We start from the raw sequence: 57,671 nt of genomic DNA, 5'->3' as shown, positions 1-57,671 counted from the left end.
CTTCGAGACGCACCCGGTGCTGCAGGGGCGGCCGGATCTGCGGCTGGTGTTCGTCGTCGCGGCGTTCGCCCGCGGTGGCGGCATGCCGCTGGCGGTCCTGCGGATGTGCGCGCGGCGGCTGCGGCCCGGGAGCCCGCCCGGACCGGACGACGAGCCGCCGGTGGCCGACGTCCAGGACGCGCTCAAGGCGCTGCGGTACTTCCTCGGGGTCGAGCAGCGCGCCGACGCCGAGCTCTACTCCCCCGCACATCCGACGCTGACGCGGCACCTGCGATCCCGCCCGTACGAGCCGGCCGGGGTCGCCCACCAGCGCGCGGTCCAGGAGATCGAACGCGCGATCGCCGACACGCTGCTGGCCGCCGCCCGGGCCACCGAGATCCAGCCGGAGGTCGGCGCGTACCTGGCCGAGAACCTCGCCAGCCATGCGTTCGCCGCCGGGCTCTTCGACGAGTTCCTCATGGACCTGCCACTGGTCGCCGCCGCCGATCCCGACCGCCTGCGCCCGCTGCTGAGCCTGGCCCGGGACCCGGTCGCGTGGCGGGTCGCCAGGGTCTACTCCGCCGCGGGCATCGCCGCCCACGCCGCCGACGAACGGCTCGACCAGCTGCTGTACGCGATCGTGCGGGCCGGCATGACCGCGCCGGCCCTGCCCGCGCCGGCGCCGGACAGCTGGCGGGCCCAGTGGGCGGCGCCGGCGATGCTGCCGCTGCGGCTGGTCGAGCCCAGGATCGAGACCGAGCGGATCCGGTCCATGGCGGGGCGGCTGCACGGCGACACCCTCCGCGTCGTGTGCGCCGGGCCGAGCGGCTCCGTGCGGGTCTACGACGCGGACACCGGTCAGGCACTGCGCACCCTCGCGACCGGCGGACCGGGCCGCAGCGTCACGTGGACGACGACGGCCGAGGGCCCGTTGCTGGTGCAGATCGAGCGCGCGGTCGTCCACGTCGCCGGCCGTGAGCTGCGCGCCGGGCCGGACAACCTGCGCTGCGTCGCCGGTGGCACGAACGGGCTCGTCGCGACGGGCGACAAGTCCGGCCGGGTCGCGCTCTGGGACGCACCGGCCGGACAGCTGCTGTGGCGGGTCGAGCACTCGCCCGGCAGCTGGGTGACGGCCGTCGCACTGGTCGACGTGCCGGGTGGTGACCCGTGGGTGGTCGCGGCGAGCGAGGACGGCCAGATCCGGGTCTTCGACGCCACCGGCACTGTGACCGCCGGGCCTGCCCAGCTGGACGGTGGCGTCGTCGCGATCGCCGCCGCGGCCGGTGACGACGCCGTCCTCGTCGCCGCGGCCTCCGCCAGGGGCGGGGCCGCACACCTGTGGCGGCACGGCCTCGACGAGCCGTCGGACCGGCTGGCCGGCGGCGACGTGACGTCGGTGGCGTTCATCGCGGACGGATCCCATGTGGTGACCGGCGCCGCCGACGGTCTCGTGTGCCTGTGGTTCGCCCGGACGGCCGCCCTCGTCCGCGAGGAGCACCAGCACGCCGCCGCGGTGCGGGCCCTCTCGACCGGCTCCGGCCTCGGACGCCACTGGCTGCTCACGGGCGACGACGACGGCATCGTGCAACAGTGGCGGCTGCGGCCGTGGGACGCCGGCGCCCCCGTCGCGCTCGCCGCCGTGCCCGGCCCGGAGCCGTGGCTCCTGGTGGCCGGGATCGACGAGGACCCCGAGCACATCGAGCTGGGCGACGGTCGCGCAACGAGCGTGGTCCCCGGCCACGCGCCCGTCGTCGCGGCCGCGTCCGGACCGGGCGTGCTGGTGACGGCCTCCGCCGCCGGGTCGGTGACGGTGTGGGATCCCGCGACCGTGACGCCCCGGCGGACGGTGCCGGTCCCGGGCCGGCCGATCTCGCTCGCGTGCGCCGGCACGACGACCAGGACCACGATCGCGGCGGGCCACGACGACGGGACGGTGCGGGTGCTCACGCCCGACAGCCGGCAGCGGACCGTTGTCGTCGGCAGGGCACGCGTCGACGCCGTCGTGGTCACCGCCGCCGGCGCGGTGGTCGCGTGCTCGGGGCGCACGTGCGCGGTCATCGAGGCGGACCCGGGCCTGCCGGTGCGCCGGGCCGAGCTGCCGCTGCTGCGCTCGGTGCCGGCTGCCGTCATGTCACCGGCGGATCCGGCGGGCGAGGTCTTCCTCTGCGCGGACGACGGGACCGTGTACCGGCTCGGCCTCGAGACGCTCACGCTCACCGGCGAGCTGACCGGGTCGGCCGGCATCCGGCACCTGGCGGCGCTGGACACGGTCGTGGCCGGCATCGAGACCGGCACGGCCGAGGCGGGCGAGGGTGCGCTGCTGCACGCCTGGCACCCGGGGTCCCTGCAGCCGCTGGCGCGGTTCCGCCTGCCGGGCGACATCCGTGCGATCGCCGCGGCCGGCGACGACCTGGTGGTCTGGCACGGCCGCGAACTGACCCGGCTGCGCTGGGTCGCCGCGAACCCCTGAAACTGGAGAAGGAGCCGACCTTTCATGCAACGGCGCGGAATCGTCACCGGAGCTGCCTGCGCGGGAACCGCGCTGCTCGCCGTGGTGCTGTACGCGATCAACCAGCAGCACCCGTTGAGCGTGCTCGGCACCGCCCTGCTGATCGCGCTGGCGGCGACGGCGGCCGGAGGCCTGCTCGGGTTCCTGTTCGGCATTCCCCGGGCCCGTGCGGGCGCACCGGACGAGCAGCCGCCGGACATCCGCCCGCGGTACGACGCCAACACCAACCTGGAGCAGGTCTCCGACTGGCTGACGAAGATCCTCATCGGGGTCGGCCTGGTCGAGCTCACCACGCTGCTGCGGGCCGGTGGCCGCCTGGTCGCCACGATCGGTCCCGCGGTCGGCGACGGCGCGCAGGGCCGCGTCGTCGCCGGCGCGATGCTCGTGTTCTTCACCGCGACCGGGTTCGTCCTCGGCTGGCTGCTCACCCGGGTGCTCCTCGCGCCGGCGCTGTCCCGGGCCGACGGAGCCGCCCTCGCCGCGTTCGTCGCCGCGGAGCAGGCCGAGGAGGCCGGTGACCGGGCGTCCGCCGAAACCCTGCGGGCCGAGGGGGTCCGGCTGATCCGGCAGGCCACCGCGGCCGCCGGGCGGTACGAGCAGGTGCGCCGCGGACCGGCCGATCCCGACCGCACCGCCGCGATGGAGGCGCTCGTCGCCGAGGCGAAGGCCAGCACGGCCGCCGGTGCCTGGCTGCCGGAACAGGTCCGGGACCTGTTCCGGGAGGGACGCGACGGCGGCCGCGTCTTCGCGCTCGCGCTCATGGAGGGCGAGCCGGCCCTGATCGACGTCGCCTGCGTCCTCGACGCCGTCGGTGCCTCGCGGTCGGCGTTCGAGCAGTACCACGCACTGCTGGTCACCGAGATCGCGGTGCCGGCGATGACACCCGGGGAACGGGAGGCCACGTTGCGCGTGATCGAGGCACAGACCGGGCCGCGGGGCCGGATCCGTGAGGGCACCGGACGACGCCGGGTCGCCGAGCGGATCCGCACGGCCGTAACGGAGGTCGCGCGGTGAGCCTCGACCTGAGCCTGCTGGTCGGCAACACCAACGTCAGGCATCTCGAGACCACCCTCAAGATCGACCACCGCAGACTTGACCTGCAGGCGCTCCTCACCGAGGGCCGCACGGCGGCGAAGGTCGGGCACGCGATGCTGTCCGCCACGCCCAGGGCGGCCACGCAGGACGCGGTCGCCTGTGTCGTGAAGTACCTTCCGCCGGGGCGCGACTCCGTCGACGAGGCCGACCGGCACAGCGACGCGTTCAAGGCCGGCGAGGAATTCCAGCCGCAGCTGAGCCAGATGCTCGCCGGCCGGGCGCCGATCGTCCTCGCCGATGGCGGAATCCTCATGTTCTACGCCGACGCGGGCAGCCGGACCGCCCTGAGCCTGCACTACAGCGACGACCTCGTCGACCTGTGCCGGTCCGTCGCGGCCGGCGTCCTGGGCACCTGGAACCCCGGCTTCGGCTACCGCCCGGAATCCGCGTCGGCCCTGCTCCTGGACATGCTCGGCGGTCGCCTGAACCCCGGCCGACCACTGCACACCTGGCTGGCGCGGCGTCCCGAGCTCGGCCCCGCAACGCTGTGGACCACGGTCGCCGGCGGTGCCCGGATGATCAATCCGCACGCGCTGGCAGCCGGCGCCTTCGACCCGGTCACGGTGTCCACGCTGACCGGGCGGACCCACGGCGACCTGCACCTGAGCAACATCGTCCTGCACGACGAGTGGAGCACGAGCGCTCCCGACCGGTACAAGCTCATCGACCTCGGCGGCTACGAGCCCGACGGGCCGGTCGCCCGCGACCCGGCCCACCTGGTGCTGTCCGTCGTCGCCCGCCACCTCCCGGACCTGCGGGACGACGCCCGGATCGCGCTGGCCGAGGCGCTCGTGCACCCGCGCGGCCGCACCCGGCTGCCGGCCGAGATCCGTGACGTGGCGCGCGTGATGTTCGCCGCCGGGGAGGTCCGGGCGGACAGCAAAGGACGGGCGAAGGACTGGCGGCAGCAGTGGCTGCTGGGGTATGTCGCCGGCGGGCTTTCGTTCGCCGCCCGTGACCTGCCGGGGGACGGCGCGCAGCAGTGGTTCTTCGACCTTGCCGCCCGCGCCGCGACCGCCTTCCTCGACGCCGTCGGCGCGCTGCCCGCCGAGCCGAAGGTGATCCCGGCGCAGCGGGACGGTGCGGTCGCGGACGCGGCAGCGGCAGCGGTCGTCTCGACGTCGCTGTCCGAGGTGATCGGCACAACCGAGCGGGGCCCGTGGAACCGGCTGTTCAACGGGCTCATGCCGCCGGCGCTGCCGGGCGACGGCCGCGACATCCAAGCGCGGGTCACGGCCGCGGAGGTCGAGGCGTTCGTCGCCTGGTGCGCGCGGGAGGACCGGTGGGACCGGCTCATCGAGGTGCTCGAGAAGATGCGGTACGGAGAGGAGCCACTCGACCGGCTGCGGGCCGCGATCGGCGCGACATTCAGCCGATAACCACCGGCCGCGCGGCGCAAGCATTGCATCTGATCGAGGTCAATCAGCGCATTCACCCGATCGGTGGAATCAGTGCCATTTTGGCGCGCCGCAAGGACACCCAGGAAGGTCAATCGGACGATTTCTGCGACTGTCGCCGACGGCTACGCTGGGTCCGACGCACCAACGCATTTTCCGCCTCCCACGTCTGGGATCAAGGAGTCCGGCAGTGAGCATGCGTGATCGAAATGTCGGGGCGACCGGCCGGATTCCCCAGCAACGGGCCGTGCCGCGCCGTGGGCTGCTCGTGTGGCTCTCGGGGGCCGACGTCGACACCCTCAGCCACACGCCGCGGGAGACCCGGAAGTTCGTCGGTCTCGGCGGCATCGTGCTGACCACGGCGACCCTCGCCGCGGTGTCGGCCACCTTCGCGCTGACGCTCGGCGCACGCGCGCCGATCTGGGCCGCCGTCCCGGCCGGCATCCTGTGGGGCCTCGCGATCATGAACCTGGACCGCTGGCTGGTCACCGCGACGCAGCGGCGGCCGAAGTGGTATCAGAACCTGGTCACCGCCCTTCCGCGGGTGCTCATGGCCCTCATCATCGGCGCGGTCATCTCGACGCCGCTGGTGCTGTGGCTCTTCCAGCGCGAGATCGACGCCCAGCTCAACGTCATCCACCAGCGCCGCCTCGACCAGCATCAGCAGGCGCTGCTCAACGACGCGAGGTTCAAGGGCATCCCGCAGCTGCAGGAGGCGATCGCGCGCAACCAGGCCATCGCCAACGGCACCGCGACCGGCGCCGCGGAGGACCCACGGGTCAAAGAGCTCCAGGCGCAGTATGACGATCTCAACACCAAGTTCCAGGCCGCGCAGGCGTCGGCGACCTGCGAGTTCGACGGCACGTGCGGCACGAAGACGCGCGGCGGCGGCGAGGCCTACCGGCAGAAGCAGGCCGTCGCCGACGACCTGCGCCGCCAGCGCGACGCGGTCGGCAAGCAGCTGGAAACGGCCCGCAACGAGGCGAAGACCAAGCAGGACCAGAGCGCCACCGCCGAGCAGAAGACCGCGGCCGAGCAGGTCAAGCGCGACCAGGAGGAGCTCGACCGCCTCGAGGTGCTGAAGAAGGCGGAAGAGGATCAGTTCAAGGCCGACACCGCCAATGACAAAGGACTCCTCGCCCAGTTGGGCGCGTTGAGCGAGCTGACCGACAAGAACTCCACCCTGCGCACCGCATACCTCATGCTGCTGCTATTCATCACCACCATCGAGGTGCTGCCGGTCCTGGTGAAGTTCCTGATGAATCTTGCCCCGGCGACGGCATACGACAAGATTCTCGAAAAGGCGGAGGACACCGATTTCGCCACCGCCTCGGCGCGCCTTTCCCGGCAGCAGGAGCGGCAGGAATTCGAGCAGCAGGCGCGGGCGGACCGGGAAAAGGAGATCATCCGCGACCAGCTGAGCCGCACCCGCAGTCTCGACGAGACCTACGGCATGACCGGTCACATCTCCACCCGGCCCGCCGAGGCGCCCACCACCCGCCTCGTGACCTGGCTGCTGCGCCGCAACGCGCCGACCCAGCCGGCGGGCTACACCCCCTGGCCGGACGAGGAGCCGCGCACCACGCCCGCCGGCACGACCCGGATCAACCGGCCCCCGGTCACGATGTCGAAGGTCGACGACGATGACGAGGACCGGATGACCGAGCGCTGGAGCTTCGAGCGCTGACCGCTCACGCGTACACCAGGACGATGCGGACCTTCCCGGTCCCGGGGATCGGCGTGCCCCTCGTGATGGGCACGCCGTTCAGCCGCTGGACCTCATCCCGCAACAGTCTGATGACCTTGTCCGCATTCCGGTTCGCCAGGTCGGTGTTCGGGGCGATGCCGTGCACGGTCACCCTCACGATCTCGTGCCCCTGCAGGTCGTCGAGCTGATTGCGGACCGCCGTGAGGACGTCCGGGTTCTGCTGGCTGCTCTCCCACGACGCGTCGATGACGGCCGAGGTCGGCGCCGCCGGCTGCTCCGTGGCCGGGGCCGACGAGCGGGCGGCGGTGGACGGCGTTCCGTCGGTCGAGCGGGTGACCACCACGCTCGGCGGCGCCGACGCCGCGGTCCGGCCCGGCTCGGCCGTGCTTCCGGACAGGTCGAAGGAGCTGCACCGCGCGAGGCCGAGCGCGGCCAGCACGACGACGAAGGACAGCACGGCCCAGCCCACGGCCCGCCGCCTGAGCCGCTTGAGCAGTCTGCGGAGACGGCCGGGCGGCCGGGCGGCGGCGGCCGGGCTGACGACGGCGGCGCTGCCGACGACAGGCTTGTCGCGGACCGCCGGCCGGGCGGCGATCCGATCGTCGGGCCGGTCACCGGCAGTTGCGGGGCGCAGCCGCTGGCGGACCGCGCTGACACCGGCGGCCGGATGCCGGACCCACCCGGCCACCCGGGCCCGGCCGCGGACGGCCTGCGCCTCGCGGAACAACGGCTTGCCCGTCCTGGTCTGTTCGTCGACGGCCAGCAGCTGGCTCAGCGCGAACAGCTGGTCGTCGCTGACGGGCTCCCCCTTGGCGGCGTCGGACACGATCCTGCCGCCCGTCACGAGCAGCGCCCGGAGGAACCCGCGGCCGGCCTGCTCCACGGGGTAGCACAGGGCCGCCTCGACGAGCCACCGGTGGCGCTCGGCATGCTTCGTGACGCGCCGGAGCAGCTGCCGGATGAAGCTGTGCAGCTGCTCCAGGTCCGGGTCGCGCTCGCGGATCAGCTCATACGTGGCGTGCAGCAGCACCGCCGAGTGCCGGCCGCCCAGCTTCCCGGTGGCGGCACGGCCGGCCCGGGCACCGACGTAGCCGTCCTGGATCACCCGCCGCAGCACGCCGATCGGGTCGACGATCCGGAACAGCGCGACCAGCGCCGACTCCGGCACCGGAAACCGGCCGAGCGCATCGACCAGTGCGTCGGGGAACAGGTGCATGCACGTGCCCGGCGTGAGTCCGAGCCTGCGCAGCCAGGGGTCCGCGGCGGCCAGGTCGGCGTGGCTGTGCAGCAGCGCGCCCCGGACCGTCATCGCCTCGATCAGCGCCACCCACACCGCGACGTCCGGGCCGTACCGTTGCAGGGTGTCGCTCAACCGGTGGTGGCCGTCGGGCTTCGGGGTCACCGCCGTCGGCACGCCGATCACGTTGTCCGCAGGCCTGGCCCGCTGCGCCAGGATCAGGCCGTCGATCACCAGCCGCGCAGCGTCCGCGTCGGGCCGTCCGTGCAGATACGCGCGCGCGTGGTCCGGATACTTCGTCGACCACCGCGTCACGAGGCTCGCGTTGTGCCGCACCAGCGACCGCACGCCGGAGCCCAGCAGCATGGCCGGGACCTCGTCGATCCCGATCCGCCGCAGCCCGGGCAGGTTGAGCGCGAGCTCGTCGAGGAACCCGGCCAGCGTCGGCGCCTGGCTGGCGGACAGGATCGTGCGGAGCTCCGGCTGTGCAGGGTCACCCGGCTCGCCGGCGACCTCCGCGGCGGTCGACACGAGCAGGTCCAGGGCGGCCCGCTGCACGTCGTCGAGCCTGGGGCGCACGCCGGCCGGCACGTCCTTCCCGGCACGGGCGACCTTCGCCTCGACCTGAGCCCACTTCGCCTCCCGCAGATCCTCCGGCACCGGCGCGGCGACGAATCGCTCGCGGTCGTCATCTGACCGGAAGAGGCAGGTGGACCACGTCCATCGCCCGGCGACCCGGGCCGGAAGCACCGCGAGGACCTGCTCGATGAGCACCGCGTTGGCCGACGGGCCGGCACCGGGCAGCAGGATCTTCGGCTGGTCCATGACCAGCTTGGCCAGCACGTCGGCCAGGTCCGCGGAGCTTCCCGCGGCAGCGCCCGCCGGCCGGGTCCAGGCCTGCTCCGCGCCCGCGCGCCAGACGTCGAACGGGTGCCACCTGCCGTCGGCGAACCCGAAGCGGCAGCCGCCGGCGGGTCCGAACTGCTGGTTGCGATCCTCCGCGCCGGCGCGGACGCCCCGGCCCACCTCGATGAAGCACCACAGCTCGACGTTGTCGACCCGGACCCGGCGAAGGCTCCAGAGCGGATGCCGCAGCGTCTGCCGGTAGCCCTCGGGGACCTCCACCTCCACCCGGAGGGACTCGGTCGCCTGCCGGTACGTCCGCGACACCGACGCCTCGCCGACCAGCTCGACGCCGTTGCCGCTGTCGCGCCAGGTGACCCAGGTCAGCGGCGCGAGACCCGCGCTCTGCGCCCGCGGCCGCGCCACGACCGCGGGCGCACCGGCTCCGGGCTGCGGGCGCACCGGCTCGACGGCGCGGGCACCGCCCAGCACCTCGGTCTCGCGTTCCTCGAGCCGGAGGCCGCCACCCGGCAGCGCCGGAACGGGCGCCGCGACCCTGGCGGCGGCCATGGCAGCGGCGAGCTCCGGATCGAGCAGGAAGTCCGACAACCGGTCGGTGGACGAGCCGCGCGCGGCGGCGGTCACCCCGGCGTCGTCCATGCGGTCGACGAGCTGCGTCAGCGCCTGCCAGGTGGTGTCGTCGAGCGCCGACGTGTCCTGTTCGGCCAGTTCGGCCGACGCCCACACCGCGCCCTCGCCGGGCTCCTCCGGCGACCGCCAGGCCTCCGGCGGCCGGCCCGCGACGAACCATCGCTCGGTCGTGAACCAGCAGGTGGACCAGAGCCAGTCCGTGGCGGCCTTCCGCGGCAGCACCGCGAGCAGCCGGCCGATGAGATGCGCGTTCCCCGCCGGGGATCCCGGCAGGCGCACATACCGCTGGCCGCTCGCGACTGCGGCGAGCACCCCGGCGGTGACCGCCGGATCCGGCGTCCCGAGCTCGGCCCGGCCGTGCAGCGCATGCCCGACCGCCTCCGCCCAGACATCGGCCGGATGCCGGGTGATGGGGGTCAGGAAGAACCGGCACACGCCCGCCCCGAACCGACCGCCCCGGCCCTGTTCGATGAAGCACCAGTAGTTCCTGCGCTCGTGCTTCACGTGCACGAGACTCCACATCGGGACGTCGGCGGTGTCCGCGACCTGCGGCGGAAGCACCTTGACCAGGCGGGTGAGGATGAGCCGGTCATGCACGATCTTCCAGTGCCCGCGCACGGCGTCGTCCTGCGCGGGGGCCAGGACGAACTCGCCGTCCTCCTCGACGTAGACGACGACCGCGAGGAATCCCGTGGCGCTCATGCGCGGGCCTTCCGCAGCGACGCGAGCAGCAGCTGGGTCAGGGCCGCGGACGGCTCCTCCATCTGCGGGAACCGGCCGGCGGGTTCCAGCGGCTCGAGCTTGTGGATCTCCTCCGGTCCGGAGACGGTCGTCCGGGCGACGGGCACGGTGGTCAGCGGCGAGCACAGGAACAGCCGGACCCGCTGCCAGTCGTTGAGCAGGACGGAGGCGATCGCCGCGTCGTGGCCGAGCCCGTATGCGATGCCGCAGCCGAGCGCGGACATCACGACGTCCCGGATGAGCATCACCTCGCCGGAGCCTTTGACCGTGGACTGGTCGAGATGCTCGCCGATGGACACCACCTCGATCCGCCGGCTGGACACCGACATCGAGCCGCTGGCCTGGATGTCGACGACGTCCTCGTCGCCCTCGTGCACGAGGCTCCAGAACGCCTGGTGCCGCGAGTAGTGCTCGAGCAGGCCGCGGGAGACCTGCCGGATCCGCTCCTCGGCCACCCGCTGCTGGGCGGACCTCGCGCCGTAGAGGTAGTCCATCAGCCGCTCCGCCTGCGGGTCGAGCCGCTGGCTGCCGGCCACCCACCGGCGGCTGAGCCAGGCCAGGTAGGTCGCGACGCCCCGCGCCACGCTGCCCTTGCGGCCGATGTCCTCCAGCTGCTTGCCCTTGCGCAGCGCGGCGTGGATGACGTCGCACTTCGAGACCGCGATCAGCAGCTCCAGCGCGCGGCCCTCCTCGACGGCGTAGTCGTTGTCGACCAGGGTGAGGGCGTTGCCGATCTCCCGCTGCGTGTGCTCGCGCCGGGCGCGGACCGCGGACGCCCCCTGCTCGACGGTGGTGCCCGGCCTGAGGCTGCCGTCGAGCACGCTGTCGTACTCGTCGCCCTGCGCCAGGCTGTCCCTCGTCAACGGGTCCAGCGCGGCCGCGACCACCGGGTCGATCACCCAGATGAGGGCGTCGTAGGCGCGCAGCTTGTTGCGCTCGCTCTCGTTGCTCTGGCCGGGCTGGAACAGCTCGCCCGGCAGGTCGGCGATGCCGGTCCAGGTCAGGATCCGGTCGCTGCTGGTCCGCACCACCAGCGGCTGCCGCAGACCCATGCCCCACTGCCTGGCCCGGTTCTGCCCGTCGGTCACCGTCATCCGCACCATCTCGCGGATGGCGCCCAGCGCGTCGTCGAGCAGGCGCCCCAGGATCCGGGCCGGGCGGGTGTCCTGGCCGATGGTGGGACTCATGGCGGTGTTGTCGGTGACGGTCTTGCTGTACTCGGCGGCGCGCTCGGACAGGGGCACCTGCTCCAGGGGGTTGAGCCTGTGACGCTGCACCCGCCCTCCCTCGACACGGGGGAACATGTTGTCCGGGTTGATCAGGTTCTGGCTCACCATCCGGACCAGCAGGTAGGTCTTGCCGCTCGCCGGCGCCCCGACGGCGGCGACCATGTTCCACCGGTCGACGCGCTGACGGTCGTTGGTCAGCCGCCGCATCCTCGCGTGGGAGGGCTCGGCCTGCGGGAAGATGTGGCCGTCACCGCACAGCAGGTAGACGAACTCCACCTCACTCTCGACGAAGGCCGGCACCCTGGACACCGCCGCCGGGAAGTTGACCGCGCCGGCGCCGATCACGACGATCCGCCAGGCACTGTCGCCGGCGGCGTCCATCGGGCCGACCTCCAGCCGGAAGCACGGCGGCCGGTCGAACCGGCGGGTCACCGGGTCCCATCTCGTGTCCGTGCCGAGCGTCGAACCGCAGATCGGGCAGATGCCGCCGAACTGCTCGTTCAGTTCGCCCTGCGCGCGGCCCGGCCGGCTCACCGTGCCGCCAGCACGATCAGGAACAGCACGAGGCCGAGCACGACGCCGCCGCCGACCCCGGCGAACGTCCCCCAGCGCCGCCCGACGGCCGCCGCCTGCTGCAGGTACCCGGCCAGATACGGCTCGACGATGTCCCGGGTGGCCGGGGAGGCGTACCCGCCCGAACTGATCCATTCGGCGAGCTGCCACTCGATCCGGCTGAACTGCGTCGCCGGGCCGCACGCCGACGCCACCTGCCGGTGCAGCCGCCAGCGCTGCGTGTCGACCAACCGCTGTTGTGTCGCCATGTCCACCCCTACCCGAACACCGAGTACAACAAGATGAAGATCACGATCGCGACGGCTGCGGCCGAGCCGGCCGCCCGGACGAAGGCGGCGCGGAGCGCGACGTCGTTGGCGGTCTGCTCGATGGCGCCGTATCCACGCCCGCGCATCAGCTCCGGCCGGATGGACGGCACGGCGAGCGCCGTCGTCCGGATGCCCTCCAGGTCGGCGGCGTAGGCGACCGGGTCGGCCGTGGGGAAGAGCTTGGGCTTCGCCTCCTCGATCACGCAGGCGCTCTCCGCGCGCAGCACCCGCTGGATCCACGCCGCCGAGGACCAGCTGTCGAGCTCGATCTCCGGGCCGAAGGGCTCCGCGAGCGTCTGGATCAACGGCTGCCACTGCCGGTCCGGGCGATCGGGCCAGTGCGCGCGGAGCGCGGCGATGACCAGCCTGCGGTCGTCGGCGGTGCGCCAGTCGGCGCCGGAGTGATACCCGGTGAGCTGCTCCGGGGCGCGGAGCAGCACCCGGTCCACCCAGCCCTTGCCGGCGAGCGCCGTCAGGACGACCACCGCGAAGCCGAACCGGTCGTGCGCCCGCAGGATCGCGGCGTCCACCCCGAGGTGACGCAGCTGCGGGTTCTCGAACCAGTCGGTGATGGCCTTGTAGTGGTACGGCTTCGTCGGCCGCAGCGACCGCGGCGGTGGGTACACCGGCGTCACCGAGTCGGTGTCGATCAGGACGTAGCCGGAGACGTGGTGGGTGTTGTACCGGCAGACGTTCGCCGGCTTGATGTCGCAGTGCACCGTGTCCTGCTGGTGCAGCGCGTCGAGACCGGCCGCCATGGCGGTGAAGTCCTGCAGGTGCTCGGTGGCCGGCCAGCCCTGGTGCTCCTCCCAGTGCAGGTCGTCCATGAACGGCGACACGGCCAGCAGGTAGCGCTCCGGGGCCGGCGGCGAGTCGGTGAGCCACGAGGGCAGCGCCGTCATGATCCGGGAGGCCATGGCGGAGGGCGAGGCGGCCAGCTCGGTCTGCACGGGGCCGACGATCTCCTGGCCGCCGTCGCACCGCACGATGTGCACCGGCACCACCGACCACGGCGGGTCCACGGGGCTGACCCGGTCGGTGCTGAGGGCGGAGTTCGCGCCGCGGATGTAGCTCGCCTGCTGCCCGAGGTAGCGTCGCAGTGCCTCCGCCTCACCGAACGAGCGGCAGCGGTAGACCTTGACGAACCACTTCTCCCAGCCGTCGCCGAGCCGGTTCTCCGCCGTGGTGTAGCGGACCTCGGCGGTGAGCGGCTCACGGTGCGGGTTGCGCCCGCCGTTGAGCGGGACGTCGAAGTCGACCCGGCGCCACGTGCCGGTCGGTGGCTGCGCCACCTCCAGCTCGGCGCGCCAGCCCGGGGCGTTGAGGTGCACGACGAGTTGCCGTTCTCCGGTTCCCACCACGGTCACCACTCCCGCTCGTTGAGGAGGTAGTTCAGGACGCTCTCGCGCCGGTCCAGGGTGTAGGCGATCCGGCCGCGCGGCCCGATCCTCAGCTGCTGTCCCGGGGCCAGCCAGTGCCCGTCGACCTGCACGGCGTAGTCGGGGCGGGCCGATGTCCGGCGCAACTCGACCAGGCCCTGCCAGTAGCGCAAGTCGAGCAACGTGCCGCGGGGCACGGCGTTGAGGTAGTCGGGCAGTGGGATCTCGTACCGGAAGTCCTCGGCCGCCGGCCCACGCCGGATCGGCAGCCAGTCGGCGGACGCAACGAGATGGAACACATACTGATGGTCACGCTCGTACGCAAGGGTCAGGACGAGCACCGGATGCGCCGGCTCCGCCGGCCGGTCCTCGGGCGGCGGCACGGGATCGCCGCGCAGCCGGCCGCGGACCGACACCTTGTGCCACGGCGCCGGCAGGTGCTCGTCGACGGCGAACAGCACCTGGCCGAGCCGGGCCCCGGGCAGCTCCGCGCCGAGCACCCGCAGCGCATACGGGCGCAGCGTGTTGCGCAGGCTCACCACCGGGCGGGCCGACACGACCGTGATGGTCACCTCGAGCCGGCGTGCGTCCGAGCGGCCGCCGGTGTGCTGCCGCGTGCAGTACTCCAGCAGCCGCTCACGGAACTCGTCGACCACGCTGGTCTCGAAATCGGGGTCCCCGGGGAGGTGCGGGTGCACTGCGGCTACCTTCCGATCGTCCGGCTGATGGCGTCGAGGACGAGCTGCGCCCGCCGGGAACCGGCGTCGTCGCGGCACTCCAGCACCGTGGCGAAGGCGACCGGGCGTCCCTCCGCGGTGCGCAGGAACCCGGCCAGCCAGGTGTACCGGTCGGCGAACGGGCGCGGCTGCGGTCCGGCGCGGGCCGGCAGCTCGTACGTCCCGGTCGTGAGCCACACCTCGCGCTCGCCGTCGCCCGTGCGCATGACCCCGCGCAGCCCGGCGGCCAGCTCGGTCGCCGCGGCCGACGGCAGCGCGCGGTCGGGCCGGCCGAGCGGGACGGTCTCCGGCAGCCCCGACGCCGGGCGGGCCAGCGTCGCGACGAGGCTCGGCTGCACCGTCACGCCGTCGTTCGCGATCGACGCCATCATGGTCGCCACGCCCAGCGGGGTACCGACGATGCCGGTGCTGCCGGCGGCCATCGCGGCGGTGGCGCCGAACGGGGCGTCCGGCGGGACGCAGGTGCCGGCGCCGCCGACGAGGGGATGCACGAGCCAGGCCGGCGTCGCCGAGCAGTCGCCGAGCGCGATGCCGAACCGCTGCGCCTGCGCGGCCACCCGGGACCAGCCGAGGTCCTGCGCGACGGCGCCGAGCGCGGCCGAGCACGAGGTGGCGAGCGCCTGGGCGAGCGTGAAGCGGCCCTCGACGGCGGCCGGGCAGCCAACGCTCGGCACCTCGTCGCCGGCGGTGTTCCCGGGCTCGTGCAGGTATGCGGCGGCGACGAGCACCATCGCGACCTCCCCCAGGTTGTGCCGCCCGCCGAGGGCCCGGTTGACCTGCGGGTCGGGCAACGCCACGGCCGGGTCGCCGCCCACGTACCGGCGCAGCTCCACCAGACTCTGCTCGCCGGGACCGGCCGCGGGGCGCTGCATCGACCGGGTCCAGCAGCTGCCGGGCGGGGCACCCGGCGGGCCGGCGACGCAACCGCGGTGGGACTGCTCGTAGTCGACCACCGCGGCGCGCTCCGCGACGGCGTCCCGCGCGACGACGGGGCCGGCCGGCTCGGCGGGCGTGGTGACGGCCGCCAGCACCCGGCCGTCCTGCGCGTCGATGACGACGGTCCCGCCGACCAGCGGCAGTTCGCCGCCGGAACCGGTGGACCGCATCGCCTCGGCGGTCGCGTGCTGCAGCTTCGGATCGAGGTTGAGGCCGAGCCAGCCGTCCGCGGTGGCCCGGCCTCCGGGCGGCGCGACCCGGCCGGTGAGGGTGGTGCCGGCGGTGCCGTCGAGCACGGCGCCGAACGGGTCGACGGTCAGCTCCAGCACGCCCGCACCGGTCCCGAACCGCAGCAGGCCGGCGACGTCGGCGACGGTGAGCCCGCCGAGCTCGGGGTCGTCCACCACGGACCACGTCCCGGCGGGCCGCTGCTGCACCAGCCCGCGGCGGTCGCCGAAGCGGACCTCGACCCGGGTCCGCTGGTGCGCGAGGCGGTCGGTGGAGCACTCCCCGGGCTCGGGACGCGGCGAGGTCATCGACTCCGGCCGGGGCTGCCGGGGCGGGCACAGCGGGCGGTGCGCCCCGTACGACGCCGGATGCCAGCCGCCGCCCAGCGGCGCCACGTAGGGCACGAGCGTGACGACGGTGGCGACGGCGAGGCAGATCGCCAGCGGCGTCAGCAGGCCGAGCCGTCCCGCGGACGGGGGGCGCACCGGCTCGGGCGTCCACGCGGTGCCGGCGGCGCCGCGCACGGCCCGCCCCGCGGCCAGGACCGCCAGCAGGCCGAGCAGGATCGCCAGGTTCGCCTGGCCGCCCCGGGACAGCAGGGGCGCTGGTACACCGGAGTGCGGCAGGACGTTGACGCCGGCGGCGAACACGAACAGGAACTGCCCGGCGATCATGGCGCCGAGACCGGCGGCGAACAGCTCCACGGGCGTGGGGCCGGTGCCGAGCGTGGCGGCGGGCCGGCGGGCGGCCCTGGCCAGTCCCAGCCCGAGCAGCATGGTGAGCACGGCGGCGAGCAGCACCGTGACCGCGCCGAGCTTGTGCCAGATCACCACCAGGATGAAGTCGGTCGAGCCGGCCGGGACGAACGACGACGTGGTGTCGGCGAGGCCGCGGCCCAGCAGTCCGCCGTCCGCCACCGCGGACAGCGCCCGGGCCACCTGCGACCGGCCGCTCTCCGCGTCGGCGGAGGCCGCCCGCAGGCACCCCTGCCAGCCTTCCGGGACCGCCGGCAGCGCCTCGGCGGGCACGCAGCCGGAGTCCCAGCGGTACTGCCACGGGTCGGCCCAGATCCTCGTCCGCTCCCCCGCGTAGTCGGTGAAGAACACCGCCACGAGCAGGGTGACGACGAGCAGCAGCGCGCCGAACCCCAGGAACGGCCGGTAGGCGCGCAACGACTTGCGCAGCCGCCGCACCGTCCGGCCGACGAGCCGGCCGCTGCCGGCGTTCGGCTTGCCGAGCATGGTGAACCGGGTCGCCGCCCAGGTCACCCCGACGGCCGCGGCGAGCACGGACACGACGGTGCCGAAGTCGTGCCGGAGGCCGCTGAGGACGGCGACGAGGCAGAACGCGCCCAGCGGGTACAGCGCGTAGCGCCAGGACCGCAGCGGCCGGCCGAACCGGCGCCGGTTGATGTCGAACCAGTGCCCGGCCGGGGCGACGAGCAGCGCCAGCAGGGCCAGGAACGCGAGCTTGCCGAACTCGGGGGTGGCCAACCAGGCGAAGGTCAGCGCCGCACCGCCGGCACCGCCGCCCGCGACCGGCACCAGCGGGGCGGCGAAGAGCCCGACCACGGCGACCAGCAGGACGATCCGGGCCCGCCGCAGGTGACCGGTTGCGCTGGTGCCGCTGACGCCGCCGGCCCGGCCGGGTCCGGGCCGGGCCGGGTGGGCGGGGTGATCCGGCTCGACCCCGTCGCTGGTCGCGACCGACCAGGCCGACCGTCCGGCCCGCCGCAGCCGGTCGCCGGCGGCCCGGCGCAGCAGCAGCGCGAGCAGGGCCGCCGCGGCCACGCCGAGCAGTGGCACGCCGAGCGCCCGCAGGCCGTTGAGCAGAGGGCCGGCACGCAGCGCGGCGGAGAAGGTGTCGGCCGGGTCCGGCTTCACGACGAGCCGGATCGTCATCAGGGCGCCGAGCTCGGTGAGCACCGCGGCCGCGGTCACGGTGACCAGCACCGCCGCGGCGACCGCACGGTCCTGACCCGGCCGCGCGAAGCCGGCGCGGGCGGCCACGCCGAGGCCGAGCACCGCGCCGGTGGTCGCGAGGACCCACCAGCCATACCGGGGGTCGGCGATCCAGAACCCGGCGGCGACGAGCGCGATCGCGGCGCCGAAGGTCGCCACCGAGCCCGGCATCGGCCGCCCGCTCCCGCCGGAGCCGAAGCGCAGCACAGTGGCGACCAGGACCGCCCAGCTCAGTCCGGCCACGACCAACAATGTGCTGGTCAGCTCCGGGAGCCGGTCGATCATTTCCGCTGTACCTCCCGCCGGTCACACTTCGGACAAACGACCCACGGGAATGCCTGGATCACGACAGTTCATTGACCGGGACGAACCAAACGAATGGTGATCGCAGAGCTGAACCTACCGGCCTCATTCGTGGACGTAATCACCCGGACGGACGATCGGGCGACCCTGCCGGACACCAAATTCGGCGTCGTCCGGTGGTATCAGCCGCACGGTAGGGCATCGCCCACCGCTCGTCCGTCAGGTACGGCTGTCGCTCTCGCACCAACCGGCCAGCCGGATACTGGCCGAATAGGCGACCGCACGCATGCGGTGGCATTCACTACGGAAGCTGACCCGCCGATACGCGGACGCCCGCGGCGTGGTCGAGAGTCAGGCCGGGAACCTTCGCGCGATGCCGCAGAAGGAGGCGGACAGAATCGGCGGGAAGAATGCCCGGCTGGTGTTCTTCGCCGACGATCTGGACCGCTGCGAACCGGACCACATCATCGACCTGATCGAGTCAGTCAAGCCTTTTCTGGACCTTTCCAACGCATTCGTCGTGCCGGCGATCGCCAAGGAGCCCAACCCGCGCAAGAGCCTGTACCTCTTCCTCGAACAGGCCGCCTTCCTCCGCGGCGCGAGCGCCCGGTAACGATGACTTCCTGAACGCAGCCGGCGCACGACGTGGGCCCCGGGAGGATTCCCGGGGCCCACGTCGTGCTGTTCACTCGGACCGAAACCTGGCTGCCCGCCGGTTGGGGTGTCATCACTGCACCGGCGGGCCGTCAGATCGGCCCTACGCCGGCGTGGATGCCCTGCATGCGCTCATCGGCGACCCGCATACAGCTGGTTCACGTGGTCGGCGCTGAGCTCGTAGCCGTACAGCCGGAAGTCGTCGATCAGGCCGTCGAACCTGTCATCGCCCCAGCTTGTGCCACCGATGAAGTTGGCCGTGGTGCTGCCGCTCACGCCCACCGCACCGATGCCGAAGGGGAAGTCGGTGCGAGTGGCCTTCAGGACGCCGTTGAAGTAGATCTTCCCGGTCGAGCCGTTCATCGTGAACACCACGTGTGTCCACGCGTTGAGCGGCAGGTCGTTGCCCGCACCGAGCAGGAGCCGTTCCTGCGTGGCCACCCCCGGTGCCTTGAACGTGGCCCCGAACCCGGTGGTATTGCCGCTCGTGGCCGACTGGAGCAGGAAGAACGTGTCCGTGCTGCTGCCGATCTGCACCAGCGGCACCCAGTTCGGCAGCGTGTCCGGACGGGCCCAGAAGGACACCGTGAACTGGTCGGTCAGCCCGGCCTGGATGTTGTCCGGCAGCCGGACCTGGTTACCCGTGCTCGCGGCACCGCCCGGCAGGTTCACCGCTGGGCCGTACTTGCCGGACGCGCTCCAGGACGTCGTGCCCTGGAAGGTCGCTGCGCCGGTCGACGCCTTCGCGCCCGAGTTCGCGGCCGTGGTGCCCGTGTTCTCGTCGAAGCTGTACCGGATCGAGACGCCTTCCCGGTACATCGCGCCCACGTCCGACGCGCTCAGCGCGGACGTGTAGATCCGGACGTCGTCCATCAGACCGTCGTACGCCGCGTCCCCGTAGCCGTTGCGACCCAGCCAGTTGTTGGCTGTCGGACCGATTGCCGTCATGTCGATGGTCAGGTCGGAACGGGTCGCGATCACCACGCCGTTGAGGTACAGCGTGCCGATCGAACCCTGGCGGGTGAAGGCCACGTGGTTCCACTGGCCGGCGACCACGTCCTGCGCCGGAGTGGCGTAGACCCGCTCCTCGGGGCCGGTCTTCGCCTTGAAGGTGACCGCGAGGCCGGTGCTCCCGTTCGCCTGGGTCTGCATCTGGATCTGGTAGTAGCTCCCGGCGGAGCCGAGTCCGTCACCGATGTGGAACAGGCCCGTCCAGTTGGACTTCGTGTCGGGACGCACCCAGAACCCGGTGGTGAAGTTCGCCGCGCCCTGGAGCAGGTTGTCCGGCAGGTCGACCGCGTTGGCGGTGCTGCCACCGGGCAGGTTGATCGCCTTGCCGATCACCCCGTTGCCGGCCCAGCCGGTGGTCCCGGTCAGGACGGCGGACCCGACGCTGCCGACGCTGCCGGTGTTGGCGGCGACGGTGCCGGTGCCCTCCTCGAACTCGTACCGGATCGGAATGCCGGTGGTCGGTGGCGGCGGGTTGTCGCCCACGATCACCAGGTCGTCGATGTTCAGCCCGGCACCGGACCCCGCTGCGGCCTTCACGGTGAGCAGCTGGTTGGCGGTCGCAGCCGTGAAGGTGCCGACGTATGTGGCGTAGGCGGCCGTCGACGGCTGTGCTGTCGTTGCGGTGAGTGTGGCGTTCAGGTTGCCGATCGTCACCGTTCCCGTCGCCGCGGCGGTCCCGGACGACCGGGCGTCGCGTGCGTACCGCAGTGAGAGCCGGTACGTGTTGCCGGGAGTGAGATCGCTGACGGTGCGGGTGATGCTGCCCGTGGTGCCCAGGCTGAGCTGGTAACCGGTGAAGCCGAGGCCGCCCTGACCGGTGGCGTTGCCGCGCACCAGCTGGACCTGGCTCTGGACCGACCACGGCACCATCCGGCTGTTGCCAGGGGCGACGTCAACGGTCGCGGGCGGGTTGTTGGTCCGCCACTCGGCGGGCAGGCGCGGGTACTCGAACTGGTCGACGACCCGCGGGTTGAGCTGCGTCATGATCACCGAGGGATCGATCTGCAGGATCTTCGCGACCGACGGGGTGCCGGTGTTGTCCCAGACGTACAGCATGTACGACCCGGGCGGGGCGTAGTTGCCGTTGAGCGGCGAGGTGATGTTCACCGTGCCACCCGACTGGGAGAACGCCAGGTCCTGGAAGTTCTGATCGTTGTTGAACCCGTGCGTCACCGAGCCGTTGCGGACCAGCGTGACCCGGGAGACCGTGCCGGTCGCGGTGATCTGGAAGTTGCCGTTGTAGCCGATCTTCTGCGGCGCGGCGCTGATCACCGGACGCGGGGCGACCGAGTCGCCGTTGAACAGGTAGTTCGGCGAGTAGTACTCGACGTCCGTGTAGTTGCGCGGACCGGGAGCGCCGCCGCCGCCGACCATGACCCGGCCGTCGGGCAGGAGCAGGGCCGTGGAGTGGTAGAGCCGGGCGTGCTCGTGCGCCACGACGACCTCGGACCAGGTGTTGGTCACCGGGTCCCAGATCTCGGGGTTGGTGACGTAGCTGCCGTTGCCGTTGTTCTCCCGGCTGCCGCCGGTGATCAGCACCCGGCCGTCGGGCAGGAGCGTCGAGGTCAGCCAGTGCCGCTGGTACTTCATCGGCGGGATCGCCGTGATGACCGGGTTGGCGGTGCCGCCGGTGATGTCGATGGTGAAGCCGGCGCGGGCGCCGTCAGGGCCACCACCGTTGCCCCACCAGCCGCCGCCGACCTGCATGATCTTGCCGGGGCGGTACATCACCGCGGTGGACGTGGCGCCGACCGGGTTGCCGTTGGCGCCCTGGTTGGAGATGTTGGTGGGCAGGGTGCCACGCAGCGTGATCTGGCCGGTGCCGCCGTTGCCGGCGGGGTTGAGCTCGTACATCTGCGTGCCGGTGATGTTGAACAGCGTGCCGGTGGTCGGGGCGACGAACGCCCGGGGGTACCACCAGCGGTTCTCGTCCGCGCCGGCGTGGTCGGCGCCGCCGTCGCCGTACGCGACCGAGCTGGTGGCGCCGGTGAGCAGCTTCCAGCCCGTGCCCGTCTCCGGGGTGTAGATCTCCGGGGTCTTGACACCGGCACCACCGGGTCCGCCGGTGAGGGTGCCGCCCTGCACGACGACGGAACCGTTGGGCATGGTCGTGCCCGTCGGGTACCACCGCGGGTAGTTCAGCGGCGCCTCGGTCTGCAGACCGTTGTTGGTGGAGTAGCTGGTGACGCCGATCGAGCCGTCGTTGGGGGCGTTGCCGCCCATGCCGTCGTCACCGCCGACCGTCATGATCGAGTGGTCGTGCGGCATCTGGACCTGCATGGAGCAGAACAGGTCGGTGTACGTGGTGTTCGGCAGGATGCCGTCGCGCAGGTTCGCCAGGGTTCGTGGCGTTGCGGGGTTCCAGACGTCGACCTCCATCTGGCCGCCCTGGGTCACCCCGTCGTTGCCGGTCCAGTCGTACGGCGTGGTGTCGTTGGCCCAGCCGCCGACGCTGCCGAAGGACTGCACCCGGCCGTCGGAGGTCAGGGCCATGTTGATCGGGACCAGCGGCCACGGCGTGACGCCGCTCCAGGCACCGGCCTGGTCCTTCCGCGGCGGTGAGCAGTCCGCGGTCACGAGCTTGGCGGCGTAGGCGAGGCCGTTCTTCATCTGGGCGAGCATGTAGGGCTCGGCGTACGCGGTGCCCTCGTGGCCCATGGAGGTGTACCAGGACCGGCCGGAGTCGATCGTCTGGCACCAGGTGAGCGGGTGCGAGGAGCCCTGGCGGCCCATGCCGTACGAGGCCTCGTCGGCCTCGATCAGGGTGCGGACGTTGGGCCCCGGGTTGACGACCCAGTCGTACCACTCGTCGCTGCGGGTGATGCTGGTCGTCACGCCGGCCACGAGGGGGTGCGTGGCGTCGCGCACGAAGACCCGGCCCGGCCGCACACCGGGGTTCTCCGGGTGACCTTCGGAGACGGCGCCGACGAGGCGGGCGTAGAACGGGTTGACGTCGTGCTCGCTCTCACCGACGGACCAGCCGGTGTAGTGCATGCCCATGAAGCCGCCGCCGCCGCGGATGTAGGCCTCGAGTGCGGAGCGCTGCGACGCGTTGAACAGGACGCCGCCGGTCTGCGCGAAGACCACCGTGTCACGGATGGCGAGGTTCGCGGTCGTGAACGCCGCCGGGTCGTCGGTCTCCTGGATGTCGACCGGCTGGCCGTACTGGGCGCCGAGCTGGGTCGCCAGGTCACGCACAGCCTGCCGGGCCTGCACGTTGGAGGCGTGGAAATTGGCCTTGTAGAACAGCAGCACGCTGAGCCGGCCGTCGTCGGCGGGGGCCGCCAGGGCCGTGGCGGGAAACGCGGCGGAGGCTGCCGATCCGGCGACCAGCGCCAATGCGGCGAACCCAGCGGCAGCCCGTCGGGACAAACCGCCAAACAGTCGATCGAAATGAACAGATAGGTGGAATCGGGCAGACCTGCGGGGCACTTTCATAAGAGATCCCTTGAGGTTCGGCGGACGTGGGGGCGAGGCGGACGCCACCACGGAGAGCCTGAACGTAAGACACGCATGAATACATAGTCAAGAACTGCGTCTACGTACATGAACCGAGTTTTCAAGCGTTCTCATATGCGAACCTCGTCCGAGCACGGGACAGGCCCCCGAAAGCATTTCCGGGGGCCTGTCCCGTCAGGTCACGCGAATGCTCACCGCAGTTCGGCGATGACGGTTTTGAGCTGGGTGTAGTCGTCCAGGCCGAACGATCCGAGCTCGCGGCCCCAGCCCGACTGCTTGAAGCCACCACGCGGCAGGGTGACGTCATCGGCATGCCAGGTGTTGAGCCACACCGTGCCGGCCCGCAGCCGGGCACCGACGCGGTGCGCGGTGCCGATGTTGTTCGACCAGACACCCGCGGCAAGCCCGTACACCGTGTTGTTCGCGGCCGCGACCACCTCGTCCTCGGAATCGAATGGCAATGCGGTCACGACCGGACCGAAGATCTCGTCGGTCTGCACAGCCATCTGCTCGTTCACGGAAGTGATGAGTGTCGGCGATACGAAGAAGCCGCGATCACCAACCGCATCGGCACTTCCCGCGTTCAGAACGGCGCCGTCCCGCACCGCCCCACGGATGTAGCCCAGCACCTTCTCATGCTGTTCCTGAGAAACGAGCGGACCCATCTGCGAGGTCACGTCGAAACCGTCGCCGACTTTGATCGCGGCCGCGGCCGCGGCCACGCCCTCGACGACCCGGTCGAAGACGCCGCGCTGGACGTAGAGGCGCGAGCCGTTGACGCAGCACTGCCCCTCGTTGAAGTAGCCACCCAGCACCGCGCCGGCGATGGCGGCGTCGATGTCGGCGTCGTTGAAGATGATGTTGGGTGCCTTGCCGCCGAGCTCGAGGGAGACCTTCTTGAGGTTGCCCGAGGCCGCGGCGGCGATCTTCTTGCCGACCTCGGTGCTACCGGTGAAGGCGACCTTGTCGACACCGGGGTGGTCGACCAGCGCGGCCCCGGTGTCACCGAAGCCGGGCAGGATGTTCACGACGCCGGCGGGCACGCCGGCCTCGAGCAGGAGCTCACCGAGGCGCAGGGCGGTCAGCGGGGTCTGCTCGGCCGGCTTGAGGATGACGGTGTTGCCCGCGGTGATGGCCGGGACGATCTTGAAGCAGGCCATCAGCAGGGGGAAGTTCCACGGCACGATGCCCGCGACGACGCCGACCGCCTCGCGGCGGGTGTAGGCGTGGAACTCGCGGCCCGGCACGGACATCGGGATGGAGGTGCCCTCCATCTTGGTCGCCCAGCCGGCGAAGTACCGGAAGAGCTCGGCGGAGATCGCAACGTCACCGTCGCGGGCCGCTTCGACCCGCTTGCCGTTGTCGAGCGCCTCCAGCTGGGCGAACTCGTCGGCGTGGGCGTCGATGAGGTCGCCGATGCGCCACAGCAGGTGGGAGCGCTCACGCGGCGTCATCTTCGACCACGGAGACGGGGACTCGAACGCCGTGCGAGCCGCCACGACCGCGCGATCCACGTCGACTGCGGACGCGTGCGCGACCTGGACTAGCACCTCCTCGGTCGACGGGTTGACGGTGGCGAACGTTTTGCCGTCCTTCGCGTCCACCCACTCGCCGCCGATGAGCAGCTGCTTGGGTGAGGACAGGAACGATCGGACGGCGGGCAGGAGCTTGGCGTTCTCGTGGGGCATGGTGGCCTTCCGTATGTACAGACTGCAGAACCTTGGTCGTGACTCGGATCGGCTACTTGATGATCGACACCTTCGACCAGTCGAGGGTGAGCGCGACGGCGACGACGATGATCGCGCCGTACAGGATCTGCTCGTATGCGGATGGCACACCGACGATCGGCAGGCCGACCCGGAGCAGCGTCACGACGAGCGCGCCGGCGAGGCTCCGCCACACGCTGCCGTGACCACCGGTGATTGCGGTGCCGCCGACGACGATCGCCGCGACCGCCGGCAGCAGCAGGTTGTCGGCCATGGTGGGGCCGCCGCTGTACTGACGCGAGACCAGCATGACCGCGGCGAGCCCGGCACAGGCACCGGAGACGCAGAACGTGCCGATCTTGACCAGATCGACGGGCGTGCCGGCGAGCCGCGCGGCCGACTCGGAGTAGCCGGTGGCCGAGATCCAGCTGTGCAGCGGGGTCACCTTGAGGACCACGGCGATCAGGGCGACGACGAGCAGCGCCACCGCGGCCGACATCGGCACATAGCCGCCGACGTAGAGCTCGAGCCACTTGACCGTCGAGTCGTCCACCACCCGCACCGTGCCCGCGCCGGAGACGACGAGGGCGACCGCGGAGAGGATGCTCATCCCGCCCAGGGTGACGATGAACGACGGTATCCGCAGCAGCACGTGCGCCACGCCCTGCACCGCGCCGATCGCCGCCGCGACAAGGATGACGACCGGCGTGGCCAGGCCACCGAGGTCCGGCAGCCACAGGGCCAGCAGGACCGTCGTCAGCGAGGCCAGCGCCGCGATGGACAGATCGATGCCGCCGCAGAGGACGACGAGCGTCGCCCCCGCGGCGAGCACGATGAGCGGCGCGGCGGTCCGCGCTACCGCGATCAGGCTCCGCTGGGTCAGGAAATCCGGGTCGGCGATGGTCAGGGCCGCCACCAGCGCCACCAGGGCGATGAACGGCATGAACCCGGTGAGTCGCTTTGCTGGGCTGCCGGTCCTGGGTTCGGCGACCGGCTTCGCCGCGACGGGAGTGCTCATGCCGCTCATACCATCTCTTTCACGAGGTCCAGAGGGCTCGGCTTGCCGCCGCTCGGGCAGGCGACCTCGGTCACGACCCGGCCGTCGTTCATGACCAGGATCCGGTCGGCCATGCCGATGGCCTCCTCGAGACTGTCGGCCAGCAGCACGGTGGCGACCCCGGTCGAGGCGAGCTCACGCATCAGCCGGTACACCTCCGAGCGGGCGCCGATGTCCAGGCCGCGCGTCGGGTGGTCCAGCAGGAGCAACCGGATGTCGCCGCCGACCAGCCAGCGCGCCAGGACCACCTTCTGCTGGTTGCCGCCGGACAGCCGCTGGATGGCGGTGTCGCGGCCCGGCGTCCGGATGGACAGCCGCTCGATCCAGCGGTCCACCAGGCTGGCCTGCTTCTTGGGCGCCACGAAGGGGCCGGCGCAGCGGGCCTTCTGCTTGGTCAGGGTCATGTTCTCGGCCACCGACATCGGGCCGACCATGCCCTCGATCTTGCGCTCGGCCGGCACGTAGCCGATACCGGCGGCGCACGCGGCACGGGTGTTGCGAAGGTCGATCTTCTTGCCGTCCATCCGGATCTCACCGGCGCTCGTCGGCTCGGCGCCGAACAGTGCGCGGCAGACATCCTCGCGACCGGATCCGTGGACGCCGACGATCGCCACGATCTCACCGACCGCGACGTCGAGGTCGACGTTGCGGAACGACTTGCCCGACAACCCACGGACGGACAGCCGGGGCTGCTCGGCCACGACCGGCGCGGCGGCGTTCTCGTGGTAGTGATCGTCGGACCCGGTGGACCCGATCATCATCCGGTGCAGCTCGCGCGGGACGGCACCCGCCGTGGCGACCTCGCCGACCGACTGGCCGCTGCGCAGCACCGTCACGCGGTCGCACACGTCCAGCACCTCGTCGAGACGGTGCGAGACGAAGACCACCGAGGCGAACTCGCGCAGCCGGCGGATCTGCGCGAACAGGGTGTCGATCTCCTTCGACTCCAGCACCGAGGTCGGCTCGTCCAGGATGATGACCGGCGGGTGCTGGCTGCGCTCCTCGATGCGCAGCACCTTCGCGATCTCGACCATCTGCCGGTCGGCGAAGGAGAGCGAGTCGGTCCGGGCGAGGGGGTCGATGTGCGAGCCGATCTTGTCGAGTTGTTCCTGGGCCAGGCGGCGCATGGCGTCCCAGCGGTAGACGCCCCGACGGACTGCGACCCCTTCGCTGCCGAGGAGGATGTTCTCCGCCGCGGTCAGGTTGGGCACCAGGGACTGCTCCTGGAAGACCATCCCGATGCCGTGGTTGGCGGCGTCGACGACGCTGCGCAGCTTGACCGCCTCACCGCGGACGTAGATCTCACCGGCGTCGGGGGCGACCAGGCCGACCAGCGCCTTGAGCAGCGTGGACTTGCCGGCGCCGTTCTCGCCGGCCAGGCCGAGGACCTCGTGCTGGTGGACCACCAAGTCGACACCGTCGAGGGCCTTCACGCCCGGGTAGTGCTTGACCAGCCCGCGGACCTCCAACGCTGGGGCACTCATTTGACCACCTGGTTTCTCCGGCGCTGGGGGATGACCGCGGCGGCGACCGCTGCCACCACGATGAGGCCCTCGACGCCGCCCTGCCAGTACGGGCTGACCCCGACCTGCACGAGACCGTTCGTGAGCACCATGACGAGCAGGACACCGACGGCGGAGTGCAGGACGCCGCCCCGGCCCCCGGTGAGCAGGGTGCCGCCGACAACGGCGGCGGTGATGGCGGAAAAGTCGTAGCCGTTGCCGGCCTGGACCAGACCGGCGCCGAGCTGGCTGGTCACCATGACCCCGCCCAGCCCGTAGAAGGCGCCGGCCAGGGTGAAGACCGCGACCTTGTACGGCTTGACCCTGACACCGGAGAGCATGAGCACTTCCTCGGCGCCGCCGATCGCGTAGGCGTACCGGCCGAGCCGGGTGTAGCGCTGGATGAGCCAGCCCACCAGGATGCACGCGACGGCGATCCAGGTGAGATAGGACAACCCCAGGAATCGCTCGATCGCCCAGCCCTTGAGCATCGCGTCGGAGATGTTGGGCTGGACGCCGGCGAACATGAGGGTCGCGACGCCCAGCCCGACGGCCGACACCCCGAGCGTGGCCATGAACGAAGGCACCTTCAGCAGCACCAGCGCGAGCCCGCTCAGGCAGCTGAACGCACAGCCCAGCACGACGGCGACCAGGATCCCGAACAGTCCGAAGTCGTTGTCGTTGCGATTGTTGGCCACCAGGAGCGAAACAGTCAGGGCCGAGGCACCCATCACGCCGGCCGAGGAGAGGTCGATGGACCCCATCATCAGCACGAACGTGATGCCACAGGTGACGACCGCGAGCACCGCGGCGGCGTCCATGATGTTCTTGGCGTTCCCGAGACTGCGGAACTGCGGGCTCAGGGCCGCGAACACCAGGTAGATGACGACCAGGGCGACCGGTGGGCCAGCGTCTCGGAACGACGCGCCTCGCCGAGAGCTACGGCGAGGCGCTGGAACGACCTCGGATGTCACGGTCACGTCAGGGGCCCGGCCACACGGTTGAAGACGTTGCCGCACTCGAAGTCGGACGCGGTGGTCTTCGGCTGCGAGAAGTCGGCGGCGTTGGCCTTGGTCACGAGGAACTGCTTGGCGAAGAACGCCCGGTTGGCGGCGGCGATGTCCTTGACCGCCAGCTTGCCGGTGGCGACGCAGAAGCCGATCGCCAGACCGATGCCACCCTGCCACGTGCCGTCGCTGGAGACGGTCGCGGTCATGGTGCCGTCCTTGACCGCCTTGACGGCGTCCGGCACGGCGTCGATACCGGCGACCGCCACCTTGCCGGAAAGACCCGCCTGCTGGAGGGCTTCCAGCGCACCGAGCGCCATGTCGTCGTTGGCGGCCCAGATGGCCTTGACCTTGTCGCCGTGCTTGGTCAGCAGCGTCTTGGTCACCGTCAGCGCCTCGGCCCGGGAGAAGTTGGCGGCCTGCTGGTCGAGCAGCGTGACGCCCGGGTTCTTCTTGAGCGACGCCTGGAGGCCGGCGAACCGGTCCTTGGCGGCCGCGGTGTCCAGCACGCCCTGCAGCGCGATGATGCCGCCGGTGCCCCCGATCGCCGTGGCGAGCGCGTCACCGATCTGCTGGCCCGACTCGACGCCGTTGTACGTGATGTGGCTGACCCACGTCTTGTAGTCGGACGGCTTCAGGTCGGCCGGCTTGTTCCACTGGGTGACGAGGAAGGCACCGGCCTTGTCGGCACCCTTGACGATCGGCGCGGTGTCCGAGTCGCCGTTGGGGAGCACGTTCATGACCAGGCACTTGGTGTTGCCGGCGAGGATCTGACTGATCTGCTCCTGCTGCTTGGTGGAGTCACCGCCGTAGGTGAGGCGCTCCTGGGTGAGGCCGACCGACTTGGCGAAGGCGTCGCCGCCGGCCAGCCACGAGGCCTCGTAGGGGTTCGACTCGTTGCGGACCTGACCCACCAGCTTGACGTCGGACGGCTTGCAGCCCTCCGCGCTGGCAGGGTTCTTGTCCCCGGCCGCCTCCTCACTGCAGCCGGCCAGGACGGCGGCCGCCAGTGACAGGCTCATTAAGGCCGCCGCAGGACGTGGGGTGATTCTCATGGTCGATCCTCAATCTCTTCAGTGCCGGGGCATCCGGCGGGGTGGCACAAGCAGAGAGAGAAACCTGCCGCCAGGGGGTCTGATGATCGCGGCAGTGTGGGTCGTATCGTGCTGGTTTCGTGCGCTGGAGGCCAGGGGTCAGCGGGCCATCCAGCCTCCGTCAACGACCAGGACATGGCCGTTGACGTAGTCTGCGGCGGCGGAGCTCAGGAAGACGGCCGCTCCGGCGATGTCGGAGGCGTCTCCCCAGCGGCCCGCGGGGATGCGCTCGAGGATGGACCGGGAGCGGTCCGGATCCGCACGCAGCGCGGTCGTGTTGTCGGTGTTCATGTAGCCGGGCGCGATGGCGTTGACCTGCACACCGAGGGGGGCCCACTCGTTCGCCAGGGCTTTGGTGATCCCGGCGACGCCGTGCTTGCTGGCGGCGTACGACGCCACGCGGAGCCCGCCCTGGAAGGAGAGCAGGCTGGCTACGTTGATGATCTTACCCTGCCCACGCTCGGTCATCGGGCGCCCGAACGCCTGACAGAGGAAGAACAGTCCGCCCAGATTGGTGTCCACCACGCGGTCCCACGACTGCCGGCTCACGTCCACCGAGTCCTGGCGGTCGATGATGCCGGCGTTGTTGACCAGGATGTCCACCTGACGGTTGCGGCTCACCGCTCCGGCGACCCGCTCGACGGCATCGTGGTCGCTGACGTCCAGGTCGACGACCTCCACGTCACGGCCGAGGTCGGCGACCTGGTCCCGCGTGGACGTCTGGCTTCCCGGCCGGCCCAGCAGGACCAGGTCGGCTCCCGCCTGGGCGAGTCCCCGGGCGATGGCCTGCCCCAGGCCGCGGCCCGCGCCCGTCACGACGGCGCAGCGGCCGGTCAGGTCGAACGGCGAACGCAGCTCGGCGGCAGGCTGGGCGGTCACAGATCCTCCAACGCCACTGGGGTCAGATCGGTGTAGTCGTTGTTCTCCCCGCCCATCGCCCAGATGAAGGCATACGAGCCGGTCCCGACGCCCGAGTGGATCGACCACGGCGGCGAGATGACGGCCTCGCGGTCGCGCATGACGAGGTGGCGGGCGGCGCCGGGCTTGCCCATCAGGTGGAAGACCCGGGCGTTTTCGTCGAGGTCGACATACAGGTAGACCTCGGTGCGCCGGTCGTGCAGGTGCGGCGGGAACGTGTTCCACACGGAGCCGTCGGCGATGACGGTCACCCCGAACTGGAGCACCGAGGTCTGCAGCTCCTGGCCCCAGGCGTACCGGTAGAGGCTGCGCTCGCTCGCACCTTGCGGCGTGCCCAGCTTGACCGGCTCGATCGCCGAGTGGCTCAGCAGGGTGGTGGGGTAGGCCGCGTGCGCCGGCGCCGAGACGAAGTAGAACGCGGCGTCGGGTCCGGTGAAGACGACCTCGTTGCCGCGGCCGACGAACAGTCCGTCGAGGTGACGGAGTTCGAACTTCTCGCTGTTGACGAGCACGTGGCCGGTCTGACCGACGTTGACGATGCCGAGCTCGCGGCGGGCCAGGTGCGACGGCGTGCCGAGGACGTCCCAGGCCGGCAGCTCGAGCTGGCCGGCACCGGGGACCGCACCGCCGACGACCAGCCGGTCGTCGTGGGTGTACACCCCGTGCACCTCGCCGGTGCGGAACAGGCGCTCCACGAGGAAGTTCTTTCGCAGCTCCGCATTCGTTGCCGTCTCCACGTTGGACGGCGATGCGGAGTACCTCACTTCGATCAAAACTTCTCCTCGTTTGTGAACCGCGTTCCGCTACGTGAACTGACGGCGACAATACCTGTGGCTCCGATCACAGGTCAAGGGGCGGAAGTCTGTCCCTCTATGTGAACTGTGGTTTAGTCTTTACGCCGGGTGCACGCGCCATGATGAAACAGGAGGCCTCGGTGGACACGGACAAAACGGTCAGCGGCAGCTCTGCCACCTCGCAGGTCAAATCTGCTGCACGTGTCCTCGATGTCCTGGACGACATCGCCGCTCATGGCCCCGGCACCCAGCTGCAGCTGGCCACCCGCCTCGGCATCCCGAAGAGCAGCCTGCACGCGCTCCTGCGCACCATGTGCGCGCGCGGATGGCTGGACACCGACCAGACCGGCAGCATCTACCGGCTCGGAGTCCACACGCTGACGGTCAGTTCCGCCTACATCGACGGCGACCCGGTCCTGTCGCGCGCCAGCGCCGTGATGGACGAGATCGCGGGCGCCACCGAGGAGACCGTGCACCTCGGTCGCCTGGAGGGCGCAGAGATCATCTACACCGCCAAGCGCGAGTCCAAGCACCCGTTGCGCATGTACTCGGCCGTGGGCCGCCGCCTTCCCGCCTACAGCACCGCCCTTGGCCGGGCGATGCTCGCCGAGATGCCGGAAGACGTCCGCGACACGCTCGTCCCCCACCAGATCAAGGCCATAACAGCTCAGACGATTACGAACCGGGACGCCCTGCTGGCGATCATCGACAAGGCCGCCCAGCTCGGCTACTCAGAGGAGAGCGAGGAGTCCTGCCTGGGCGTGCGCTGCTTCGGCGTCGCGCTGCCCTTCTCGCGCCGATCGGTTGACGCGCTGAGCATCGCGGTCCCGATCAGCCGCCTCAAGCAGGGCCGGGAAGACTTCATCATCGAGACCCTGCTGAGCGTGAAGGCCCGCCTGTCGGCGATGCGTGACAACCGGCTGGCGCGCTGACCCACCCGCACAAACCACGATGGGGCCGTCCGTGTTCACGGATCGGCCCCATCGCTGTTCAGGACCACACCTGAACAGCGGGCTCAGTGCTTGTCGAGCGCGGCCAGCACGCCGGCGCGGGAGGCGTCCTCGCTGGCCAGCACGCCTCCGTTGGCCACGTCATCCCCGGTGATCTCGGTGAACACCATGCGGACGTCCTGCAGACGGGCCCCAAGGATCTCGACGGCGTTGTCGGCCACGGCCCGGGCAAAGGCCTTGCGCTGCTCCAGGGACCGGCCAGCGAGCAGCTCGACGGTGATGTTCGGCATGGTGCCCCTCTCCTACTGACGGTCCACCATCTGGACCCCAGTTCACTAGTGTGAACGAACGCTACCGTGCCACCCGGGGTGCCGCAATGCGCGACCTCGCCTGAGTTCACATACTTGACATCGGTTCGGCCTGTTGGTCGAATCACAGTGCGAACCACACCCGGATCACGGCGAGCCGACTCGTCCTGAAGCGCGAGGATGCGACATGCGGCGCAATGACAGCGGATCTGCCCGGATTCAGGCCGACGGACGCGAGGGCCGTGCGGCGCCGGTGTGGTCACGGCGCGCCGCGCAGGCCGGCGCCGCCGCACTGATCGTCGGCGTGGTCGGTTTCGCGTCCCCGGCGAGTGCGCACGTCACCGTCACTCCTTCCACGACCACGGCCGGCGCCCACGCCGTCCTCCAGTTCAGTGTCGGGCACGGCTGCGGGAACTCGCCCACCACCAAGATCACGATTCAGATCCCGCCGCAGATCACCTCGGTCACCCCCACCCGGACAGCGCTGTGGAAGGTCACGAAGCAGACGGAAACGGTCGACCCGCCCGTCGTGGACCCGCACGGCAACAAGATCGTGCAACGGGTCGCCTCGGTCACGTTCAGCACGGAGACCCCGCTCCCGGACGGCTACCGCGAGGTGTTCGAGCTCTCGGTCCAGCTGCCCGAGGCCAAAGGCACCAAGCTCGTCTTCCCGACCATTCAGACCTGCGAGCAGGGCGAATCCGCCTGGATCGAGGTTGCGCAGGACGGGCAGAACGTCGACCAGCTCGAGTTGCCCGCCCCGAGCTTCGTCGTCTCCGAACCCGTGGACGGCACGCACCACCACACGACCACCGGCGACGCACACTCCACGGAGACGACCGCCACGACGCCCGCGCCGGGCGGGAGCGACACCCTGACGCTCGCCGCGCTGGCGGTCGGCGTCCTCGGCTCGGTCGCCGGTGGCGCGGCGCTCCTCCAACAGCGCCGCCGGACATGACCAACCGGCGACGGCTCCGGACAACGGCGCTGCTGGTCCTGCTCTTCGTGCCCGCGATGCTGTTCGGACTCCCCCAGCCGGCGTCCGCGCACGCGCACCTGGCCAGCACCGACCCGGCCCAGGGTGCGGTGCTGCAGACCGCACCCGACCGGATCCTGTTCACCTTCGACGAGGCCGTCCGCAGCGTCCCGGGCGGGGTCCAGGTCTTCGACGCCCAGGGGAAGCTGGTCGAGGCGCGGCCGGCCGTCAAGGGCGCCGAGCTCGAAGTCGTGCTGGCCGGACGCCTGGGTAACGGCACGACCGTGATCACCTGGCGGGTCGTCTCCGAGGACGGGCATCCCATCAGCGGCGCCCTCACCTTCTCCGTCGGCGCGCCCACCACCGTCATCACCCCACCGTCGAGCGACTCGAACAGCGTCCCGGAGGTCCCCTGGACGCTGACGCTGGCCCGTGGGGTGGGCTATGTCGGCCTCTTTCTCGCCGCCGGGCTCGTCGCGTTCGCCGCCAGGTTCCTGCCCACCGACCCCTCGGCCGACCGCCCACGCCGCCGTCTCGCCGTCTCCGCGCGGGCCGCTGCGGTCGTCGCGGCCGGGGCGTGGCTCGCCGCGTTGCCGATCACCGCGATCTACCTGCTCGGCGGCGGGGCGGGCCGGCTCGGCCAGGGCGCAACGTGGACCTCGCTGCCGCTGACCGAGTACCTCGTCGCCGCGGCCGTCGTCGGCGGACTGGCGCTGGCCGTGATCCTGCTCGGTCCCGGGTCGGCATCGCCGCGGCGACGCGTCGCAGCGGTCGTGGCCGCCGCGATCGCAGTCACAGCCCCCGCACTGGTCGGGCACACCCGCGCAGCGAGCCCCGAACTCCTCGTTATCGGTGCGGACGCGCTGCACCTCCTCGCGGGCAGCGTCTGGCTCGGCGGACTGGCCGGCCTGGCGCTGACCTTGCCGGCCCTCTCCAGCCGCGGCGCCGTCGCGGCCGAGGTGCTCGCCCGGTTCTCCACCGCCGCCGCCGGCATCCTCGCGGCCCTGGTCGCCACCGGCTCGCTGCTGGTGTGGCGGATCCTCGGTTCCTGGACGGCGCTCGTCGACACCGGCTACGGCCGGCTGGTGCTGGCCAAGATCGCCATCGTGCTGGCCGCTCTGGCCATCGCGGCGTGGAACAGGTGGTCGCTCCTGCCACGGCTCCAGCGGGCAGCGAACAAAACCAGTCGGCAGACGCTCTCCCGACCGGTGGTGCGCGCCACCGCAGTCGAGGGCGCGGTCCTGGTGGTTGCCTTGCTCATCACCGGCTTCCTCGTCGACACGAGTCCCGAGGGCGGTGCCCTGCCCGCGAGCGCGTCGGCCGGGGCCAGTCCCGACACCCGCTCGACAACACTGGGCGACATCAAGGTGCAGGCCACCCTCACGCCACTCACCCGCGGTTCCAACACCATGACCCTCCGGCTGAGTTCCGCCACCGGTGAACCCGCCGAGGGCGTCGCACCGCCGGTGGTGCGCCTGTCCTCCGACGGGGCGACGCTCGGCGACATCCCGCTGACGCACGTATCAGCGGGCTTCTACACGGCGCAGGTCACGCTCCCGGTGTCCGGGACGTGGCGGATGCAGGTGTCGCTGCGAGTCAGCGCATTCGTCAACCCCGTGGCCGAGCTGAAGTTCGTCGTCAGCGGATGACGCCGCCGTCGCAGCGCGCGCTGCTCACTCGATGTCCGAGAACAGTCCCGTGAAGGTCACCCGCGTCCCCTGGAGCCCGCCGAAGGCGGCGGCGGCAGCCGGGGTGGCGACCGCGGCGGAGGCGTCCTCGTAGCTTGCGAAGTACAGGTCGAGCGTCCGGTACGCGGGCGTGGGTGTGCCGTCCTCCTTCGGCCACACCTTGGCCGACTCGACACGCTGGACCTTGGGGAACGACTCCGCGGCCGCCTTCACGCCGGCGTACGCGCGCTCGAACTCGTCGGGGTCGGCGGGGTGGTCGATGATCAGCGTGATTTTGGTGGGCATGGCGCTCTCCTTGCCTGGTTCGCGTCTGCAGCGCTATCAGGCACACAACACGATCTTGGCCGGTCTTCGTTCACCCCGGGCAGGCGATCTGGGCTCGACCCGGGGATGCGGCGGCCCCCGCAGGCGTCGGTTGCCGGCGCCACACCACCGGGTGACGCCGGCGCCGGCGGTGTGGGGGTGCGGGGTGAGGCCGGAGCAGCCACGGGGTGAGTGCGGTGCGAGATTCGGCAACGACCTTCAGGCGGGCCGTTCTTCCCACGCTTTCGGCGGCAGGTCGCTCCTAAGCTGTCGCGGTGCTCGTCAATGCCCCGGCCGCCGGTGCGGCGGTTGACATCACCGTCGCCGATGGTGAGATGTCAACGCCTGTCTTCGTCGATGCCACGGGACGTCGTGGACGGCGAATCCGGCTCGTCTTCCATCTGACCGGTGGAGCGGCGTTGTCCTATGCGGTGCTGGTCCTGATGGCCGCGCTCTTCGTCACCGGCCCGCTGGACCTGCTGTCGCTCCCGGCGCCCGCGCAGTCCGCACCCGCGCCCGCGCCGGTCCGCAAGCACACGCCGACGCCCGGCCCGGCCGGCAAGCGGACCACCGGCGGCTGGCCCGGCCGCGGCAGCCCCACGCCCGTCGCGGTGAGTGCGTCCGCCGGGCCGGGCGGCTCCGTGACCGCCGCACCGTCGCCCGAGGCGACGACGAGCGCGGTGCCCTCCGCGGCACCGCCGGACCCGTCGACCGAGCCGAGCGCGTCCGCCACGCCGGACGCGACGCAGCCGCCGGAGCCGAGCTCCGAACCCGGCCTCACCGTGGACCTCGGGGTGGGCCGGCCGTGACCCGGACGCGACAGCGGATGTCGTTCAGCCGGCTGATCTTCGGGGCGACCGCGCTCAGCGTGCTGGTCGGCGCGCTGCTGGTCGAGGCCTACGCCAATGCCGAGTTCCACCCCGATCACACCGCGAAGCCCGGGCAGCGCAGCAAGGTGCCGGCCGAGGTCATCGACGGTGGCCCGATCATCGACACCCGCAACGGCACGGTGCGCTCCTACCGGCTGCCGGCCCGCACCATCGCGCTCACCTTCGACGACGGCCCGGACCCGCGATGGACGCCGCGGGTCGTGGAGGTGCTGCGCCGGCACCACGTCAACGCCACGTTCTTCGTCGTCGGGTCGCAGGTGATCCGGCACCCGGAGGTCGTCACGGAACTGGCCCGGGCCGGCGACGAGATCGGCGTCCACACCTTCACGCACCCGCGACTCGACCGCCTGCCACGGTGGCAGCGTGAGCTGGAGTACTCCCAGACCCAGCTCGCCATCGTGCACGCCACCGGCGCCAAGTCGGCGCTGCTGCGGTTGCCGTACACCTCCAGCGCCCGTGCCGTCGACGACACCCAGTGGCCGCTGCTCCGGGAGGCCGGCCGGCTCGGCTACCTGTCGATCATGGCGGACACGGACAGCCGGGACTGGAGCAGTCCCGGCGTCGACGCGATCATCGCCGGCGCGACCCCGCAGGGCGATTCGGGCGCGATCGTGCCCATGCACGACGGCGGCGGCGACCGCGCCCAGACCGTCGCGGCGCTGGACCGGTTCATTCCGATGATGCAGCGGCGCGGCTACACCTTCACCACCGTGTCGGAGGGCCTGGCGCGCACCCTCGCCGGACCGGCGGTCGTCGTCGACGCGCCGACCGGCGCGGTCGACAAGCGGCGCGCGTTCGCCCTGGCCACGGCCGTCGTGCTGGCCGACTGGGTGACGGCCGCCCTCCGCGTGCTGTTCCTGGTCGCCGGCGTGCTGACGATCGCCCGCACCGTGGCGATGCTCCTGCTCGCGGGCCGGCACGCGCGACGGCGGCGGGCCGCGTCGTGGCGGTGGGGCCCGCCGGTGCGCCTGCCGGTGTCGGTGATCGTGCCGGCCTACAACGAGAAGGAGGGGATCGAGGCGGCGGTGCGGTCCCTGGCCGGCGGCGACCATCCGGGTGGGATCGAGGTGGTGGTCGTCGATGACGGCTCGACCGACGACACCGCGGCCCTGGTGGAGGCGATGCGATTACCGGACGTGCGGGTGGTGCGGATCCCCAACGGCGGCAAGCCGAACGCGCTGAACGTCGGGGTGGCGATGGCCCAGCACGATCTGATCGTCATGGTCGACGGTGACACCGTCTTCGAACCCGACTCGATCCGGCACCTGGTGCAGCCGTTCGCCGACGCCTCCGTCGGCGCGGTGGCGGGCAACGTCAAGGTCGGCAACCGCCGCTCGATCGTGGCCCGGTGGCAGCACATCGAGTACGTCATCGGATTCAGCCTGGACCGCCGGCTGTACGACACCCTGCGCTGCATGTCGACCATCCCGGGCGCGATCGGCGCGTTCCGCCGCGAGGCGTTGCAGGACATCGGCGGGATCAGCCACGACACCCTCGCCGAGGACACCGACGCCACCATGGCCCTGTGCCGCGCCGGCTGGCGCGTCGTCTACGAGGAACGCGCCCGCGCCTGGACCGAGGCACCGACCACGCTGCGGCAGCTGTGGTTGCAGCGCTACCGCTGGAGCTACGGCACCATGCAGGCGATGTGGAAGCACCGCCGGGCGATCCTGGACCGGGGCCCGTCCGGCCGGTTCGGCCGGGTCGGTCTGCCGCTGGTCGCCTTCTTCGGCATCGCACTGCCGCTGCTCGCCCCGCTCATCGACATCATGTTCGTGTACGGCCTGTGCTTCTCCAGCTGGATGGTCACCACCGTCGCCTGGCTGGCCATGTTCGCGGTGCAGGTCCTCACCGCCGTCGTCGCCTTCCGCCTCGACAAGGAGCGGCTCCGCGCCCTGTGGGTCCTGCCGCTGCAGCAGATCGCCTACCGCCAGCTCATGTACATCGTGCTCCTGCAGTCCCTCGGCACGGCCCTCACCGGCGCCCGGCTGCGCTGGCACAAACTGCACCGGGCGGGCTCCGCCGCCGCGGCCGCCCCGGTGCCTCCGGTGCCTCCGGTGGCGCCCGCGCACCCCCGCACGGCGGCGCCGCGCTCCGGTCCCGCGACCGGCACTGTGTACACGTCGTCCTCGAAGGAGTCCGCGACCCCGGTGGGCGCGGGGTGACGAACAGCAGGCCCTCCTCCGCCACGACAAGGGCGAGCCGCCGATTGGGCAGATTGACATACTTCATCATTTATGTCCGGACGTGATACGCTTTGCGTACTACGTCTGAGAGAACGGGATGAGCCTGCGTCTGCACGAAGTCGATCGCACCGGCGTCGCACCGCCGACGGGGCGGTGGCTGTCGGTCGGCAGTGCGGGCACCCGGGACAGGGCTGTCGGCCACGACGTGGGGCGCCAGGCGGCGCTCGAGGCGATCACCGGCGAGGACCCGCGGCTCCTGCTCGTCTTCTGCGCCAACACCCCCGACCCAGCAGCAGTACTGGCCGGCATCGACGAGGTCGCTCCGGGCGTACCGCTGATCGGGTGTTCGTCGACAGTGGCCATCGATTCCGACGGTCCGCGGTGGGACGGAGTGGTCATCGCCGCGCTGGGCGGAGCCGGCCTTTCGGCCGCGACCGGTGCCGGGCGCGACGCGGCCGCGGGACTGCAGGAGGCGGGCGCAGCCGCGGCGGCCGGCGCGACGGACCTGGCCGAGCGCGGACACCAGGTGCTGGTGCTGCTGGCCGACGGTCAGGTGTTGAACCACGAACGGATCCTCGCCGGGGCCTATGGCGTGGTGGGTGCGAGCATGCCGTACGTGGGAGGTGCGGCCAGCCCGGACACCGCGTTCGGCGGCACCTACGAGCTGTTCGGGACGGAAGTGCTCACCGGAGGGGTGGTGGGTGCCGCGATCCAGTCGGACGGGCCGTTCGGCGGAGCGGTCGGGCACGGCTGGCGCCGGGTCGGCGCACCCATGATCGTCACGCACAGCGCGGGCGGGGACATCTACACGCTCGATGAGCAGCCGGCGCGCGGCGCATACCTGGATCGGCTGGGCGCGCCCGAGGACGCGTACACGGATCCGGACGCGTTCATGACCTTCGTCCGCACCCGACCCATCGGCATCCGGCGCCGGAGCGGTCTGGAGATCCGCGACATCGGTTCGGACCGCTTCGTTGTCGGAGAGCCCTGGCTGCGCTCCCTGGGCGAGGTGCCGGAGGGCGGGGTGATCTGGCCGATGGAGGGCGACGCCGAATCCGGGCTGGACGCGGCCGGGGACGCCTGCCAGGAGGCGGTGGCCGCGGTGGGCCGGCCACGCCCGCTCGGGCTGCTCGCCTTCGACTGCATTGCCCGCCGTCAGCTGCTGGGCGAGGAGCGCTCCAGCGCCTCGGTCGGGCACATGCGCGAGCGGTCGGGCGGTGCGCCCGTCGCCGGCTTCTACACCTGGGGAGAGTGGGCCAGGCTCCGCGGCATCACCGGGTATCACAACATGACGCTCGTCGTGCTCGCGGTCGGCTGACCCGGCGCCCTCCGTAACCGGCCGGATCATCGAAAGTGGCGGGCACCGTTGACACCCGCGGCGGTGATCGGAAGCTCCATGTGCAGGGTGGTCCCGACCCCCGGAGGACTGTGGAGCACGACCCGGCCGCCGAGCGCCTCGACGCGGTCGTTGAGGCCGAGCAGTCCGGTGCCGCGGGTGAGGTCGGCACCGCCGACACCGTCGTCGCGGACCGCGACCCGGAGGACACCGTCGACGGCGTCGGCCTCGACGGTGACCGCGACGGCCGACGCGTGCGCGTGCTTGGCCGCGTTGGTGAGCGCCTCGGCGACGACGTAGTAGGTGCTGACCTCGACATGCTCGGGCAGCCGCACCTCCACGCGGATGTCCAGCTCGACCGGGACCGGTGAGCGGCGGGCAAGCGCGCGCAGCGCCGGGCGGAGGCCGCCCTCGGTCAGGATCGCCGGGTGGATGCCACGCGCGATTTCGCGCAGCTCCTCCAGCGCGTCGGTTGCCCCGGCGACGGCGCGGTCGAGCTGCGCGTCGAGCGCCTCCAGCCCGGGCGGCAGCTCCGCCTGCGCCGCCCGCAGGTCCAACGCCAGGGTGACCAGTCGCTGCTGGGCGCCGTCGTGCAGGTCCCGTTCGATGCGGCGGCGGGTCTGGTCGGCGGTGGCGACGATGCGTGCGCGCGAGGTGTTGAGTTCGACGCGGCTCTCGGCGTTGGCGATGGCAGTCGCGACGAGTTCGGTGAAGTCGGCCAGCCGGCACTCGGTGTCCGGGGGGAGCTGTTCGACGAGCGCTGCCACGCTGATCGCGCCCCAGATGCGGTCTTCCACCACGATCGGGCTGGCGACCGCGGATCGGGCCTCGTCCGCGACGGCCTCGGTCGGGCCGGCCCGATGCGCGTTGTCCACGTCGCGGCGAGCCGCGCGGCTGGTCGCCTGGACCGTGGTCACGGCCGAGTGGGGGTCGAGCTTTCCGCGTGCACCGCCGCGGGGCTGCCGGAACGGGAAGCCACCCATGAACGTCACCTCCCCGTCCGGCTCGAACCGGGTGATCGTCGTGTTGTCGGCGCCGAAGAGCGTGGCGACCTCCTCTGCCACGGCCGTGAACACGAGCTCCGGCGACGCCCCGCGAGCCACGAGCGTCGCCACCCGCCGCAAGGCGGTCTGCTCGTCGGCGATGCGGCGGAACTCGGTGTACAGGCGGGCCAGCTGTTCCTGCGAGCGCCGCAGGGCCTCCTCCCGCCGCTCCCGTTCGTCCTCGAACTGCTTGCGCTCGGTGACATCGCGCGCGCTCGCGTAGATCAGGCGCTGCTCCGGCACGCCCAGCGCGATCCATTCCAGCCAGCGCGGCGAACCACCCTTGCAGCGGTACCGGTTCTGGAAGTTGGTGTTCTCGCGCCCCTCGGTCAGGAGCTTCGTCGCGGCGGCGGTGCGCTCCCGGTCCTCCTCGTAGACGAACTCGAGGAAGGGCCGCGCCAACAGCTCCGCGGTGGAATACCCGAGCGTCCGCTCGAACGCGGGGTTCACCTGCTTGAAATAGCCGTCGAACCCGACCGTGCAGATCAGGGCACGCGACAGCATGAAGATGCGGTCGAACTCCTCCCGGGCCTGCTGCCGGGCCTCGAAGGTCTTCATCGTGCCGAGGGTCAGGTCGAGCACCCTGGCCATGCTCCGCACGAGGCTGACCTCGTCGACGCTGAACCCGTCGTCGCCCAGGCGCGCAACCAGCAGATGCCCGGGCGAACCGCCGTCCAGCGGCACCACCACCGTGTGGCAGCTTCCCGCGCCGGGAACCTCGAGCATCGCCGTTCGCCGGTTGACGACCTCGGCGATCTCGGCCAGCGGGAGCCTGCCGACGGGGAAGCCGACCGAGCTGACCGCACCGTCACGTCCGAGGACCATGCCGACCTCGCCCTCCAGCGCGCGGGCAGCCCGCTCAGCAGCGACCAGGGTCGCCGCCGCAGCATCGGGCGCAGCTGATACGGCCGCGAGGAACTCGGCGAGGCACTGGGTCGACAGCGCGGCTGCGGAGGGCACCATGTCAGTCCACCGCGAGGGCAACGAGCGTCATGTTGTGGCTCCCGGTCATGCCGCGGAGTCGGGCGGACCCTCCCCCGATGGAGAGGCCGGCGACGGGCACGCCCGACCACTCGCGCACGATCGGGGCACTGCAGCGGCCCTCGCCCGGCTCGCACAGCCGGTCCGGGGGTGCGGCGCCGCCCGGTGGAGGCGGGTCCGCGCCGGTGACCGCCTCGAGCGCCGTCTGGCGCCCCGTATCGTGGCCGATGGCGCCGTCTCGGCTGCCCACATCGACGCCGCTGCGACCACCTGCATTCAGGCGCAAGCCCACACGACGGTCCATCTCGTACTCCCAGACCTGAGACCAAATTCTACGCCACGCCCGACGCCCGGAATTCGGTCGTCGTGAATGGCTTGAACTCCTCATCCCCTCAGGGGGAGATCGTGTCGCACTCGAAATCCTGCACCCGGACGTCTTCGACGATACCGACCGGAGCGGCGAACCTCGGCGTCCGAGCCGCCTGCCATCACCCTCAGCTTCGCGGGCGCCCCGCATGATCGAGGGAACGGGTGAGCCACTCCGCCATCAGCGCCCGCTCGGCGTCGGAAAGCGCGGGCAGGTCGGGCACCAGGGTGGCGAACGCGACCGTGACCGTGGTCGTGGTGGCGTCCGGCGCCGAGGGTGCGGCCGCGAGGATCCGGCCGGCGACGGCGTCGAACATCACGTCCGCCAGGCCGGGGTCCCGCATCGCCGCGGGCATGCCCAGCAGGGCCAGGACGGTGCCGGTGCCGGCGGCATGGATCATGGCCACGGCTCGCCGCTCGTCGACGCGCAGGAGGCCCGCGGTGGCGAGCCGCCGCACCAGGGTCCGCAGCACCTCGATGCCCGCGGCCGTTGCCGGTGACAGCGCACCGCGGCCCGGGGTGTTGAGCAACGCGTACAGCTCCGGGTTGGCCAGTCCGAACTCGACGTGCAGCTGCCAGCCGGCGCGCAGGTCGGCCACGGGGTCGCCGCTGCCCTGCGCCGCCGTGACCGACTTGCCGGCGACGTAGGTCGCCATGACGTGCTCGGCGAGGGCGTCGATGAGCCCGTCCTTGTCGCCGAACAGCCGGTAGATGGTCGGGGCCTGCATGCCGGCCGCGTGGGCCACCGCCCGGGTCGTCACCCCGCGTGCGCCGTGCTCGACCAGCAGCCGTGCGGCCGCGTCGAGAACGGCCGCACGCATCTGCGCCTGCTCCATGTATCAAAGATAACAGAAACTCGCTTCCGTTGGAAAATCACTGATAACGTCGTGGGCATATCAACGGAAACGAGAGCATCATGATCATCGTCACCGGAGCCACCGGCCACCTCGGATCACAGATCGTCGACCGGCTGCTGGAGCGGGTCGCCGCCGGCACCGTGGGTGTCAGCGTCCGCGACGCCGCGAAGGCGGCGGCGCTCGCCGAACGCGGCGTCCGCGTCCGGGCCGGCGACTTCACCGACCCCGCCACGCTCCAGCACGCGTTCGAGGGCGCCAGCCAGGTGCTGGTCGTCTCCGCCGCGATCCGCGGTGCCGGTGCGGTCGCGGCCAACATCGCCGCCATCGACGCCGCGTGCGCCGCGGGAGCGAAGCGCGTCCTGTACACCAGCCATCAGGCCGCCTCGAAGGACTCGCTGTTCGCACCGCAGGCCACGCACGCCCTGACCGAGGAGCACCTCGCCCGGCAGGGCGTCCCGTTCACCGCCCTGCGCAACGGGTTCTACGCCAGCACGCTCGGCCACTACATCGGCGCGGCCCTGGAAACCGGCCGCCTCGTCGCGCCCCAGGACGGCCCGGTGTCCTGGACCGCTCACGCCGACCTGGCCGAGGTGGCCGCGGTCGCACTGGCGGGCGACGGCACCCTCGACGGCGTCACCGCCCCGCTGACCGCGCCCGAGCTGCTCGACTTCGAGGCAGTGGCCACCATCCTCAGCGACCTCACGGGACGCACCGTCGCCCGGGTCGTCGTGGACGACGAGGAGTGGAAGGCCGCCGCGATCGGGCGCGGCATGCCACCGCAGGCCGCCGACTTCACCCTGGGCATGTTCCGCGCCGCCCGCCGGGGCGAGTTCGCCGTCACCGACCCGACCCTGGAGACCGTCATCGGCCGTCCTGCCGTCCCGGCCCGCGCGGTCCTCACCACGCTGACCGCGACGTTGCCCACAGGTCGATGACCTGACCCCAGCTGCGGAGATCGACTCGGTATCGTCGGGCGCATGCGGTACGTGGCGATCGGCGACAGCTTCAGCGAGGGTATGGGTGACGAGCGGGCGGACGGCACCCCGCGCGGCTGGGCCGACCTGGTCGCGGCCGCGCTCATCGCCGACGACCCGCGCTGGCAGTACGCCAATCTGGCGATCCGGGGGCGGCTGCTGGAGCCGATCGTGACCACGCAACTGGACGCCGCGCTCGCGATGTCGCCGCCGCCGACGCTGGTCTCGCTCAACGGCGGCGGCAACGACATGATGCGCCGCAACGCGGACCTGGCACACCTCGTGCGGCTCATCGAAGGGGCGATCGAGCGCTGCACCGCGGCCGGTGTCCGCATCATGGTCCTCAGCGGTGCCGACCCGTCGGACCACCTGCCGCTCGGGCGGGTGCTGCGCCGCCGTGCCGACCAGCTCACCGAGGCCGTGCGGGACCTGACCGGGCGCCACGGCGTGCTGTTCGTCGACTGCTTCGGCGACGCCGAACTGCGCCGGTCCGGGTACTGGTCGGCGGACCGCCTGCACCTCAACGCCGCCGGCCACCGCCGCGTCGCGGGGCTCGTCCTGGCCGGCCTCGGCGTCGCGGACGCCGAGCACCGCATCGCCGAGGGCCACGCCGGGTCGCGCGGGCTGATCGTCCAGGCGCGGTACTACCGCCAGCACGTCCTGCCGTGGGTGCTGCGCCGGGCCCGCGGCCGCTCCTCCGGCGACGGCCGCACCGCCAAGTATCCGGCCTGGACCAGCGTCAGCTGACCCTCACTGCTGCGCGTTGTCCGCCGGCCAGCGCGCCTGGCGCAGGTTGCGGCGGGTCCCGGCGACGAGCACCCCGGCGAGCAGCACCGACGCGAGGGCGGTGACGGCGGCGGGCGGGTGGAACGCCTCCAGGAGGAGGCCGGTGCCGATCATCGCGACGGGGACGCTCAGCGTGAACAGCGCGACCACCCCGCTCAACGCCCGTCCGCGGTGCTCATCGGGGATCTGCCTGACAACCGGCGGTGACGCCCTTGGGCATGTTGTTGACCATCGTGGGGCCCATGGACATGCCGGTGGACGTGGCGTACGCGAACACGGCGTTCATGCCGGTCATCGACACGTACGCCCGCGAGCTGTCGGGGATGAACGCGACGCCCGTCGGGGTCATGCCGGCCGACACCCGGTTCGTGGAGTACGGCAGCGAGGTGGTGTCCAGCGTGACGATCTCGTTGCTGCCGGTCGCCGCCGCGTACACGTACTGCCCGTTGGGGCTCACCGCGACCTGGTACACCGAGGCGCCGACGCTCAGGGCGGTGGTGCTGAACGTGGTGGCGCGTGCCGGCGCCGGCACGACCACGGCGCCGAGCGCGGCGGCGACGACAACGGCGGCGACGGCCCGCCAGGCGTGGAACGACACGACCGAATTAAACTGTTTTGCCGAGGTTTGCGGGGTGGTTTTCCCAGGGTGACGCTCAGGCGCCCTCGACCAGGCGGTTGCCGAGGTCGCTGCGGCGGTACAGTCCCCGGCCATCGCGGCCGACCAGTGGCGCTCGAGGGGTATGCATGCTGGTCAGGGTGCTGGCCGCGATCGCGCCGGCGCACCTGGCGGCGAACCGTGGGCCGCCGGCGGGCACCGGTCACCGGTCGCGGGGCGTGCCGCAGGTGCACCGGCCGGGCACACTGGAGCAGTGTCGAGTCCAGCGGTGACGGTGTGGCGCCGGGCCCGTGACGTCGCCGCGGGCCTGGTGCCGGCGGCGCGGCGGGTGCGGCGGGCCGCCGCCGAGCTCACACCCGGGCAGCGACGGGCGGTCGCGCTGGGGTTGCTGATGGTGACGGCGCCGGTGTGGGCGGTGGCGTCCGCGGTGCCGCCGGTGATCACCCTGCCCGTCGAGCCGCCGGTGCTCGCGGCGGTCGCCGCGATCGAGGCCGGACGCCCGGCCGGGTTCCCGGTCGGCGGGATCGACGTGTCCAGTCATGACCACCGGCGGTTCGGCATCCACTGGCCGACCGAGGTCGCGGCCGGCAGCGAGTTCGTCTACATCAAGGCGACCGAGGGCAGCACGTACGTCAACCCGCACTTCGCCTCGGACTACGCGGCGGCGCGCCGGGCCGGGCGCTACGTCGGCGCCTACGTGTACGCCCGCCCGGACCGCGGCGACCCCGTCGGCCAGGCCGAACACTTCCTTCGGCACGCCCGCTTCAGCCGCGACGCGCGGACGCTGGTGCCGTTCGTCGACCTGGAGTGGCCGTACTCCGGCGTGCGCACCGACGACTGCTACGACCTCACCCCGGCCCAGCTGCGCGCCTGGATCCGTGCGTTCGTCGGCCGCATCGAGGCCAGCATCGGCCGCAAGCCGATGATCTACACGAACACCCACTGGTGGAACCCGTGCACCGGCAACGACACGTCCTTCGGCGGGTACCCCCTCGACATCGCCGGGTACACCGCGACCAGCCCGAAGCTGCCCGCCGGGTGGAGCACGTTCGCGCTCTGGCAGTACCAGCCCGGCGACCCCGACCGCCGGCACAGCCACGACCGCGACGTCGTCAACGGCGGCCCGGCAGCGCTGCGGGGCCTCGCCTGGCCTCCCCCGCCGGGCAGCTGACGACCGCGCGGCCAGCTGGGACCGGGCGACCGGTCAGGTGTCGGCGGCCGCCAGTTCGCGCGGCTCCCCGGTCGCCGGTTCCGGCCCGGCCGGCGCGGGTCTGGTGTCGCGCAGGACGACCAGCGCGGTGACGGCGGCGAGGACGACGGCGCACGCGCTGGCGGTGAAGGTGAGCGCCATGCCGTCGGTGAAGGCCGCCCGCGCGGCGGTCGCCAGCCCCGCGTCGCCGAGGCGCAGCGCGTCGCCGATGTTGTGCCGGGCGGCCTCGGGAGCGTCGGCAGGCATGTTGCCGGTATAGGTGGCGGCCAGGACGCTGCCCAGGATCGCCACGCCCAGCGCGGCACCGGCCTGCTGGATGGTGTCGTTGACCGCCGAGCCGACCCCGGCGTGCTCGGCCGGCACGGTGCTCATGAGGGCGTTGATGGCGGTGGGGACGGCCAGGCCGCTGCCGATGCCGACGGTGCCCAGGGCGACGGCGACCAGCCAGAAACCGTCCGTGGCGTCGACGGTGCCCAGGATGCCGATGCCGGCGGCCATGATGAGCATGCCGGCGGTGACCATGACCCGGTTGCCGACCCTGCCGGTCAGGCCGGCGCCGATGACGTTGAACAGCAGGGACATCGCGGCCACCGGCAGGAACGCCAGGCCTGCCTCGGCCGGGCTGTAGCCGTGCACGAACTGCAGGTACTGGGTCAGCACCAGCAGCAGGCCGCCGTTGGAGATGCTGAGGAACGCGATGGAGAAGCTCGCGCCGGAGAAGTTGCGGTTGCGGAACAGGCCCACCGGCACCATCGGGGAGGCGGACCGGGCCTCCCAGATCACGAAGCCGATCAGCGACGCCACGGCGACCGCCGCCGCGGTGAGGGTGGCCGGGTCGGTGATGCCGGTCGTGGGCAGCTCGATGATCGCCCACACCAGGGCCGTCATACCCGATCGACAGCACCGCGCCGACCGGGTCGGGCTTGCGCCATGGGCCCTTGGACTCCGGCATCAGCACGAGCGCCGCGATGATCGCCACGACCGCGACCGGCACGTTGATGAGGAACGCGACACCCCACCAGAACTCGGCGATGAGCAGGCCGCCGATGACAGGCCCGCCGACCAGGCCGACCATGGCCACGGCGGACCAGGCGGTCATCGCCTTGCGGCGCTCCTTCTCGTCGGTGAAGACGGTGATCAGGATCGACAGCGTGGACGGCATGATCAGTGCGCCGCCGACGCCCATCGCAACCCGGCCGGCCACCAGCTGCGGCGGGGTCTCGGCGAAGGTGGCCGCGAGGCTCGCCGCGCCGAAGACCGCCAGCCCGATGACGAGGATCCGGCGGCGGCCGTACCGGTCCGACAGGCTGCCCGCGATCAGCAGCGGGCCGGCGAACACCAGGATGTAGGAGTCCAGGATCCACTGGATGTCCTGGGCCGTCGCGCCCAGATCCCGGGTCAGTGGCGGGATCGCCACGTTGAGGACCATGTTGTCGACGACCAGCACGAGCAGGCTCAGGCAGAGCACAACCAGGATGAGCCATCGTTCTCGGCGTTGCATTGACGTGCCTCCGGGGTTTCCAGGGCAGGGTGAGTTCGTAGAGATGGGTGCGTCGCAGCAGGTGGAAGCCGAGGCCCTCACGCACCGCGAGCAGGTCCGCGTCGTCGTCGGCGGTGGCGGTTTCGATCTCCTGGACGTGTGGGTGCACCTCGCGCAGCCGCTGGATCAGGGCGGCGGTCACCCACTGATCCAGGTGCCGGCCGTGATGGCCGGGCAGCACCGCGGGTCCGTACTGCCGGGCGCGGGGCTGCCAGGGCGCGCCGGCGACCGCCGCTGTGTAGGCCGCCAGGTCGCCCTCGGCGTCCGCGGCGACCAGCACGGCGCCGCCGAGGCGGCTCGGGCTCCGGAGCAGGTCCTTGACGCCGGGCGCGTCGAGCACGGCGCCGGTCCAGTGCGTCAGCCGGTAGCCGGGGCGCTCGGCGTCGACCAGTTCACTGAGCCAGGCCTGGTGGACGTCGCGGTACGTGAGCAGGTCGTGCCGCCTGCTCCGGGCGTACCGGAACCCGTGCCGGAGGCTGAACGCCTCGCCCGGCGAGCCCGCCACGACGTCCGCGACCAACCGCCGCTCGGCAGCCTGGCCGAGGACGGCGGCCAAGAGGCGGGAGCCGATCCCGCGCCGCCGCCACTGCGGGGCGACGTACAGGCTGAGCTCCGCGACACCGGGCCCGACCGGCGGCGGCAGGACGTCGTGGCGGAACGGGACGATCGGCCGCAGGCCGGCCACCCCGGCCACGCGGCCCGGTGGCGCCATCGCGTGCCACCGCGCGATCCCGGGGTGATCCGACACCACGGCGATGTCGATCATGGTGTCGCTCATGCACCCACGATCGCCGCGCCGCCGGCCCGGAACAACGCGAAAGATCGAACCGTGGCATTAGCCGCCGGTTATGGTTCGACGCCAGGGGCCGCGTAGGAATGGGGACCCAGCGCCGCGGCCAGGTCGACGAGGGCGCGGGCACGTGGGTGGAGGTCGCCGGTGCGCCACACGAGCGCCCACTCGGTCGGCGGGGCGTCCACGACCGGCAGCAGGACGATGCCCGGATGCGAGTAGTACTGCACGACGTGCTCGTTCAGCGGTGACACGGCCTGGCCGCTGGACACCGTGTGCAGCACCTCGTGGAAGGTGGAGACGACCGGCCCGCGAGCGACCGGCCGGCCGCCGGGGGTCCGGGCCGGCACCATGCTCTCCATCCAGTAGCCGGGCACATCGGGACCGACGCCGACGCAGGTCTGCCCGCCGAAGTCCTCCAGCGTGACCGCGGTCCGGCCGGCCAGCTCGTGACCGGTGCCGACGGCGGGCAGGCGCCCTTCGGTGAACACGACGGGTCCCTCGGTGAGGTCGGCCTCGCGGACCGGCCGCCACAGCACCGCGAGGTCGAGGTCGCCGGCCCGCACGCCGGCGAACGGATCGCTGAAGTGGACCTCCCGGACCGCCACGTCGCATCCCGGGTGTGCGCCCGGTACGCGTCGAAAAGCTCGCGCAGTTCGTTGCCGACCGCGCCCATGACACCGAGCCGCACCGTGCCGGACACGCCCCGGGCCGACTCGGTCGCCTTGGCGACGCCCCGGTGGATCGCGTGGTAGGCGGTGCGCAGATCGTCGCGCAACTGCTCACCCAGGGGCGTCAACGTGACCGCGCGGCTGGTGCGCTCGAACAACGCCCCGCCGATGCGGCGCTCCTGGGCCTTGATCGACCCGAGAGCCCGGGGTTCGGCCACAGCAAGGAGCCGGGCGCCACCCCCGACCGGCGTGCTCGGCGCGGTGTGCGATGACGCGGACCCGGCGGCGCGCCTCAACCGGTGCGCCTTCCGGTCAGCACACGCACGACCAGGGCGGCTACGGTCGCGGGGCCGGGCCGGTGGAGGCGCGCACGATCAGGCGGGTCGGCAGGGACGCGCGCGAGCTGCCCGGTCGCTCGCGGTCGTTGAGCAGGTCGGCGAGCAGGTCGATGCCCGCCCGGCCACACTGGTCCTTCGGCTGGCTGACGGTCGTCAGCGCCGGGCTGACGAGGGCCGAGGCCGGGATGTCATCGAAGCCGATGATGCTGACGTCACCGGGCACCGTGACCCCCCGGGCGCCGAACCGGCTGACGAGGCCCAGCCCGATCATGTCGTTGTAGGCGATGACCGAGGTGACGGCGGCGGCCAGGACCAGGTCGGCGACGGCGACGCCGCCCTCGAAGTCGGGTGACACGTTGCCCGCCTCGACCACCTCGAGGTCCAGGCCGGCCGCGCCGGTCCGCACGGCGCGCAGCCGCTCCCGGTTGACCCAGGAGGTGCGGGGGCCGGCGACGTAGGCGACGCGCCGGTGGCCGAGCGCGGCGAGGTGCGCGAGGGCCTGGCGGATGCCGTCGGCGTTGTCGAAGATGATGGACGGCAGCTGGCCGACCCGGCGGTTGAGCAGGACCACCGGCAGGTCGCCGCACACGGAGCGCAGCTCGTCGTCGCCGGCGCGGGGTGCGCACAGCACGAAGCCGTCGACCTGTTTGGTCAGGGTCCGGATGAGGTCCGTCTCGGTGGCCGGGTCCTCGTCGGAGTCGGCCAGCAGCACCGCGAGGCCGAAGTCACGGGCCCGGCGCTGGGCGGCCTTGACGATGCCGGCGAAGAGCGGGTTGGCGATGTCGGGCACCAGGAAGCCGATGGTGCCGGTGCGGCCGGTGCTGAGGCCGCGGGCGATCCGGTTCGGCTCGTAGCCGAGTTGCGCGACGGCCCGCTCGACCCGCGCGCGGGTGTCGGCCCGCACCTGGTCCGGCGTGGCGAGCGCGCGCGACACCGACGACTGGGAGACCCCGGCCAGCCGGGCGACGTCCTTGATCGTCGCCGCCATCCGCAGCTCCTCACCACGCCCTCTGGAAGCGGTTCCAGATCTTGTCAGTACGACGACGATAGCACGAAGCATGTCGATGCGAAACCGGTCTATTGCAAGGTATTGACAAAACTGATTCGAGCGGACCACTGTGGGAACCGTTTCCAGGAGCTCCTACCGCCAACCGCCCGGAAACCCAAGTCGCCGCGCGCTGTCGCGCGCCCTGCAACGGCCGAAGGCAGCCCGCCACTGTCGAGGAGAGTCGATGCGATGAAGAGAAGAAATCTGCTCGGCGCGGCCGCCGGGCTGTCGATCGGGGCCGTCGCCGGAGTGCCGTCCCGGGCCGACGCCGCCGTCGGGGAACAGCTGGGCAACTACGCCTCGCACGTGACCGACGCCCGCAGCATCACCGTCACCAGCAGCACTGGCCAGCGGTTGAGGATCACCGCGTACGGCAACCAGATCGTCCGGGTCCGGGCGATCCGCAGCGGCGAGACGTTCTTCGCCGACTCGCGCTACGAGATGGTCGTCCCCGCCAACCACGCGGGCATGGGCGGCAGCCTCACCGTCACCAACGACGCCAACAGCCTGACGATCGTCACCGGCGCCGCGGACGGCATCCGGATCGTGCTGCAGAAGAACCCGCTGCGGCTGGAGTTCTACCACCGCGGCACCGGGGCGCTGCTGGCGAAGGAGGACGCGACCCGCAGCATCACCTGGGGCGGCACCAACAACAGCGTCATCACCGAGGCCTTCGTCCCGCCGCCCGCCGACGAGCACTTAATCAAGGCGGGACACGGGCTCTACGGGCGCTCCCCCAGGGTCGACCGCACCGGTGACGTCGTGTCGCACAACTACGGCACGGTCCGCGGCGACCAGGCCCCCGCGATCATCCCGCTGTATCTGTCCACCAAGGGCTACGGCGTCTTCTTCAACACGACCTTCGACACCACGTTCGCCTTCGCCAGCGGCACCGCCCGGGACTACTTCTTCTCCGCCGACGACCACAACACCGCCGGCGCCCGGCCGCAGCTGGACTACTTCCTCATCAACGGCCCGGAGTTCGCGAAGCTGCTCGACCGGTACACCCAGCTCACCGGCCGCCCGCGCCTGCCGCAGCTGTCCATCTTCGGCCTGCACATGACCGACAAGGGCTTCCCCGACGTCAGCGACCAGAACTGGTGGCGGACGAAGATCACCCAGCACCGCAACGCGGGCTTCCCGTTCGACCACCACGTCAACGACAACCGCTGGCGCAACGGCAGCGGCGCCTGGGGCGGATCGTGGTTCGAGTTCAGCCCGGTGCGGTGGCCCGACCCGGCCGGCTACCAGGCGTGGGCCGCCGAGAACGGCGTGACGATGACCCTGGACTACAACCGCAACAACTCCAACCTCATGGCCGGGTGGGTCGGCGGGCCGCCACCCGGCTACAGCTTCAAGGCCGCCGACCTCACCGGGGTCGCGGACAGCGGTTCCGTGCCCGACTGGACCAACCCGGCCACCCGCACGTGGGTGTGGAACGTCTTCTGGTCCAAGGCCCTCAACCCGGCCCTGCACTACCCCGGCGACGGGCTGTGGCTCGACGAGGTCGACGAACTGGGCCCGATCCCGTTCAACGCCGACAGCGCCGGCGGCAAGAAGTGGTCGGAGCTGCGCAACGCGTACTTCTTCTACCTGCACAAGGGCATCGGCGAGGAGGGTTGGGACCCGCAGGCGGCCGGGCACCTCGGCGTCGCCAAGCGCCCGTGGACCTGGAGCCGCGGCGCGTCGGCCGGCCAGCAGCGCTACGGTCACTACTGGACCGGCGACATCGCCTCCACCTACGACGAGATGCGTCAGCAGATCCGGGGCATGCTCGTGGGCGGGCTGGGCGCGTTCCCGTTCTCCAACATCGACGGCGGCGGCTTCCACGGCGGCGCCGGCGGCCTGATCTCCGAGCCGTTCTACCGCAACTGGGTGGCCGCCTGGTCGAGCCTGTCGCCGATCTGGCGCCCGCACAGCGGGGCCAGCACCACCTCGCAGGGGCCGATCGCCTCCCGCTGGCCCCTGGACCAGAACGCGACCATCCAGGCCGACTTCCGCAAGTACGGCGAGCTGCGCTACACGCTCCTGCCGTACATCTACAGCATCGCCCACGAGGCCGCCGCCACCGGCCTGCCGATGGCCCGGGCCATGGTCATCGACTACCAGAACCGGCCCAACGCCTACACCCACGACCTGCAGTACCTGTGGGGGCCGTCGCTGCTCATCGCGCCCGTCACGCAGGACGGCGGCGCCACCCAGAACGTGTGGCTGCCCGCCGGCGCCACCTGGTACAACTTCTGGGCCGACATCAAGCACGTCGGCACCGACGCCACCGACCTGCCCTACGTCACCCGAACCGGCGAGATCATCCTCTTCGTCAAGGCCGGCGCGATCCTGCCGAAGTACCAGTACGCGCAGAGCACCGCGTACCTGAACAAACGGCAGCTGGAGCTGGAGGTCTACGCCGGCGCCGACGGCACCTTCAACCTGGTCGAGGACGACGGCGTCACCGAGTCGCACCGCGTCTCCGGCGCTCTCAGCAGCACCACCCTGACCTGGACCGACGCCGCCACCAGAACCGTCATCAGGCACCCGCAGGGCACCTACACCGGCGCCCCCGCCACCCGCCGCTACGTCGTGCGGATCCACGGCCTCACCGCGCCCGTCGGCATGCGGGTCAACGGCGGCGGCACCCTGCCGTCCTTCACCACCGAGGCGACCGCCGTCACCAGCGGCGGCGGCACCGTGTGGGACGCCACCAGGAAGATCCTGACCGTCGTCACCGCGTCCATCCCCGTCGTCACCGGCGGCGGCGTGGCCGCCACGATCGAGCCGAGCGGATCGGCCTTCCCCGCCGCGACCGGCGGCACCGCGTATCCGGCGGAGCGGGCCGTGCTCAGCGGCGCCGTCATCGACACCCGCCACCCGGACTACACCGGCACGGGCTTCGTCGACTTCGCCGACACCTCGGCCAGCGGCGGCTACGTCCAGTGGACCGTCAACGTCCCCACCGCCGGCACCAGGACACTGACGTTCCGCTACGCCAACGGCGGCGGCGCCAACCGGCCTCTCGCCATCGCGGTCAACGGCGGCACCGTCAACAGCGCCCTCGCGTTCAACCCGACCGGCTCCTGGGACACCTGGAGCACCACCTCGTTCACCGCCAACCTGCCCGCCGGCAGTCAGGTCACGGTCCGGGCCACCACCACCGGCGCCAACGGCGCCAACCTCGACAGCCTGACCGTCACCTGACCGCATCCGCGCCGGGCCCGGGAACGTGCCGGGCCCGGCGCGAAACACCACGAGATCGAGGTGCTCGGCGATGTGGTGTGTCCCGCTGCAACGCCCGCAGTCCCCGCTGGAAGACGGCATCGGGGAGCGCGGCGAGGTTGTTCAGCGACCGGGCGCGGACCTTGTCGAGCAGCTCGCGCGGGCTCGCGGCGAACACCTGCCCGACCCGCACGTGATCAACCAGGGTGAGGCCGGCCGCGGCGAGGACGTCGCCGATCTCGGCCGGCGAGGCGACCACCGCACGCCTCGCCCGGGCCTCGGAACCCAGCGATGCAGCGACAGCTCGTCCGGCAGGCCGAATCCCCCGCGCAGCAGCAGGTGGCCGCCGGGCCGCGGGATGCGCGGCGTCTCCTTGTTGGCATCACCAACACTTGCTATGTTGGTGATGCCAACATAGCTGCGCACTCAGGAGGCCTGCCCGTGGACGACACACGCACCGCCCGGATTCTGGTCATCGGCCGCAGTCCGAGCGTGATCCTCGACGCCGCCGACATCCTGCGGGGAAGGGGTTTCCGCGCGGACGCGACCAACCAGTTCGACCAGGTGCTGACCGACTACGACGTCACGACCCTCGACATCGTGGTCTTCGGCGGCATGGTGCCGCCGCAGACCAAGCAGCACCTGAGGGAGGCGATCTCCGAACGCAACGACCGGGTCACCTTCGTGCAGGGACTCGCCGGCATCGCCGGACTCATCGCCGCCCAGGTCGAGGGCGTCACGTCGGCCGGCGCCGGCGACGACAGCGCGTCCTACGATCCGGCGACGAGGACGCTGCAGCTGGTCCTGCGGGCACCGGCCCGGGTGGTCGTCGACGCCTGGTGGGCCACCTCGTTCACGCCACCCGAGCCGGCGAGCACCTCGATGCGCGTGGTCGACGCCCTCCTCGACGCCGGGGAGCACGCCGTCGCGGTCCCCGGCGAGGTGCCGACCGTGGCATCGTTCGTCACCGTGGCCGTCGGGCCGGCCGTCCACGCGTTCACCGTGGGCGCCATTCCGCCGAGCGTGACCCGCCTGGCGCCGGCGACACTCCCAGCGGTCGAGGCGGTGGCCACCCACCGCGGATGACTCAGCCGAGCAGCTTCGCCAGCAGCGCGACGAACTGCCGCCGCTGCGCCTCCGTCAGCGGGCCCAGCACCTGCTCCTGCACGCCGTCGACGACGCCGTCGAGCTCAAGGAGCTGCGCCACCCCGGCCGCGGTGACGGTGACGATGTTGCGGCGGCCGTGCGCCGGGTCGACCGACCGCACGACGAGCCCGCGCGACTCGAGCTCGGACAGCACCGCCGTCACGTCACTGCGGTCGATCCCGGTCGCGCGGCCGAGGTCGGCCTGACTGGCCGGCCCCCACTCCTCCAGCGCGGCCAGCAGCCGGTAGTGGTAGCTGCGAAGACCGCCCCCGTGCGCCTCGAACGCGGCCGCGAGCAGACCCGACGAGCGTGCGAACGCCCGGCTGATGAGCCATGTCGGCCGGCCCTTGACCCGGGCGGGAGCGCCACCCGGCTGATGATCCATCGGCATGACCCGACAGTACCAGTTGTTGGTCGCGCCAACATTTACCTGCCGAACTCCGCCAAAGGAGCTTGCCCACATGCATCAGCAGGAACACACGCAGGCGGTCCACGCGCCGGCCCCGGCCCGCGGGCTCGGCGTCGCGACCTTCGTCATCTCGCTGGCCCGGTTCATCGTCGTGCTGGACGGCACGATCATGATCGTTGCCCTGCCGAGCATCCAGAGCTCCCTGCACATCCCCTTGTCGGACCTGAACTGGGTGATCAACTCCTACTCGCTGATGTTCGGCGGCCTGATGCTGGTCGCCGGGCGGATCGGCGACAAGTACGGCCGCAAGAACGTGTTCCGCGTCGGTCTGGTGCTCTTCGGCGCGGCATCGCTGGCGGGCGGGCTCGCCTCCGACGGGACCTGGCTGATCGCGTTGCGTGCGGTCCAGGGCATCGGCGCCGCGCTGGCCACCCCGGGCGCGCTGTCGCTGTTGGTCAGCACCTTTCCCGAGGGCAAGGCCCGGGCCAGGGCGCTCGGCCTCTACGGCGCCGCGACCGGGCTGGCGGCGGTCACGGGCCTGCTGGCCGGTGGCGTCCTGACCACGTATGCCGGTTGGGAGTGGGTGCTGTTCGTCAACGTTCCGATCGTCGCCGCCGTCCTGCTCGGGGTCGGCCGTCTGGTCGAGCCGGCGCCGAAGCGCATCAGCATCGACGTCCCGGGCGCGCTCGCCGGAACCCTCGGGATCGGCGCGCTCATCCTCGGGGTGAACCGGGTCGGCGAACACGGCTGGAGCGACTCGGTCGTGATCGCGTGCCTGGCCGCCGCGACCGTCCTGCTGAGCGGATTCGTGCTGACGCAACGGATCAGCGCGGCACCGATGATCCCGCGCGAGGTCCTCAGCGATCGGGGCAGGGTCGGCGCGAACGTCGTCACCTTCATCCAGTCCGCCGGCATGTTCACCACGTACTTCTTCCTCACCCTCTACATGCAGGAGGTCCTCGGGTACTCCGCGCTGCGGACCGGCTTGATGTACCTGCCGTTCGCCGTGGGCACCGGCCTGGCGGCCGGCGCGCTCGGCCCTCAGCTGCTGCAGCGCCTTTCGGAGCGGGCCGCGCTGTCGACCGGGCTGCTGGTCGCCGCCGCCGGCACGGGATGGTTCTGCTGCATCACGCCCGAGTCCAGCATCTACGCCGTGCTGATCCCCGCGTCGGTCGTCACCGGTGCCGGGATCGGCATCGTCGCGACCACCGGCACCAGCATCGGGGTCCGCGGCATCGACAGCTCCGAGGCCGGCATCGGGTCGGCGATGCTGACCGCCGGCGGGCAGGTGGGCGGCGCGCTCGGTCTGGCCGTCCTGGCCACCGTCGCCGCCTCGACGACGCGGCACGTCGCGGTCGACCATTCCATGAAGGACGCGTTGACCAGCGGCTACGTCGCCGGCTTCGGCATCGCCGCCGGCCTCTACCTCCTGTGCGTCGCGATCACCCTGGTCACCGTCAAACCGCTCAACCCGTCCACGCCGGGGTGACAGCGGGTCGCGTGGGCGGCGCCGCACCGGCCGGGGTGCTCGGCGGTGCCGGGTGAGGACGGGGGTCAGCCCGCCGCGAACGGGCTGAGGCCGATCCACGACGGGAACGCCGAGCGCAGCGGCGCCGGGCCGGTGAGGTCGACCCGGCCGTCGCGCAGCGCGGTGCGCAGGTCGAGCCGGCCGAGGAACACGTCCGCCATCGCCCGCAGGTCCGCCTCCACGTACAGGTCGACGTCGTGGCCCGGGTCGCTGGTGCACACGTCCGTGTCCGGTTCCTGACGCGATAACCACGGAACTCACGCCACGTGCTCAACCGGTGCTCGCACCGCACGCTCGCCCGTCTCCGGAGACGGCTGAGGGCCGCCGGCCGTCTGGAGCACCGCGACGGACGACAGCACCAGGGCGCCGCCGAGCAGCTGGAGCGGCGTGAGGAACTCGCCGAGCGTGAGGGCGGCGAGGGCGGTCGTGACCACCGGCTCGAACGTGGACAGGATCGCGGCCGTCGACGGCCCGGTGTGTCGCAGGCCGGCGAAGAACGTCA

General features: G+C 71.9%; 47 protein-coding genes and 2 pseudogenes (2 of these 49 only partly in view). 19 read left to right on the top strand and 30 right to left on the bottom strand.

The window, feature by feature from the left end:
* From ACFPIJ_RS61895 to ACFPIJ_RS61880, 4 genes are all read left to right on the top strand, one after another.
* A protein-coding gene (locus ACFPIJ_RS61895) for an SAV_2336 N-terminal domain-related protein (protein ID WP_380128911.1) crosses the window boundary here: on the top strand, positions 1-2,449 show its 3' end. The gene continues 2,585 nt to the left of window position 1, outside the view; 2,449 of the gene's 5,034 nt are visible here — the last part of the coding sequence; its start codon lies beyond the left edge, outside the window; the stop codon is at positions 2,447-2,449.
* A gap of 24 nt (positions 2,450-2,473) precedes the next feature.
* Positions 2,474-3,502 carry a hypothetical protein gene (locus ACFPIJ_RS61890; protein ID WP_380128910.1) on the top strand — a complete coding sequence of 343 codons (1,029 nt, stop codon included), beginning with the start codon at positions 2,474-2,476 and terminating at the stop codon, positions 3,500-3,502.
* Positions 3,499-4,962, top strand: a complete 1,464-nt coding sequence (locus tag ACFPIJ_RS61885; RefSeq protein WP_380128909.1) for a hypothetical protein — start codon at positions 3,499-3,501, stop codon at positions 4,960-4,962. Before ACFPIJ_RS61890 ends, ACFPIJ_RS61885 begins: the two co-directional genes overlap by 4 nt.
* A gap of 214 nt (positions 4,963-5,176) precedes the next feature.
* Complete coding sequence (locus tag ACFPIJ_RS61880) at positions 5,177-6,667, top strand: DUF4407 domain-containing protein (RefSeq protein ID WP_380129001.1); 1,491 nt, start codon at positions 5,177-5,179, stop codon at positions 6,665-6,667.
* Positions 6,668-6,671: 4 nt separating this feature from the next.
* Here ACFPIJ_RS61880 and ACFPIJ_RS61875 read toward each other — a convergent pair whose 3' ends face one another.
* Genes ACFPIJ_RS61875 through ACFPIJ_RS61850 form a run of 6 tightly spaced genes read right to left on the bottom strand, consistent with a single transcriptional unit; the run spans position 6,672 to position 17,796 of the window.
* Positions 6,672-10,121 (bottom strand): hypothetical protein, encoded by a 3,450-nt coding sequence (locus ACFPIJ_RS61875; protein WP_380128907.1) that lies wholly within the window; start codon positions 10,119-10,121, stop codon positions 6,672-6,674.
* Positions 10,118-11,923 carry a hypothetical protein gene (locus tag ACFPIJ_RS61870; protein WP_380128906.1) on the bottom strand — a complete coding sequence of 602 codons (1,806 nt, stop codon included), beginning with the start codon at positions 11,921-11,923 and terminating at the stop codon, positions 10,118-10,120. Before ACFPIJ_RS61870 ends, ACFPIJ_RS61875 begins: the two co-directional genes overlap by 4 nt.
* Positions 11,920-12,210 carry a hypothetical protein gene (locus ACFPIJ_RS61865; protein ID WP_380128904.1) on the bottom strand — a complete coding sequence of 97 codons (291 nt, stop codon included), beginning with the start codon at positions 12,208-12,210 and terminating at the stop codon, positions 11,920-11,922. Before ACFPIJ_RS61865 ends, ACFPIJ_RS61870 begins: the two co-directional genes overlap by 4 nt.
* 8 nt (positions 12,211-12,218) lie before the next feature.
* Positions 12,219-13,628 carry a hypothetical protein gene (locus ACFPIJ_RS61860; RefSeq protein ID WP_380128903.1) on the bottom strand — a complete coding sequence of 470 codons (1,410 nt, stop codon included), beginning with the start codon at positions 13,626-13,628 and terminating at the stop codon, positions 12,219-12,221.
* A 5-nt stretch (positions 13,629-13,633) separates the two neighbouring features.
* Positions 13,634-14,347, bottom strand: coding sequence for a hypothetical protein (locus tag ACFPIJ_RS61855; protein ID WP_380128902.1), 714 nt, complete (start codon positions 14,345-14,347; stop codon positions 13,634-13,636).
* A 5-nt stretch (positions 14,348-14,352) separates the two neighbouring features.
* Positions 14,353-17,796 carry an FtsW/RodA/SpoVE family cell cycle protein gene (locus ACFPIJ_RS61850; protein WP_380128900.1) on the bottom strand — a complete coding sequence of 1,148 codons (3,444 nt, stop codon included), beginning with the start codon at positions 17,794-17,796 and terminating at the stop codon, positions 14,353-14,355.
* Between the two features lie 391 nt (positions 17,797-18,187).
* On the opposite strand from ACFPIJ_RS61850, the gene ACFPIJ_RS61845 reads away from it, so the two are divergent.
* Positions 18,188-18,427: a P-loop NTPase fold protein gene (locus tag ACFPIJ_RS61845; protein WP_380128898.1), complete on the top strand. Its 240-nt coding sequence runs from the start codon at positions 18,188-18,190 to the stop codon at positions 18,425-18,427.
* A 173-nt stretch (positions 18,428-18,600) separates the two neighbouring features.
* On the opposite strand, the gene ACFPIJ_RS61840 is transcribed toward ACFPIJ_RS61845, so the two are convergent.
* The 8 genes from ACFPIJ_RS61840 to kduI form a co-directional block, all read right to left on the bottom strand.
* Complete coding sequence (locus tag ACFPIJ_RS61840) at positions 18,601-22,851, bottom strand: LamG-like jellyroll fold domain-containing protein (protein ID WP_380128897.1); 4,251 nt, start codon at positions 22,849-22,851, stop codon at positions 18,601-18,603.
* 278 nt (positions 22,852-23,129) lie between these two features.
* On the bottom strand, positions 23,130-24,626 hold the full coding sequence (locus ACFPIJ_RS61835) for an aldehyde dehydrogenase family protein (protein WP_380128896.1): 1,497 nt from the start codon (positions 24,624-24,626) through the stop codon (positions 23,130-23,132).
* Between the two features lie 52 nt (positions 24,627-24,678).
* A complete protein-coding gene (locus ACFPIJ_RS61830; protein WP_380128895.1) occupies positions 24,679-25,662 on the bottom strand; it encodes an ABC transporter permease in 984 nt (327 codons plus the stop codon).
* Between the two features lie 5 nt (positions 25,663-25,667).
* The gene (locus tag ACFPIJ_RS61825; RefSeq protein ID WP_380128893.1) at positions 25,668-27,185 is read right to left on the bottom strand and encodes a sugar ABC transporter ATP-binding protein; all 1,518 of its coding nucleotides are present in this window, start codon (positions 27,183-27,185) and stop codon (positions 25,668-25,670) included.
* On the bottom strand, positions 27,182-28,078 hold the full coding sequence (locus tag ACFPIJ_RS61820; RefSeq protein ID WP_380128892.1) for an ABC transporter permease: 897 nt from the start codon (positions 28,076-28,078) through the stop codon (positions 27,182-27,184). The genes ACFPIJ_RS61825 and ACFPIJ_RS61820 overlap by 4 nt, the downstream gene beginning before the upstream one ends.
* A gap of 101 nt (positions 28,079-28,179) precedes the next feature.
* Positions 28,180-29,265, bottom strand: a complete 1,086-nt coding sequence (locus ACFPIJ_RS61815; RefSeq protein ID WP_380128891.1) for a sugar ABC transporter substrate-binding protein — start codon at positions 29,263-29,265, stop codon at positions 28,180-28,182.
* A 138-nt stretch (positions 29,266-29,403) separates the two neighbouring features.
* Positions 29,404-30,183, bottom strand: a complete 780-nt coding sequence (kduD, locus tag ACFPIJ_RS61810; RefSeq protein ID WP_380128890.1) for a 2-dehydro-3-deoxy-D-gluconate 5-dehydrogenase KduD — start codon at positions 30,181-30,183, stop codon at positions 29,404-29,406.
* Entirely contained in the window at positions 30,180-30,986 is an 807-nt protein-coding gene (gene kduI, locus ACFPIJ_RS61805) for a 5-dehydro-4-deoxy-D-glucuronate isomerase (protein ID WP_380129000.1), read from the bottom strand. Before kduI ends, kduD begins: the two co-directional genes overlap by 4 nt.
* Positions 30,987-31,135: 149 nt before the next feature.
* Between kduI and ACFPIJ_RS61800 the strand changes: the two genes are divergently transcribed.
* Positions 31,136-31,948 (top strand): IclR family transcriptional regulator, encoded by an 813-nt coding sequence (locus ACFPIJ_RS61800; protein ID WP_380128889.1) that lies wholly within the window; start codon positions 31,136-31,138, stop codon positions 31,946-31,948.
* A gap of 83 nt (positions 31,949-32,031) precedes the next feature.
* Here ACFPIJ_RS61800 and ACFPIJ_RS61795 read toward each other — a convergent pair whose 3' ends face one another.
* On the bottom strand, positions 32,032-32,256 hold the full coding sequence (locus ACFPIJ_RS61795) for a tautomerase family protein (protein ID WP_380128888.1): 225 nt from the start codon (positions 32,254-32,256) through the stop codon (positions 32,032-32,034).
* 205 nt (positions 32,257-32,461) lie between these two features.
* Here ACFPIJ_RS61795 and ACFPIJ_RS61790 point away from each other — a divergent pair, with 205 nt between their 5' ends.
* On the top strand, positions 32,462-33,232 hold the full coding sequence (locus tag ACFPIJ_RS61790) for a YcnI family copper-binding membrane protein (RefSeq protein WP_380128887.1): 771 nt from the start codon (positions 32,462-32,464) through the stop codon (positions 33,230-33,232).
* Positions 33,229-34,899, top strand: a complete 1,671-nt coding sequence (locus ACFPIJ_RS61785; RefSeq protein WP_380128886.1) for a copper resistance CopC/CopD family protein — start codon at positions 33,229-33,231, stop codon at positions 34,897-34,899. Before ACFPIJ_RS61790 ends, ACFPIJ_RS61785 begins: the two co-directional genes overlap by 4 nt.
* 24 nt (positions 34,900-34,923) lie before the next feature.
* Here ACFPIJ_RS61785 and ACFPIJ_RS61780 read toward each other — a convergent pair whose 3' ends face one another.
* Positions 34,924-35,223 (bottom strand): hypothetical protein, encoded by a 300-nt coding sequence (locus ACFPIJ_RS61780; RefSeq protein ID WP_380128885.1) that lies wholly within the window; start codon positions 35,221-35,223, stop codon positions 34,924-34,926.
* Between the two features lie 293 nt (positions 35,224-35,516).
* Between ACFPIJ_RS61780 and ACFPIJ_RS61775 the strand changes: the two genes are divergently transcribed.
* The 3 genes from ACFPIJ_RS61775 (at position 35,517) to ACFPIJ_RS61765 (ending at position 39,635) form a co-directional block, all read left to right on the top strand.
* Positions 35,517-36,050, top strand: coding sequence for a hypothetical protein (locus ACFPIJ_RS61775; protein ID WP_380128884.1), 534 nt, complete (start codon positions 35,517-35,519; stop codon positions 36,048-36,050).
* A 17-nt stretch (positions 36,051-36,067) separates the two neighbouring features.
* Positions 36,068-38,296, top strand: a complete 2,229-nt coding sequence (locus ACFPIJ_RS61770) for a bifunctional polysaccharide deacetylase/glycosyltransferase family 2 protein (RefSeq protein WP_380128999.1) — start codon at positions 36,068-36,070, stop codon at positions 38,294-38,296.
* Between the two features lie 118 nt (positions 38,297-38,414).
* Positions 38,415-39,635: an FIST signal transduction protein gene (locus ACFPIJ_RS61765; protein WP_380128883.1), complete on the top strand. Its 1,221-nt coding sequence runs from the start codon at positions 38,415-38,417 to the stop codon at positions 39,633-39,635.
* A gap of 26 nt (positions 39,636-39,661) precedes the next feature.
* On the opposite strand, the gene ACFPIJ_RS61760 is transcribed toward ACFPIJ_RS61765, so the two are convergent.
* The 3 genes from ACFPIJ_RS61760 to ACFPIJ_RS61750 form a co-directional block, all read right to left on the bottom strand.
* A complete protein-coding gene (locus ACFPIJ_RS61760; protein WP_380128881.1) occupies positions 39,662-41,659 on the bottom strand; it encodes a PAS domain S-box protein in 1,998 nt (665 codons plus the stop codon).
* A 1-nt stretch (position 41,660) separates the two neighbouring features.
* Positions 41,661-41,981: a hypothetical protein gene (locus tag ACFPIJ_RS61755; protein WP_380128880.1), complete on the bottom strand. Its 321-nt coding sequence runs from the start codon at positions 41,979-41,981 to the stop codon at positions 41,661-41,663.
* 190 nt (positions 41,982-42,171) lie between these two features.
* Positions 42,172-42,879, bottom strand: coding sequence for a TetR/AcrR family transcriptional regulator (locus ACFPIJ_RS61750; protein ID WP_380128879.1), 708 nt, complete (start codon positions 42,877-42,879; stop codon positions 42,172-42,174).
* Between the two features lie 80 nt (positions 42,880-42,959).
* Between ACFPIJ_RS61750 and ACFPIJ_RS61745 the strand changes: the two genes are divergently transcribed.
* Positions 42,960-43,835, top strand: coding sequence for an NmrA family NAD(P)-binding protein (locus ACFPIJ_RS61745; RefSeq protein WP_380128878.1), 876 nt, complete (start codon positions 42,960-42,962; stop codon positions 43,833-43,835).
* 42 nt (positions 43,836-43,877) lie between these two features.
* Entirely contained in the window at positions 43,878-44,621 is a 744-nt protein-coding gene (locus ACFPIJ_RS61740; RefSeq protein ID WP_380128877.1) for an SGNH/GDSL hydrolase family protein, read from the top strand.
* A 3-nt stretch (positions 44,622-44,624) separates the two neighbouring features.
* On the opposite strand, the gene ACFPIJ_RS61735 is transcribed toward ACFPIJ_RS61740, so the two are convergent.
* Both ACFPIJ_RS61735 and ACFPIJ_RS61730 read right to left on the bottom strand, forming a co-directional pair.
* Positions 44,625-44,819 (bottom strand): hypothetical protein, encoded by a 195-nt coding sequence (locus tag ACFPIJ_RS61735; protein WP_380128875.1) that lies wholly within the window; start codon positions 44,817-44,819, stop codon positions 44,625-44,627.
* Between the two features lie 16 nt (positions 44,820-44,835).
* Positions 44,836-45,258, bottom strand: a complete 423-nt coding sequence (locus tag ACFPIJ_RS61730; protein ID WP_380128874.1) for a YncE family protein — start codon at positions 45,256-45,258, stop codon at positions 44,836-44,838.
* Between the two features lie 146 nt (positions 45,259-45,404).
* On the opposite strand from ACFPIJ_RS61730, the gene ACFPIJ_RS61725 reads away from it, so the two are divergent.
* Both ACFPIJ_RS61725 and ACFPIJ_RS61720 read left to right on the top strand, forming a co-directional pair.
* Positions 45,405-45,548 (top strand): hypothetical protein, encoded by a 144-nt coding sequence (locus ACFPIJ_RS61725; protein WP_380128873.1) that lies wholly within the window; start codon positions 45,405-45,407, stop codon positions 45,546-45,548.
* On the top strand, positions 45,530-46,447 hold the full coding sequence (locus tag ACFPIJ_RS61720; RefSeq protein ID WP_380128872.1) for a GH25 family lysozyme: 918 nt from the start codon (positions 45,530-45,532) through the stop codon (positions 46,445-46,447). Before ACFPIJ_RS61725 ends, ACFPIJ_RS61720 begins: the two co-directional genes overlap by 19 nt.
* A 33-nt stretch (positions 46,448-46,480) precedes the next feature.
* Here the strand turns inward: ACFPIJ_RS61720 and ACFPIJ_RS61715 are convergent, their stop codons facing one another.
* From ACFPIJ_RS61715 to ACFPIJ_RS61700, 4 genes and pseudogenes are all read right to left on the bottom strand, one after another.
* Positions 46,481-47,374, bottom strand: coding sequence for an MFS transporter (locus ACFPIJ_RS61715; protein WP_380128871.1), 894 nt, complete (start codon positions 47,372-47,374; stop codon positions 46,481-46,483).
* A gap of 88 nt (positions 47,375-47,462) precedes the next feature.
* Positions 47,463-47,915: pseudogene (locus ACFPIJ_RS61710) on the bottom strand (MFS transporter); the annotation flags it as partial.
* 628 nt (positions 47,916-48,543) lie between these two features.
* Positions 48,544-48,738, bottom strand: a pseudogene (locus tag ACFPIJ_RS61705) (N-acetyltransferase family protein); the annotation flags it as partial.
* A 134-nt stretch (positions 48,739-48,872) separates the two neighbouring features.
* Entirely contained in the window at positions 48,873-49,424 is a 552-nt protein-coding gene (locus ACFPIJ_RS61700) for a substrate-binding domain-containing protein (protein ID WP_380128870.1), read from the bottom strand.
* 14 nt (positions 49,425-49,438) lie between these two features.
* Between ACFPIJ_RS61700 and ACFPIJ_RS61695 the strand changes: the two genes are divergently transcribed.
* Positions 49,439-49,759 carry a hypothetical protein gene (locus tag ACFPIJ_RS61695; protein WP_380128868.1) on the top strand — a complete coding sequence of 107 codons (321 nt, stop codon included), beginning with the start codon at positions 49,439-49,441 and terminating at the stop codon, positions 49,757-49,759.
* Positions 49,760-49,823: 64 nt separating this feature from the next.
* On the opposite strand, the gene ACFPIJ_RS61690 is transcribed toward ACFPIJ_RS61695, so the two are convergent.
* The gene (locus tag ACFPIJ_RS61690) at positions 49,824-50,813 is read right to left on the bottom strand and encodes a LacI family DNA-binding transcriptional regulator (protein WP_380128867.1); all 990 of its coding nucleotides are present in this window, start codon (positions 50,811-50,813) and stop codon (positions 49,824-49,826) included.
* Positions 50,814-51,062: 249 nt separating this feature from the next.
* Here ACFPIJ_RS61690 and ACFPIJ_RS61685 point away from each other — a divergent pair, with 249 nt between their 5' ends.
* Entirely contained in the window at positions 51,063-54,068 is a 3,006-nt protein-coding gene (locus tag ACFPIJ_RS61685) for a TIM-barrel domain-containing protein (protein WP_380128866.1), read from the top strand.
* Here the strand turns inward: ACFPIJ_RS61685 and ACFPIJ_RS61680 are convergent.
* Positions 54,061-54,345: a hypothetical protein gene (locus ACFPIJ_RS61680; RefSeq protein ID WP_380128865.1), complete on the bottom strand. Its 285-nt coding sequence runs from the start codon at positions 54,343-54,345 to the stop codon at positions 54,061-54,063. The genes ACFPIJ_RS61685 and ACFPIJ_RS61680 overlap by 8 nt on opposite strands.
* Positions 54,346-54,527: 182 nt before the next feature.
* Between ACFPIJ_RS61680 and ACFPIJ_RS61675 the strand changes: the two genes are divergently transcribed.
* The gene (locus ACFPIJ_RS61675) at positions 54,528-55,172 is read left to right on the top strand and encodes a hypothetical protein (protein WP_380128864.1); all 645 of its coding nucleotides are present in this window, start codon (positions 54,528-54,530) and stop codon (positions 55,170-55,172) included.
* Between the two features lies 1 nt (position 55,173).
* Here the strand turns inward: ACFPIJ_RS61675 and ACFPIJ_RS61670 are convergent, their stop codons facing one another.
* Positions 55,174-55,623, bottom strand: a complete 450-nt coding sequence (locus ACFPIJ_RS61670; protein WP_380128863.1) for a MarR family winged helix-turn-helix transcriptional regulator — start codon at positions 55,621-55,623, stop codon at positions 55,174-55,176.
* 70 nt (positions 55,624-55,693) lie between these two features.
* On the opposite strand from ACFPIJ_RS61670, the gene ACFPIJ_RS61665 reads away from it, so the two are divergent.
* Entirely contained in the window at positions 55,694-57,130 is a 1,437-nt protein-coding gene (locus tag ACFPIJ_RS61665; protein WP_380128862.1) for an MFS transporter, read from the top strand.
* A 65-nt stretch (positions 57,131-57,195) separates the two neighbouring features.
* Here ACFPIJ_RS61665 and ACFPIJ_RS61660 read toward each other — a convergent pair whose 3' ends face one another.
* Together ACFPIJ_RS61660 and ACFPIJ_RS61655 are read right to left on the bottom strand one after the other, a co-directional pair.
* Positions 57,196-57,390: a hypothetical protein gene (locus ACFPIJ_RS61660; protein WP_380128861.1), complete on the bottom strand. Its 195-nt coding sequence runs from the start codon at positions 57,388-57,390 to the stop codon at positions 57,196-57,198.
* Positions 57,391-57,426: 36 nt separating this feature from the next.
* Positions 57,427-57,671, bottom strand: the 3' end of a protein-coding gene (locus tag ACFPIJ_RS61655) for a DMT family transporter (RefSeq protein ID WP_380128860.1). The gene runs 676 nt beyond the window's last position; only the last 245 of its 921 coding nucleotides appear in the window; its start codon lies off the right edge, out of view; the stop codon is at positions 57,427-57,429.

Source organism: Dactylosporangium cerinum (assembly GCF_042653625.1).
GTDB classification, from domain to species: Bacteria; Actinomycetota; Actinomycetes; order Mycobacteriales; family Micromonosporaceae; genus Dactylosporangium; species Dactylosporangium cerinum.
The sequence above is the reverse complement of the archived record's forward strand: the minus strand, read 5'-3'. Positions and strand labels throughout refer to the sequence as shown.

Coding starts and splice junctions, on each gene's coding strand:
- ACFPIJ_RS61890 (WP_380128910.1), top strand. CDS start 2,474: ATGCAACGGCGCGGAATCGTCACCGGAGCTGCCTGCGCGGGAACCGCG.
- ACFPIJ_RS61880 (WP_380129001.1), top strand. CDS start 5,177: ATGCGTGATCGAAATGTCGGGGCGACCGGCCGGATTCCCCAGCAACGG.
- ACFPIJ_RS61875 (WP_380128907.1), bottom strand. CDS start 10,121: ATGAGCGCCACGGGATTCCTCGCGGTCGTCGTCTACGTCGAGGAGGAC.
- ACFPIJ_RS61865 (WP_380128904.1), bottom strand. CDS start 12,210: ATGGCGACACAACAGCGGTTGGTCGACACGCAGCGCTGGCGGCTGCAC.
- ACFPIJ_RS61850 (WP_380128900.1), bottom strand. CDS start 17,796: ATGATCGACCGGCTCCCGGAGCTGACCAGCACATTGTTGGTCGTGGCC.
- ACFPIJ_RS61845 (WP_380128898.1), top strand. CDS start 18,188: ATGCCGCAGAAGGAGGCGGACAGAATCGGCGGGAAGAATGCCCGGCTG.
- ACFPIJ_RS61835 (WP_380128896.1), bottom strand. CDS start 24,626: ATGCCCCACGAGAACGCCAAGCTCCTGCCCGCCGTCCGATCGTTCCTG.
- ACFPIJ_RS61830 (WP_380128895.1), bottom strand. CDS start 25,662: ATGAGCACTCCCGTCGCGGCGAAGCCGGTCGCCGAACCCAGGACCGGC.
- ACFPIJ_RS61825 (WP_380128893.1), bottom strand. CDS start 27,185: ATGAGTGCCCCAGCGTTGGAGGTCCGCGGGCTGGTCAAGCACTACCCG.
- ACFPIJ_RS61815 (WP_380128891.1), bottom strand. CDS start 29,265: ATGAGAATCACCCCACGTCCTGCGGCGGCCTTAATGAGCCTGTCACTG.
- ACFPIJ_RS61800 (WP_380128889.1), top strand. CDS start 31,136: ATGATGAAACAGGAGGCCTCGGTGGACACGGACAAAACGGTCAGCGGC.
- ACFPIJ_RS61795 (WP_380128888.1), bottom strand. CDS start 32,256: ATGCCGAACATCACCGTCGAGCTGCTCGCTGGCCGGTCCCTGGAGCAG.
- ACFPIJ_RS61790 (WP_380128887.1), top strand. CDS start 32,462: ATGCGGCGCAATGACAGCGGATCTGCCCGGATTCAGGCCGACGGACGC.
- ACFPIJ_RS61785 (WP_380128886.1), top strand. CDS start 33,229: ATGACCAACCGGCGACGGCTCCGGACAACGGCGCTGCTGGTCCTGCTC.
- ACFPIJ_RS61780 (WP_380128885.1), bottom strand. CDS start 35,223: ATGCCCACCAAAATCACGCTGATCATCGACCACCCCGCCGACCCCGAC.
- ACFPIJ_RS61770 (WP_380128999.1), top strand. CDS start 36,068: ATGTCGTTCAGCCGGCTGATCTTCGGGGCGACCGCGCTCAGCGTGCTG.
- ACFPIJ_RS61765 (WP_380128883.1), top strand. CDS start 38,415: ATGAGCCTGCGTCTGCACGAAGTCGATCGCACCGGCGTCGCACCGCCG.
- ACFPIJ_RS61760 (WP_380128881.1), bottom strand. CDS start 41,659: ATGGTGCCCTCCGCAGCCGCGCTGTCGACCCAGTGCCTCGCCGAGTTC.
- ACFPIJ_RS61755 (WP_380128880.1), bottom strand. CDS start 41,981: ATGGACCGTCGTGTGGGCTTGCGCCTGAATGCAGGTGGTCGCAGCGGC.
- ACFPIJ_RS61750 (WP_380128879.1), bottom strand. CDS start 42,879: ATGGAGCAGGCGCAGATGCGTGCGGCCGTTCTCGACGCGGCCGCACGG.
- ACFPIJ_RS61745 (WP_380128878.1), top strand. CDS start 42,960: ATGATCATCGTCACCGGAGCCACCGGCCACCTCGGATCACAGATCGTC.
- ACFPIJ_RS61740 (WP_380128877.1), top strand. CDS start 43,878: ATGCGGTACGTGGCGATCGGCGACAGCTTCAGCGAGGGTATGGGTGAC.
- ACFPIJ_RS61725 (WP_380128873.1), top strand. CDS start 45,405: ATGCTGGTCAGGGTGCTGGCCGCGATCGCGCCGGCGCACCTGGCGGCG.
- ACFPIJ_RS61715 (WP_380128871.1), bottom strand. CDS start 47,374: ATGACGGCCCTGGTGTGGGCGATCATCGAGCTGCCCACGACCGGCATC.
- ACFPIJ_RS61690 (WP_380128867.1), bottom strand. CDS start 50,813: ATGGCGGCGACGATCAAGGACGTCGCCCGGCTGGCCGGGGTCTCCCAG.
- ACFPIJ_RS61685 (WP_380128866.1), top strand. CDS start 51,063: ATGAAGAGAAGAAATCTGCTCGGCGCGGCCGCCGGGCTGTCGATCGGG.
- ACFPIJ_RS61670 (WP_380128863.1), bottom strand. CDS start 55,623: ATGCCGATGGATCATCAGCCGGGTGGCGCTCCCGCCCGGGTCAAGGGC.
- ACFPIJ_RS61665 (WP_380128862.1), top strand. CDS start 55,694: ATGCATCAGCAGGAACACACGCAGGCGGTCCACGCGCCGGCCCCGGCC.